This window comes from Paraburkholderia podalyriae (assembly GCF_014397785.1).
Taxonomy (GTDB): Bacteria; Pseudomonadota; Gammaproteobacteria; order Burkholderiales; family Burkholderiaceae; genus Paraburkholderia; species Paraburkholderia podalyriae.
In genome coordinates this window covers 172,118-228,605 of sequence record NZ_VZQQ01000009.1, presented here as the reverse complement: position 1 = coordinate 228,605, position 56,488 = coordinate 172,118, and the positions used below count along the sequence as shown (strand labels likewise).

55 protein-coding genes and 2 pseudogenes (2 of these 57 cut by a window edge) are annotated in these 56,488 nt (G+C 63.5%); 35 read left to right on the top strand and 22 right to left on the bottom strand.

The window, feature by feature from the left end; genetic code table 11:
- The 3 genes from F6X42_RS13535 to F6X42_RS13525 all read right to left on the bottom strand — a co-directional run.
- A protein-coding gene (locus tag F6X42_RS13535) for a GAF domain-containing protein (protein ID WP_187634696.1) crosses the window boundary here: on the bottom strand, nucleotides 1-542 show its 5' portion. Its footprint begins 22 nt before the window's first position; the window shows 542 of its 564 coding nt (coding positions 1-542); the start codon lies at nucleotides 540-542; its stop codon lies beyond the left edge, outside the window.
- A 38-nt stretch (nucleotides 543-580) separates the two neighbouring features.
- Nucleotides 581-2,008, bottom strand: coding sequence for an MFS transporter (locus F6X42_RS13530; protein WP_187634695.1), 1,428 nt, complete (start codon nucleotides 2,006-2,008; stop codon nucleotides 581-583).
- 69 nt (nucleotides 2,009-2,077) lie between these two features.
- Nucleotides 2,078-3,862: a gamma-glutamyltransferase family protein gene (locus F6X42_RS13525; RefSeq protein WP_187634694.1), complete on the bottom strand. Its 1,785-nt coding sequence runs from the start codon at nucleotides 3,860-3,862 to the stop codon at nucleotides 2,078-2,080.
- Nucleotides 3,863-4,083: 221 nt separating this feature from the next.
- On the opposite strand from F6X42_RS13525, the gene F6X42_RS13520 reads away from it, so the two are divergent.
- Nucleotides 4,084-4,761, top strand: coding sequence for a FadR/GntR family transcriptional regulator (locus F6X42_RS13520; RefSeq protein ID WP_187634693.1), 678 nt, complete (start codon nucleotides 4,084-4,086; stop codon nucleotides 4,759-4,761).
- Nucleotides 4,762-4,801: 40 nt separating this feature from the next.
- On the opposite strand, the gene F6X42_RS13515 is transcribed toward F6X42_RS13520, so the two are convergent.
- Nucleotides 4,802-6,127, bottom strand: a complete 1,326-nt coding sequence (locus tag F6X42_RS13515) for a type II toxin-antitoxin system HipA family toxin (protein ID WP_187634692.1) — start codon at nucleotides 6,125-6,127, stop codon at nucleotides 4,802-4,804.
- Between the two features lie 2 nt (nucleotides 6,128-6,129).
- Nucleotides 6,130-6,540: a helix-turn-helix domain-containing protein gene (locus tag F6X42_RS13510; protein ID WP_187634691.1), complete on the bottom strand. Its 411-nt coding sequence runs from the start codon at nucleotides 6,538-6,540 to the stop codon at nucleotides 6,130-6,132.
- 261 nt (nucleotides 6,541-6,801) lie between these two features.
- On the opposite strand from F6X42_RS13510, the gene F6X42_RS13505 reads away from it, so the two are divergent.
- The 4 genes from F6X42_RS13505 (at nucleotide 6,802) to F6X42_RS13490 (ending at nucleotide 9,894) form a co-directional block, all read left to right on the top strand.
- Nucleotides 6,802-7,008 (top strand): hypothetical protein, encoded by a 207-nt coding sequence (locus F6X42_RS13505; protein WP_187634690.1) that lies wholly within the window; start codon nucleotides 6,802-6,804, stop codon nucleotides 7,006-7,008.
- 468 nt (nucleotides 7,009-7,476) lie between these two features.
- Nucleotides 7,477-7,854, top strand: a complete 378-nt coding sequence (locus F6X42_RS13500; protein WP_187634689.1) for a hypothetical protein — start codon at nucleotides 7,477-7,479, stop codon at nucleotides 7,852-7,854.
- An 11-nt stretch (nucleotides 7,855-7,865) separates the two neighbouring features.
- Complete coding sequence (locus tag F6X42_RS13495) at nucleotides 7,866-8,081, top strand: YMGG-like glycine zipper-containing protein (RefSeq protein ID WP_187634688.1); 216 nt, start codon at nucleotides 7,866-7,868, stop codon at nucleotides 8,079-8,081.
- Nucleotides 8,082-8,328: 247 nt separating this feature from the next.
- Nucleotides 8,329-9,894, top strand: coding sequence for an alpha/beta hydrolase (locus F6X42_RS13490; RefSeq protein ID WP_187634687.1), 1,566 nt, complete (start codon nucleotides 8,329-8,331; stop codon nucleotides 9,892-9,894).
- Between the two features lie 113 nt (nucleotides 9,895-10,007).
- On the opposite strand, the gene F6X42_RS13485 is transcribed toward F6X42_RS13490, so the two are convergent.
- A complete protein-coding gene (locus tag F6X42_RS13485) occupies nucleotides 10,008-11,171 on the bottom strand; it encodes an endo-1,4-beta-xylanase (RefSeq protein WP_187634686.1) in 1,164 nt (387 codons plus the stop codon).
- Between the two features lie 197 nt (nucleotides 11,172-11,368).
- On the opposite strand from F6X42_RS13485, the gene F6X42_RS13480 reads away from it, so the two are divergent.
- Nucleotides 11,369-11,533, top strand: coding sequence for a hypothetical protein (locus tag F6X42_RS13480; protein WP_187634685.1), 165 nt, complete (start codon nucleotides 11,369-11,371; stop codon nucleotides 11,531-11,533).
- 2 nt (nucleotides 11,534-11,535) lie between these two features.
- Here F6X42_RS13480 and F6X42_RS13475 read toward each other — a convergent pair whose 3' ends face one another.
- Complete coding sequence (locus tag F6X42_RS13475; RefSeq protein ID WP_187634684.1) at nucleotides 11,536-11,844, bottom strand: BON domain-containing protein; 309 nt, start codon at nucleotides 11,842-11,844, stop codon at nucleotides 11,536-11,538.
- A gap of 835 nt (nucleotides 11,845-12,679) precedes the next feature.
- Here F6X42_RS13475 and F6X42_RS13470 point away from each other — a divergent pair.
- From F6X42_RS13470 to F6X42_RS13430, 9 genes are all read left to right on the top strand, one after another.
- On the top strand, nucleotides 12,680-13,834 hold the full coding sequence (locus F6X42_RS13470; RefSeq protein WP_187634683.1) for a porin: 1,155 nt from the start codon (nucleotides 12,680-12,682) through the stop codon (nucleotides 13,832-13,834).
- A gap of 199 nt (nucleotides 13,835-14,033) precedes the next feature.
- Nucleotides 14,034-15,125, top strand: coding sequence for a LacI family DNA-binding transcriptional regulator (locus F6X42_RS13465; RefSeq protein WP_187634682.1), 1,092 nt, complete (start codon nucleotides 14,034-14,036; stop codon nucleotides 15,123-15,125).
- Nucleotides 15,126-15,278: 153 nt separating this feature from the next.
- On the top strand, nucleotides 15,279-16,526 hold the full coding sequence (locus F6X42_RS13460; RefSeq protein ID WP_187634681.1) for an ABC transporter substrate-binding protein: 1,248 nt from the start codon (nucleotides 15,279-15,281) through the stop codon (nucleotides 16,524-16,526).
- 129 nt (nucleotides 16,527-16,655) lie between these two features.
- On the top strand, nucleotides 16,656-17,690 hold the full coding sequence (locus F6X42_RS13455) for a carbohydrate ABC transporter permease (RefSeq protein ID WP_187634680.1): 1,035 nt from the start codon (nucleotides 16,656-16,658) through the stop codon (nucleotides 17,688-17,690).
- A complete protein-coding gene (locus F6X42_RS13450; RefSeq protein WP_187634679.1) occupies nucleotides 17,687-18,517 on the top strand; it encodes a carbohydrate ABC transporter permease in 831 nt (276 codons plus the stop codon). Before F6X42_RS13455 ends, F6X42_RS13450 begins: the two co-directional genes overlap by 4 nt.
- A 59-nt stretch (nucleotides 18,518-18,576) precedes the next feature.
- The gene (locus tag F6X42_RS13445) at nucleotides 18,577-19,914 is read left to right on the top strand and encodes a GH1 family beta-glucosidase (RefSeq protein ID WP_187634678.1); all 1,338 of its coding nucleotides are present in this window, start codon (nucleotides 18,577-18,579) and stop codon (nucleotides 19,912-19,914) included.
- Nucleotides 19,915-20,025: 111 nt separating this feature from the next.
- Nucleotides 20,026-21,156 (top strand): ABC transporter ATP-binding protein, encoded by a 1,131-nt coding sequence (locus tag F6X42_RS13440; protein ID WP_187634677.1) that lies wholly within the window; start codon nucleotides 20,026-20,028, stop codon nucleotides 21,154-21,156.
- 708 nt (nucleotides 21,157-21,864) lie between these two features.
- Nucleotides 21,865-22,095, top strand: a complete 231-nt coding sequence (locus F6X42_RS13435; protein WP_187634676.1) for a type II toxin-antitoxin system Phd/YefM family antitoxin — start codon at nucleotides 21,865-21,867, stop codon at nucleotides 22,093-22,095.
- Nucleotides 22,095-22,484 (top strand): type II toxin-antitoxin system VapC family toxin, encoded by a 390-nt coding sequence (locus F6X42_RS13430; protein WP_187634675.1) that lies wholly within the window; start codon nucleotides 22,095-22,097, stop codon nucleotides 22,482-22,484. Before F6X42_RS13435 ends, F6X42_RS13430 begins: the two co-directional genes overlap by 1 nt.
- Here the strand turns inward: F6X42_RS13430 and F6X42_RS13425 are convergent.
- Nucleotides 22,463-23,512, bottom strand: coding sequence for a LacI family DNA-binding transcriptional regulator (locus F6X42_RS13425; RefSeq protein WP_187634674.1), 1,050 nt, complete (start codon nucleotides 23,510-23,512; stop codon nucleotides 22,463-22,465). The two genes, F6X42_RS13430 and F6X42_RS13425, sit on opposite strands and share 22 nt — an antisense overlap.
- Nucleotides 23,513-23,785: 273 nt before the next feature.
- Between F6X42_RS13425 and F6X42_RS13420 the strand changes: the two genes are divergently transcribed.
- The 12 genes from F6X42_RS13420 (at nucleotide 23,786) to F6X42_RS13365 (ending at nucleotide 39,778) form a co-directional block, all read left to right on the top strand.
- Nucleotides 23,786-25,081, top strand: coding sequence for an extracellular solute-binding protein (locus F6X42_RS13420; RefSeq protein WP_187634673.1), 1,296 nt, complete (start codon nucleotides 23,786-23,788; stop codon nucleotides 25,079-25,081).
- 61 nt (nucleotides 25,082-25,142) lie between these two features.
- A complete protein-coding gene (locus tag F6X42_RS13415) occupies nucleotides 25,143-26,060 on the top strand; it encodes a carbohydrate ABC transporter permease (RefSeq protein WP_312892660.1) in 918 nt (305 codons plus the stop codon).
- A 3-nt stretch (nucleotides 26,061-26,063) separates the two neighbouring features.
- Complete coding sequence (locus F6X42_RS13410) at nucleotides 26,064-26,894, top strand: carbohydrate ABC transporter permease (protein ID WP_187634672.1); 831 nt, start codon at nucleotides 26,064-26,066, stop codon at nucleotides 26,892-26,894.
- Between the two features lie 70 nt (nucleotides 26,895-26,964).
- Nucleotides 26,965-28,095, top strand: coding sequence for an ABC transporter ATP-binding protein (locus tag F6X42_RS13405; RefSeq protein WP_187634671.1), 1,131 nt, complete (start codon nucleotides 26,965-26,967; stop codon nucleotides 28,093-28,095).
- A 198-nt stretch (nucleotides 28,096-28,293) separates the two neighbouring features.
- Nucleotides 28,294-30,699, top strand: coding sequence for a glycoside hydrolase family 3 N-terminal domain-containing protein (locus tag F6X42_RS13400; protein ID WP_187634670.1), 2,406 nt, complete (start codon nucleotides 28,294-28,296; stop codon nucleotides 30,697-30,699).
- Between the two features lie 90 nt (nucleotides 30,700-30,789).
- Nucleotides 30,790-31,557 (top strand): D-xylose 1-dehydrogenase, encoded by a 768-nt coding sequence (xylB, locus tag F6X42_RS13395; protein WP_187634669.1) that lies wholly within the window; start codon nucleotides 30,790-30,792, stop codon nucleotides 31,555-31,557.
- Nucleotides 31,554-32,438 carry an SMP-30/gluconolactonase/LRE family protein gene (locus tag F6X42_RS13390; protein ID WP_187634668.1) on the top strand — a complete coding sequence of 295 codons (885 nt, stop codon included), beginning with the start codon at nucleotides 31,554-31,556 and terminating at the stop codon, nucleotides 32,436-32,438. The genes xylB and F6X42_RS13390 overlap by 4 nt, the downstream gene beginning before the upstream one ends.
- Before the next feature lie 167 nt (nucleotides 32,439-32,605).
- Nucleotides 32,606-33,601, top strand: a complete 996-nt coding sequence (locus F6X42_RS13385; RefSeq protein ID WP_187634733.1) for a LacI family DNA-binding transcriptional regulator — start codon at nucleotides 32,606-32,608, stop codon at nucleotides 33,599-33,601.
- A gap of 190 nt (nucleotides 33,602-33,791) precedes the next feature.
- A complete protein-coding gene (locus F6X42_RS13380; RefSeq protein ID WP_187634667.1) occupies nucleotides 33,792-35,207 on the top strand; it encodes an MFS transporter in 1,416 nt (471 codons plus the stop codon).
- 32 nt (nucleotides 35,208-35,239) lie between these two features.
- Complete coding sequence (locus F6X42_RS13375) at nucleotides 35,240-37,024, top strand: IlvD/Edd family dehydratase (protein ID WP_187634666.1); 1,785 nt, start codon at nucleotides 35,240-35,242, stop codon at nucleotides 37,022-37,024.
- A gap of 84 nt (nucleotides 37,025-37,108) precedes the next feature.
- Nucleotides 37,109-38,296: a fumarylacetoacetate hydrolase family protein gene (locus F6X42_RS13370; RefSeq protein WP_187634665.1), complete on the top strand. Its 1,188-nt coding sequence runs from the start codon at nucleotides 37,109-37,111 to the stop codon at nucleotides 38,294-38,296.
- Nucleotides 38,297-38,335: 39 nt separating this feature from the next.
- Entirely contained in the window at nucleotides 38,336-39,778 is a 1,443-nt protein-coding gene (locus tag F6X42_RS13365) for an aldehyde dehydrogenase family protein (RefSeq protein WP_187634664.1), read from the top strand.
- A gap of 149 nt (nucleotides 39,779-39,927) precedes the next feature.
- Here F6X42_RS13365 and F6X42_RS13360 read toward each other — a convergent pair whose 3' ends face one another.
- From F6X42_RS13360 to F6X42_RS13350, 3 genes are all read right to left on the bottom strand, one after another.
- A complete protein-coding gene (locus F6X42_RS13360) occupies nucleotides 39,928-40,194 on the bottom strand; it encodes a DUF4148 domain-containing protein (protein ID WP_187634663.1) in 267 nt (88 codons plus the stop codon).
- A 199-nt stretch (nucleotides 40,195-40,393) separates the two neighbouring features.
- Complete coding sequence (locus F6X42_RS13355; protein WP_187634662.1) at nucleotides 40,394-41,227, bottom strand: DUF2182 domain-containing protein; 834 nt, start codon at nucleotides 41,225-41,227, stop codon at nucleotides 40,394-40,396.
- Entirely contained in the window at nucleotides 41,224-41,988 is a 765-nt protein-coding gene (locus F6X42_RS13350) for a DUF899 domain-containing protein (RefSeq protein WP_187634661.1), read from the bottom strand. The genes F6X42_RS13355 and F6X42_RS13350 overlap by 4 nt, the downstream gene beginning before the upstream one ends.
- Nucleotides 41,989-42,155: 167 nt before the next feature.
- Here F6X42_RS13350 and F6X42_RS13345 point away from each other — a divergent pair, with 167 nt between their 5' ends.
- The gene (locus F6X42_RS13345; protein ID WP_187634660.1) at nucleotides 42,156-43,385 is read left to right on the top strand and encodes a helix-turn-helix domain-containing protein; all 1,230 of its coding nucleotides are present in this window, start codon (nucleotides 42,156-42,158) and stop codon (nucleotides 43,383-43,385) included.
- A 14-nt stretch (nucleotides 43,386-43,399) separates the two neighbouring features.
- A complete protein-coding gene (locus F6X42_RS13340; protein ID WP_187634659.1) occupies nucleotides 43,400-44,074 on the top strand; it encodes a Vgb family protein in 675 nt (224 codons plus the stop codon).
- Between the two features lie 32 nt (nucleotides 44,075-44,106).
- Here the strand turns inward: F6X42_RS13340 and F6X42_RS13335 are convergent, their stop codons facing one another.
- From F6X42_RS13335 to F6X42_RS13305, 7 genes are read right to left on the bottom strand one after another with little or no spacing between them, the layout of a single operon-like run.
- The gene (locus F6X42_RS13335) at nucleotides 44,107-47,202 is read right to left on the bottom strand and encodes a complex I subunit 5 family protein (protein ID WP_187634658.1); all 3,096 of its coding nucleotides are present in this window, start codon (nucleotides 47,200-47,202) and stop codon (nucleotides 44,107-44,109) included.
- Entirely contained in the window at nucleotides 47,196-47,570 is a 375-nt protein-coding gene (locus tag F6X42_RS13330) for a sodium:proton antiporter (protein ID WP_187634657.1), read from the bottom strand. Before F6X42_RS13330 ends, F6X42_RS13335 begins: the two co-directional genes overlap by 7 nt.
- 16 nt (nucleotides 47,571-47,586) lie before the next feature.
- Nucleotides 47,587-48,291, bottom strand: coding sequence for a Na(+)/H(+) antiporter subunit B (locus tag F6X42_RS13325; RefSeq protein ID WP_187634656.1), 705 nt, complete (start codon nucleotides 48,289-48,291; stop codon nucleotides 47,587-47,589).
- On the bottom strand, nucleotides 48,288-48,632 hold the full coding sequence (mnhG, locus tag F6X42_RS13320; RefSeq protein ID WP_187634655.1) for a monovalent cation/H(+) antiporter subunit G: 345 nt from the start codon (nucleotides 48,630-48,632) through the stop codon (nucleotides 48,288-48,290). The genes F6X42_RS13325 and mnhG overlap by 4 nt, the downstream gene beginning before the upstream one ends.
- Before the next feature lie 3 nt (nucleotides 48,633-48,635).
- Complete coding sequence (locus F6X42_RS13315) at nucleotides 48,636-48,878, bottom strand: hydrogenase subunit MbhD domain-containing protein (RefSeq protein ID WP_187634654.1); 243 nt, start codon at nucleotides 48,876-48,878, stop codon at nucleotides 48,636-48,638.
- Between the two features lie 3 nt (nucleotides 48,879-48,881).
- Nucleotides 48,882-49,142: an MrpF/PhaF family protein gene (locus tag F6X42_RS13310; protein WP_187634653.1), complete on the bottom strand. Its 261-nt coding sequence runs from the start codon at nucleotides 49,140-49,142 to the stop codon at nucleotides 48,882-48,884.
- Nucleotides 49,135-49,662 (bottom strand): Na+/H+ antiporter subunit E, encoded by a 528-nt coding sequence (locus F6X42_RS13305; protein WP_187634652.1) that lies wholly within the window; start codon nucleotides 49,660-49,662, stop codon nucleotides 49,135-49,137. Before F6X42_RS13305 ends, F6X42_RS13310 begins: the two co-directional genes overlap by 8 nt.
- Nucleotides 49,663-50,091: 429 nt before the next feature.
- Between F6X42_RS13305 and F6X42_RS13300 the strand changes: the two genes are divergently transcribed.
- Nucleotides 50,092-50,421 carry a DUF190 domain-containing protein gene (locus F6X42_RS13300; RefSeq protein ID WP_187634651.1) on the top strand — a complete coding sequence of 110 codons (330 nt, stop codon included), beginning with the start codon at nucleotides 50,092-50,094 and terminating at the stop codon, nucleotides 50,419-50,421.
- A 41-nt stretch (nucleotides 50,422-50,462) separates the two neighbouring features.
- Here F6X42_RS13300 and F6X42_RS13295 read toward each other — a convergent pair whose 3' ends face one another.
- The 4 genes from F6X42_RS13295 to F6X42_RS13280 form a co-directional block, all read right to left on the bottom strand.
- A complete protein-coding gene (locus F6X42_RS13295; protein WP_187634650.1) occupies nucleotides 50,463-51,875 on the bottom strand; it encodes a DUF2252 domain-containing protein in 1,413 nt (470 codons plus the stop codon).
- Between the two features lie 234 nt (nucleotides 51,876-52,109).
- A complete protein-coding gene (locus F6X42_RS13290; protein ID WP_187634649.1) occupies nucleotides 52,110-52,538 on the bottom strand; it encodes a VOC family protein in 429 nt (142 codons plus the stop codon).
- 107 nt (nucleotides 52,539-52,645) lie between these two features.
- Nucleotides 52,646-53,125, bottom strand: a complete 480-nt coding sequence (locus F6X42_RS13285; RefSeq protein WP_187634648.1) for an SRPBCC family protein — start codon at nucleotides 53,123-53,125, stop codon at nucleotides 52,646-52,648.
- Nucleotides 53,118-53,453 (bottom strand): ArsR/SmtB family transcription factor, encoded by a 336-nt coding sequence (locus tag F6X42_RS13280; protein ID WP_187634647.1) that lies wholly within the window; start codon nucleotides 53,451-53,453, stop codon nucleotides 53,118-53,120. The genes F6X42_RS13285 and F6X42_RS13280 overlap by 8 nt, the downstream gene beginning before the upstream one ends.
- Before the next feature lie 313 nt (nucleotides 53,454-53,766).
- Here F6X42_RS13280 and F6X42_RS13275 point away from each other — a divergent pair, with 313 nt between their 5' ends.
- The 5 genes and pseudogenes from F6X42_RS13275 to F6X42_RS13255 form a co-directional block, all read left to right on the top strand.
- Entirely contained in the window at nucleotides 53,767-54,045 is a 279-nt protein-coding gene (locus F6X42_RS13275) for a hypothetical protein (protein WP_187634646.1), read from the top strand.
- A gap of 276 nt (nucleotides 54,046-54,321) precedes the next feature.
- Nucleotides 54,322-55,677, top strand: coding sequence for an MFS transporter (locus F6X42_RS13270; RefSeq protein WP_187634645.1), 1,356 nt, complete (start codon nucleotides 54,322-54,324; stop codon nucleotides 55,675-55,677).
- Nucleotides 55,678-55,841: 164 nt separating this feature from the next.
- Nucleotides 55,842-55,961 (top strand): annotated as a pseudogene (locus F6X42_RS13265) (hypothetical protein); the annotation flags it as partial.
- Nucleotides 55,962-56,010: 49 nt separating this feature from the next.
- Nucleotides 56,011-56,130: pseudogene (locus tag F6X42_RS13260) on the top strand (peptidase M19); the annotation flags it as partial.
- Nucleotides 56,131-56,322: 192 nt separating this feature from the next.
- Nucleotides 56,323-56,488, top strand: partial view of a hypothetical protein gene (locus F6X42_RS13255; protein WP_246530081.1) — the 5' portion only. It continues 17 nt past the right edge of the window; the window shows 166 of its 183 coding nt (coding positions 1-166); its start codon is at nucleotides 56,323-56,325; its stop codon lies off the right edge, out of view.

Below are 56,488 nucleotides of genomic sequence, written 5' to 3'. Positions count from 1 at the left end.
GGGGATGGCGTATTCTGCTGGAGCAGAGCGGGGGCAAGGAAGGCGCCGATCAGCAGGCCGATGCTTTCATGACGGCTCGTGTACCAGCCTTCCTTGTGCGTCAGGTTCATCGTACCGATGCAAACGCCGTCGTAGGCGATCGGAATGTTCAGGATCGAGCCGAGACCCAAAACGGTCATGACCGCATGGTCGTCGAAGGCCTCGCGAATGCCTTGCGATGTGGCGGAACGAAACGGCTTCAGATCCCGAAGAATCTGCCGCGACCACGCGGTGCCGTGCTTCTTCTTGCGGCCGCCCAATGGATATACGTCCGGCATGTTCGTATAGACACGTTCGACCTCGTGACGCTGCGCATCGTAGGACATGATCGTGAACAGGCTGAGGCCGATCGTCTTCGCCGCCACCGCGTGAACCGCGTGGAACAGTTCGAGCGGCTGGTCTTTAACGCGCATCGCCAGCGCGAGACGCTCGAGGTCCGCGATCTCCAGCGTTTGTCGATCGTGCAGTTCGGGTTCGGTCAGGTTGCCTCGGATCGTTTGCATCGCGTTTGCATCGGGAAGTGAGAAAAGTCGCAGTGCGTTCAGCCATGCATGCGCGTGGACTTCAGTTGGCCAGGTGCGTCGCGCGCCGGCTCGAGTTCGCTCGCTTCGATATCTTCCAGCGAGCGGTTGCGCGTTTCGATGCCGAGGAAGAGCACCACGCACGCGCCGATCACCAGCACCGTCGTGGTCATCGCGAACACACCGAGGAAGCCGAACACCGGATAAATGAGGCCGACGAGGATCGGCGCGCTAACCGAGCCGATGCGGCCGAATGATGACGACGATCCAGTGCCCGTCGTGCGCACCGCGGTGGGAAACACTTCCGGCGTGTACGCGTAGACGCCGGCGAATGCGCCGTTCATGAAGAACGACAGCGCGATGCCCGCGGCCATGATCTGTATGCCGGTGTGAGAAAACGCGAGCGTGATCGCGGCAATGCCGCCGAACAGCATGTAGGAAGCGACCACCGCCTTGCGGCCGATCTTTTCGTTGAGCCACGCCGCCGAGAAGTAGCCGGGAATCTGCGCGCCATAGATCGCGATCGAATAGCCGAAGCTCCTGGTCAGCGTCAGTCCTTCCTTGACGAGCAGGCTCGGGATCCACGAGAAGAACGAGTAGTACGCGAACGCGACCGAGAACCACATCAGCCAGCTGACCGCGGTCGTGCGCGCGAGGCGCGGCGACCACAGCGCGAGCACGTTGCGCCACGCGTTGCCGCGCTTCGGCGCCGAGGCCGGCGTGGGCACTGCGTAAAGCGCGTTGCTTGCACTCACGGGCGCAAGCGCGATGCCGCGCTCGACGAACGCCGCTTCGATGCGGCCGACGATGCCGTTCGCCTCGGCCGCGCGGCCCTGGCTTTCGAGCCAGCGCGGCGATTCGGGCAGCGTCCGGCGCCACCACAGCAGCATCACGACCGGCAGCGACGTGATCACCGCCAGATAGCGCCAACCGTCGGCGAAGTTGCGCACCACCGCGAAGCCGAGAATCGACGAGGTCAGGTAGCCGAACGACATGAAGCCGACCAATGCGCCGCAGAAAATGCCGCGATAGCGGCGCGGCACGAACTCGGCGAGAAACGGCGCGATCACGACGGTTTCCGCGCCCGAGCCGAAGCCCGCGACGATGCGCAGCGCGAAGAACGTGTGCCAGTCCTGAGCGGTCGCGCTCGCGAGCGAGGCGACGCAATAAATGGCAAGCGCGCTCATCATGATGCGGCGGCGGCCGATCACGTCGGCGAGCACGCCTGACAGGAACGCGCCGAAGAAGTAGCCGATATACGTGCTGCTCGCGACGAGCCCGGTCTGAGCGCTCGTCAACTGCCACAGCTTGCTGATGACCGGCAACAGGAACGCGAGTGACGACGAATCGAGTCCGTCGAACATGTACCCCAGCCCGCCGATCAGCAGCAGTCTGCGATGAAAGCTCGACAAGGGAAGTCTTTCAAGACGGGCGGCGACGGCGGACACGGCAAGTTCTCCTGAAGGAAATGGCGCGGCGAGGTCGCGCGTTCTGTGCTGACGGCTGCTTCGGACCGCTTATCGGCCGATCGCATAGGCCTGCATCTGACGCGGCGTGGCTGCGCCTCGCAGCAGACCATTGCGGATACCGACCGCGCATACGCGGCCGAGCGCCCATGGCTCCGCGACGCTCAGGTCGTGGCCGCGCTTGCGCAGTTCGGCGAGCGTGCTGTCCGGAAAGCGCGACTCGGCCGACATCTTGCCGAGCTGCATCGCGCGCGGGTAAAACGAGCCGGGGAAGTGCGCGGTCTGAAACGACGGCGAATCGGCGGCGGCCTGGAGGTTCATGCCGCCGTGTACGTGCTTGAGGAACAGCTGCAGCGACCACTGATCCTGCTGGTCGCCCCCCGGCGTGCCGAAGGCCGCGTACGGCTTGCCGTCGCGCGTGACGAGCGTCGGCGACAGCGTGGTGCGCGGCCGGCGGCCCGGGCCGAGTGACGAAGGCAGGCCTTCTTCCATCCAGAACATCTGCGCGCGCGTGGTGACGTTAAAGCCAAGACCCGGCACCGCCGGTGACGCCTGCAGCCAGCCGCCCGACGGCGTGGCCGACACCATGTTGCCCCAGCGGTCGACCACGTCGAGATGCACGGTATCGCCGCGCAATTCCGGCAGCGGCGCAAAGGTGGGCTCACCCTGGCCGAAGCCGCCAGCCTGCTCGCGCCCGGCATTCGCGACGATCCGTGCGGCGCGCTGTTCGCTGTCGCCGAGCAGCCCGGCGCGGAATTCGAACGATGCGCGGCGCGGATCGATCAGACCGCGCCGCTCGTCGTTGTACGCGTCGCTGAGCAGCACGTCCATTGGCACATGCGAAAACGCCGGATCGCCGTAGAACACTTCGCGATCGGCGAACGCGAGCTTCGAGCACTCGATCACCGTGTGCACAAAATCGGGGCCGAGCGGGTCCATCGCGCCGAGATCGAAACCCTTCAGCAGCGCGAGCTGTTGCAGGAACATCGGGCCTTGGCCCCACGGGCCGGTTTTGTGCACGCGCATGCCCGCGTAGTCGTACGACACCGGTTCTTCGTAGGTCGGCTCCCAGCGCGCGAGATCGCCGGCGTCGAGCAGGCCGCTGTTGCGCAGGCCCGAGGTATCGAGCACGGCGGTCGAGCGGAAGTATTGGTCGATCGCGTCGGCGACGAAGCCGCGATAGAAAGCGTCACGCGCGCGTTCGCACTGCTCGGCGCGGTCGTTGCGCGTATTGGCCTCGCGCAAGATGCGCTTGTAGGTTTCGGCGATCGCGGGATTCGCGAACAGCTGGTTCGGCATGGGCGCTTCGCCGTTGCGCAGCCATTGCTCGGCCGAGGTGGTCCATTCGGTGCGAAAGAAGTCCTGAATCGCGAGAATCGACGACGCCATGCGCGGCAGCACCGGATAGCCGCTTTCGGCGTAACCGATCGCATAGCTCAGCACCTCTTCGAGCGGCAGTTGGCCGTAGTCGCGCAGCAGCGCCATCCACGCGCCGAACGCGCCCGGCACGACCGCGGGCAGCAGGCCCGTGCCCGGCACCACGTCGAGCCCCATCTTGCGCATCCGCTCGATGGTCATGCGCGCGGGCGTCACGCCCTGTCCGCACAGGATGCGCGCGCGTTCTTCCCGCGCGCTATAGAACACCACCGGCAACTCGCCGCCCGGACCGTTCAGATGCGGCTCGACGATCTGCAGGACGAAGCCGGCCGCGGCAGCGGCGTCGAACGCATTGCCGCCTTTTTCGAGGACCGCCATCGCCGATGCGCTCGCGAGCCAGTGCGTCGAGGCCACCATGCCGAAGGTGCCGATCAGTTCCGGGCGGGTTGTAAACGACATGCGCGACTCCTTGGCAACGATGGGTCCAAATGGCGGAACCAATAGCAAATGGTTCGACTGAGGAAAGTCAAAGCGTAAAACTAACGAAGTCCGGTTGCACCCGGTGTTAACCCTCGATGTCGTCCCGAGTATAGCGAATCAAAAATCGCCGGGTGCCGCTATGTCGAACTGCCGCGATTCTGCTATCGTTGAGACCAATATGAATTGGTTCGGTGAACGACATGGAAAAACCGGTACGGGATGCGCTGCTCGACTACATCGCCGAGCATCAGTTGAAGGACGGAGACGCGCTGCCGCCCGAAAGAAAGCTCGCCGAAGAACTGAACGTGAGCCGTCGCGAACTGCGCGCGGCGCTCGCTTCGTTCGAGGCGTCGGGCCGTGTGTGGCGCGGCGTCGGCCGCGGCACCTATCTGGGCGCGCGGCCACTGAAGTTCGCGCCGACGCTGCGTGGCTTGCGCGCGGGCGCGAGCCCTGCCGATATCGCCGAAATGCGGCTGATGTTCGAGCCGGCGCTGGCTGCGCTGGCCGCGACCAAAGCGAGCGGCGACGATCTGCAGGAGCTGGAGAAATGCGCACGCAAAAACGCCGCCGCGAAAAACGACGACGAGTGGCAGCAATGGGATCACCGCTTTCATTTGCTGATCGGCCATGCCACGCGTAATCCCGCATTGATCGCGTTGATGGAAGTGATCAACGGCATGCGCGTGAAACCCGAGGTTCGCGAGAAAACCTCCGCGCAGCAGACGCGGCAGTTTTTCGCGCAACAGCATCAGGCGATCGTGAATGCGCTGAAGTCGCGCGATGCGGACGCGGCCGCGCAATGCATGCGTGAGCATCTGCTGAGCGTGCAGTGGCGCGCGTCGGCGAAGACCGATGGAGCGGGCGTGCGGCGTGCGTGAGCTTGCCGTGATGCCGCGCCTCGATCAGGATGATTGAGATTTACTGGGCAAGCTTTCGGTTCAACCGGCGCATGCCATCGAATACCGCATCGGCCACATCCAGCGGAAAGTCGGCGGGCAATTGCGACGAGACTGTGTCGATCACCGTCTCTGTTTGCGCGGTCAACTCATCGATCAGCGAATCGACATCAGCGGCGGAAAAGCCGACCCGCTGTCCTTCGGCCACCCAATGCCGGCGCTGGATCTGATTGAGCAGGTAATGGACGTTTTTGCCGCGAACCGCCATCGCTAGTTTCACTTTTTGCGCCGCGAGGCGGCCCGCGCCACCGCCGATGATCGGATGGGCGGACAGCACGTCGTAAAGCGGCGTGGATTCGTATCGATTGGCGGGCAGATGAGCGATGCTGAAGTTCTTCGCGTGGCCATCGGTCGCGGCGAGCATCCAGAAGACCAGCTGCGTCGCGAAGAAATTGCGCCGGTCCGTCGCCGCGCGTGCGGACCCCGCGAGTATCTCCATGATCGCCTCGATGCCCGGACCGCCGTCGGACTCGTATTTGTGCAACGCCGAAGTGCCGGTGGCCTGGCACATGTCCTCCTGCGGCAGACGCACGATCCACGTGGCGTCGCTCGACAAACGGCGATCGAAGCGCTCGACGATCAATACTTTCTGCTCGTCGAATCGCGCGATTTCGCACTCCGAGACGGGGAGCCCATAGGCCGCGACGATCTGCGAGCAAAGCCATTCGTTTTCCACCGACGTGCGCATATCGGCGCGCATGTTGCCGACGAGTCCGAGCGGCAGCTTGAAGATGTGCGTGGTCGGCGTGCTGCCTTCGGGCAGCAGCCAGCGGTTGCGATGACGAAGCAGGGCGGTTTTCTCCTGCGCGCCGGCGATCGACAGACGCAGGTCTTCGAGCGGATCGTGCTGCCCGAGCGGCGCCGCCGACGTCGTACCGCGCAGCAGTGCGGCGATGTCGCTGTCGCCGAGTTCGCGGCCGTGGATGCTCATCAGATCGCTCGGTTCTTCGTCTGGCGGCAACAGTTGCAGCGCGCCGACGCAGTCGCGTCCGAGCGTGGCGAGCAACGCGAACGGCGCCGTGCTGCCGGTTCGGTAGCGCGCGGCGATGCGACGCCGGATCGGTTCGCTGTCGGGCAGCAGGTTATCGAAATAGTCGGCGACGATCTGACCGCGATACTGCTGATTGCCCGGCGTGAACGGCAGCGACAGCGATAGCGGCCGTCCTTGTGGATCGTCGATCCATTCGTCGAGGTAGGTCAGACGCTCGCCGCTGCGCGTCGTTTCCCAGCAGCCGACCTGCAAGCCGTTCATCCACAGGTTCAGGCGGTTCGGTGTGCTGCGCGCCATGCTTACCAGTCCTCCCGTTTCTTGCTGGTGCTGGCGGCTTTCGTAACCTTGACCGGTTTGACCGCATTCGGCTTGCGGGCGGCGCGGGTGGGTGTGGCGGCTTTGGCCCCAGTGCCCGATGCTTGCGGCTCGGCGCGGCGGGACCGGGTGCGGTTTGGCGGCGGCGCGACGTCTTCCGTGGCAACGCTTTGTGCCGGTTCGCTTTGCGTGAGCTTCAGATCGACCTGCAAGACCCGCAACACTCTGAAGAGCCGTTCAACGCTGACGGCCGCCGGATTCGCTTCGAGTTGCGCGTAGGTCTGTTGCGTGACGCCGAGATGCGCGGCCATCGCGGCCTGAGTGAGGGCGGCGGCCTTCCTGAAGCCCTGCAGGATCGGTCTGAGCTGGCTCAGTGTTTTGATGGCGTAGTCCACGGTCGATCTCCGGTTCGGCTTCGTCGGCGTAACAGATCAAAGCCTGTAGAAGGCGGATACAGTCTATACGCTGTATTCGACAAATACAAGCTAAAGACTGTCAATGATCAGCACCGGGCACGTTCGAAATGGTGTCCGGCTATCCGCGTCAGTAACGCAACTAACCGTCCGCCCGCCCTCACACAACCCTTCGCTGCTGCGCAGCCATCCGTCGTCAGCAAAGTGCGATCGACCGAGGGCCGTTCGGCGACAGGCGAAGGTGTGAGCCCACTCGATCAGCGTAAAGATGATGGACAAGCGCATCAATTAAAAATCGCATTTGTTTCACTATTGGTTGGTACTGCTACCAGACAAGAAACGCCTGGACCGGAAAAAGACAAATTCGAATCGTTATCAATTGACGACCTAATCAGGAAGCCAGTCATTCAGTCAGAAAAACATGTCTCGGATTCACAGACAGAACCCTGAATAGTCGTCGACGAGCAATCGATAGCAATATCAATAGCGCTCATCGAGAAGCGGATAACTGATGAGTGTTTACGCGCATTGCATCGCTTCCTTTCACACGCCGAATGCTATTTGACACAAATGTCACGTGACGTGCATCGAGCGGAAATGAGCTTGGAAATTACCGAAAAGGCTGTAGACTTTATACCGTGTCTGACGTGGCGAGGCCCGCATGAGTCCAGTCGTTGCGCGCATACAGCAGGGGCGAAAATCACTCCAATCCGTCGCGAGACCCTTCTGTCATCAAGGTGTCTATTCGCTGATGCAACCCAATGCCAATAGAACCCGAACCGACGAACCACGCCGAGCGTTGAACCGGAAAGGAGATTCGACGAGACCCAGAGACCAATCTTCCAAATAGCGCGATCGACGCCGCCGGATGCGGTCGCCGGCGGGCCGCTGGTGAACATAACTTCCCTGGAGTATGCGATGGCAATCAAACCACAATGGCGAACGCTGTTATCTCTGACTTTTCTGTCGTTGGCAATGATCGGCAACGTCGCGCGTGCGGAAAGCATTCCAATCGTCACGGGACAGCAATGGATGCAGTCGACCGATGAGCAGAAGAAAGCGTATCTGGTCGGTATCTCGAATGTGATCGACATCGAGCGCGCCTATGCCGGCAACATGGCGAACACCAATGACATCGCGCAGCGCTTCGGCAAGGGCATGCAGGGCCAGACGCTCGACAGCGTCCGTCAAGGCCTCGATGGCTACTACGCCGCCAATCCCACGATGATCCAGCACCCGGTGATCGAGACCCTCTGGTTCCAGATGGTCGTGCCCGGCCTGAAGAAAAATCAGTAAGGAGAACGATCATGAAACGACTTGGGTGGATTGTCAGTATTGGCGCGCTGGCTGCGATGATCGGTTGCACGGACATGAGCCCGCAGGCGCAAGGAACGATGAGCGGCGCGGCACTCGGCGCGGGTGCGGGCGCGGGCATCGCGGCGATCTCCGGCGGCGACGCATGGACCGGCGCGATCATCGGCGGCGCGGCGGGCGGCGTGGCCGGCAATATCCGCGGCCGTTAGTTAATGCATGCAGGCAAGGCCGAGGCGCGACGCGGGTGACGCCCCGGCTTTTCTTTACTGAACCGGGCGGCCAATGTGGCCTCGGTCAGGCGTCGCAGGGTCGTCGGTCGAGGCGATTTCGGAAGCGTTGCTGAAGGATCGTTCTTGCATCGGGCACGTCACCATTCCCGCGACGCCTCAAGAATTCCGTGCCGCTTTCCTCACAGCCTGCGAGCGGTGCAACCTTCATCTCATCAAGAGAACACGAATGCTGCGCACGTCAGTGAAGGTAATAAAGATAAGTGCATGGGTTCTGGTGCTGCTGGCGGTGCTCGCATTCGGCCTGCGCGCGTGGTATTCGCAGCGCGGACCGGAACTGTCGGTATGGCACACCTATGTGCCCCGCGAATTGACCGTCGAGGAAATGGACACCGCCGACTGGAACACGTACATCAAGGCGGAAAACCGGATTTTCGAAGACGTGCGCGTCAATGTCGTCGAAAAGCTGCGGCCTTCCGAGCGCATTCCGGCGAACCGTTATTACGAGGGCTCGCCGATCTTTCCGTGGCATTTCGCCGAAAACTGGAATCACTCGTACATTCTCGAACCGTCGGGGCCGCCCGTCGGCGCCGTCGTATTGCTGCACGGTATGACGGATGCGCCGTACAGTATGCGGCATATCGCGCGCCGTTATCGCGATCGCGGTTTCGTCGCGATCGGCATTCGCTTGCCGGGACATGGCACGGTGCCCGCGGGGCTCACCGACGTGCACTGGCAGGACTGGACCGCCGCCACGCGGCTCGCAGTGCGCGAAGCGCGCCGTCGCGTGGGGCCGGGTAAGCCGATCGAACTGGTCGGGTTTTCGAATGGCGGCGCGCTCGCGCTGCAATACGCGCTCGACGCGGTCGAGAGTCCCGCGCTCGCACGTCCGACGCGCGTCGTGCTGATCTCACCGATGATCGGCGTCACGCGTTACGCGCGTTTTGCCGGTCTCGCAGGATTGCCCGCAGTGCTGCCGGCCTTCGCGGGCGCCGCGTGGCTTGGCGTCGTCCCCGAGTTCAATCCGTTCAAGTACAACTCGTTTCCTGTAAATGGCGCGCGGCAGTCCTATCTCCTCACGAGCGTGATTCAGGAACAGATTACGCGGCTCGAGCGCGAGAACCGGCTCGATACGCTGCCGCCTATTCTGACCTTCCAGTCGGTGACGGATTTCACGGTGAGCACGCCCGCGGTGATGTCGTCGCTCTACGACAAGCTGCCTGAAAACGGCAGCGAAGTCGTGCTGTTCGACGTGAACCGCAGCGTGCGCTTCAGGACCTTTCTGCGCGTCGCGTCGTACACGGCGCTCTCGCGACTGCTGCGCACCGGTCCGCAGAACTACCGCACGACGGTGATCGCCAACGTGTCGCCGGACTCGGCGCATACCGTCGAGCGCAGTGTTTACGAAGGCGAAGTGCAAACGCGCGTCAGACCGCTGGACATCGATTATCCCCAGGATATTTTCTCGTTGTCGCATGTCGCGATTCCATTCCCGATCACCGACGCGCTGTACGGCATCGCGCCAGACGATTCGGAAAACTTCAACGAGAACCTCGGCACGCTCGCGCCGCGCGGCGAACGCGGCACGCTGATTCTGACGCTCGACTCGATGTTCCGCATCGCGTCGAATCCGTTTTTCCCGTATCTGCTGCAGCGTATCGATGAAGGCATCGGCAAGATGCCGCCGCCGGTCGTCAAGTCGCCGCCGCGCACGCATAAAACCGCGGATGGTCACCCCGACGATTTCGCTGATGATCTGAACGCGCTCGAACAGGTCGGCTCCGACGAGCCTTGACATGTCGATCGTTTGATCGAGCTGACGGCAATCGCTCAGCCGCCTTCGCGAGATGTAAGCAGATTGCCCGCCCACTACCGCGGGCCATCTGCTTTTGGGCTCGAAGATCGACGTTACGGCTGATAGGCCGAATCGACGATCGTCCACAGCGCCGCTTTCGGCTTCAGGTTGGCATCGAACGGCAGTGGCAGGTTGTTGCGCGGCACCGGCGTCGACGTCAGCCACGTGTGCTTGTCCGAGTAGCCCCAGAACGTCACCGCCTTGATACTCGACTCCTGCTCGAACAGAGCGAACACCGCGCGATAGCGTTCGGCCTGCGCGCGCATGATGTCGTTCGGCACCGGATGGCCGAGGTCCGGCAGACATGCATGCGGATTGCTCCAGCATTCACCCGGATCGGTGTAGAGACTGACGTCGAGTTCGGTGATCTGATTTTCGAGGCCGAGCGCGGCGACGTCGTCGAATGCCTGCTTGATGTTCGACAGCGGTGGCCAGTTCACGCTGATGTGCATTTGATGCCCGACACCGTCGATCGGCACGCCCTGTACACGCAAATCGCGGATCACCGCGAACAGCTTCGCGCGCTTGCGCGGATCGTCGGTGTTGTACTCGTTGATATAGAGCTTCACCCCCGGGTCCGCCGCGCGCGCCGCGCGGAATGCGATCGCGATGTAGTCCTTGCCGAGCGCGCGATACCACGGACTGTCTTCGCGATATAGCTGATGCGGGTCGTCGCTAATCACTTCGTTGACAACGTCCCACGCATAGACTTTGCCTCGGAAGTGTGTAACGACGTCGGTTACATATCGATCGAGCCGTTTCGCGACGATGTCGTGATAGTGCGGATCGCTCGGATCGCCGGCGAAGAACCAGTCCGGCGCCTCAGTCCAGTCGCCGGCCTTGAAGTGCCACACGAGCGTGTGGCCACGCACCGCGATGCCGTGCGCCTGCGCGAACGCGACGATCCTGTCGGCCGGCTGGAAATTGTACTTTCCTTGCGCGACGCCGATCGTCCCCGGCTTCATCTTGTTCTCGGCGGTCAGGCTCGAGAAATGCGCGGCGATGAGCGCCGCGTCGGCGGGACTATCGATCGAATCAGGCTCGATCGCCGTGCCGACCTTGAAGTGCTCGGTCATCACATTGCGTAGTGGCGGCAGCGCTTCGGCGGGCGCCGCGGCGAGCGGCGGGCCGTCTTGAGCGGTGCTCGCCTGGTTGTGCGCGCAGCCCGCGGTCCATGCGAGCGCGCAAACGGCGCCGGCTGCGCAGAGCCTGTGCATCGAAGTTCTCAAAGGCCCCACCCTTGGTCTCCTTACGATGGAATGCGGTTCGGGTGTTCTTCTAACTACCCGTAACGTTATCGGTAACAACGCGGAATGCTAACTAACGCACCTCGGTCCCGCCATGAGGGATTTACCTGACATATCAAAGAGACGATGCAAGGGAATGAGCGTCGGGTCGACCGAGTGGATCCGACGTGGATTTGAAAGCGCTTTCAGATGGAGGTAGCAGCGACCGTACGCGCGACGAACTGCGCGAAACAGAACGCCAGTCACTCAACCACAACTGGCGAGACAAGGAAACCGAAGCCCTTCAACGCGCGGAATGCATCGATCGTCGTCCGCGCGGCGATTCAGCCTGATTTCAATGCCCGTTCAACGAGCCGCCGTCGGGTGACAGCCGGTTGTCCACCGAAGTGACGCCGGGCACCGACATCGCACTCTGTTCGGCACGAGCAACGTGTTCCCGCTCCGGCACCCATCCGACCAGCGTGACCTGGCCCGAGTGCGCAAAGACAAACACATGTGACATCCCGACGCCGCTACGCGCCTCGGCGACGCGCACGCTATGGGCGAGTTCTTGGTCTGTCGCCTGAGACGCCTGGGCATGGGCCCCCGGCGCGATTGCGCTTGAAATGAGCAACGCGAGTGTAGAAACAAGGGCTGTTTTCACGATACCTCCTGACAAGTACCAAGGTGTGCCGGCAAGTTCCGCCGGCAAATCTTCCGATCCCACTCGATGCGAGGGCACGGAAGGGCGTCGGACAAAATCCTCTTTCCGCTGCGTGCGTCGCGGTTGTCGCGCCTGCGCGTCGAGGTTTTGCCGGTCGGGCGATGGGCGGTCGTGCCGTCGCCCGTAGAAAAGTCGGCAAGAGCAGCGTGTTCGAGCGGGACGTCGCGTGCGCGGCGTGGCGGGCGAACAGCGAGAGCCGAGGGCTGGGAGCTGGCTGGAGCGTTCGTGTTGAAGCGCGAGAGCCAGACCGATGCGCTGGCAGTCCCGCACTCAGCCTGCTACGCGGCTGAGCCCGGCTCGTTGCCCGGCATCGTATGCATTGATGATAGTCGCTAATGTCCGCGCCTGCTGGCGGCTCCGACGCTGGTTCGTCAAGATGAAACCGGCCATGCAAGCGAGGCAGGTCGTTGTGTCTTCACAACATCAAGCACGATTTTTTTCTTGCATTTGGGCGAGTTTCCCCTCTTAAGCAAGCGCTGAGCGACGCGGGACGGCATTCGAGCATCGTTTCGGTGTGTGGACTCAAACGTGTTTCCGGCGCTTGTGACCATCACGGAATGGTCACAAAGCAGGGTGCTACTGCGGGATCGAACGGCGCGCAACTGTTATCGATAACAGCGTTTTCCCTGAGCCGCTAGTTCGATGCGCGGCGCAAGGTCCATCCCTATAATCGCCTCGAAATGTGAAGGCAAGCATTTCGGCAAGAGGGGAAACGTGTGAGAACACGTGCGTCCTGAGCGGCTTGGAGACGCCAAAATATATATAGGATATCTAAATGGATAAGAAGGTTATTGCTGTGTCTTTGATGGCAGCTGTGACGACGGTGGCCCATGCCCAGAGCAGCGTCACGTTGTACGGCCGTATCGATAACGGCATTCAGTTTGAAACCGGCCTCCCGGGCGGCCACGCGTGGGCAGCCCAAAGCGGCGACTGGGGTTGCTCGTGGTTCGGCTTGCAGGGCGCCGAAGATATCGGCGGCGGTACGAAGACCGTCTTCCAGCTCGAAGGTCAGCTCAATACGATGACCGGTGCATCGGCGGGCAATCTGTTCGGCCGCCACGCGACGGTGGGCCTGACGAACGACCACTGGGGTTTGTTCAAGATCGGTAACCTCGGCGCCGGCGAACTGGCGCAGGACAGCTGGGGCACCGACCCGCAGGTGATGCAGCGCTACGCGATCTCGACACTGGTGCGCGGCCGCAACTGGACGAGCACCAGCAACGGCGCAGAGTACAACTCGCCGGTGCTGTTCGGCGGCCTCGTGCTGAAGGGCCAGTATTCGCTGACCAACAACACGAGCTGGAACTCGGCGCCCGTCAACTCGGCTGGCGTGCCGACCGGCCAGGGCCGTACGAACGCGGTCGAAGGCATTTATACGTGGGGCAACGGCGATGTCCGCGTGATCTATGACGAAGTGCGTGGCGCCAACGGCTCATTCAACAACGTCTACTCGGCTTCGCGGATGGCCCTTGTCGGCGGCACGTACGTGATCGGTCCGGTGAAGCTGTATGCCGGTTACCAGCACCTGAGCGCGCCTGACGCGACCAACGCCAGCGTGGGCGTGAGCGATGCATCGCAGCCGCTCGGCGTGAGCGCGCCGACGAGCGTGAACCACGAATGGTTCGGCGCCGCATGGCAGGTCACGACGGCCACGGCAGTGACGGGTGCGGTCTATCACGCGAACGCGAACAACGGCAACGGCAACGGGACGTTGTTCACGCTTGCCGCGACGTACGCGCTGTCGAAGCGCACGTTCGTGTACACGGAAGCCGGCTACGTGCACAACAGCTCGACGTCGAACCTGAACCTCGGCAACGGGCCGTACGGCAACAACAACTTCAATCCGGTGACGGGTACGTCGTCGAACAGCAACCCGAACTATGGTCATAGCCAGACCGGCGTTTTCGCCGGGATCATGACCTCGTTCTGAGTTGAGGTTGCCTGATCAGCAATCGCAGTGATCTCTTTGTTTCAAGGACTGTTTATTTCTCTTTCATAGAGAGGCCGGTGCGACGCCTCCTCCACCCTCGTCGCATCGGCTGTTTTTTCTATTTTTCGGATTCGTCACCGGACGCATAGCGCTTGCTCGTATTTGAAAGCGCTTTCAACACAGGATTCAGGCAGAACTCATGACCGACGACGGCTCAAACGACAAACCCGGCGCGCCGAAGGTACCCCACGTGCCGGTTGCGCCCAACGTGACGCTCGAAGCCATCGCGCGTGCGGCCGGTGTTTCTCCGAGCACCGTATCGCGGATCCTGAACGGTTCTGCGCGTGTGCTTCCCGCCAAGCAGCAGGCGGTGGAAGAGGCGATCGCGCGTTTCAACTATCGGCCCAACGTGCTCGCGCGCAGTCTTGCGAGCGGCCGGACCGAGACGATCGGCGTGCTGACGCAGGCGGTGTCGAGCCCGTTTTACGCCGAGTGGCTGCGCGGCATCGAAGAGGCGCTGTACGAGCCGGGCTTTACGCCGATTTTTGTCAGCAGCCGCTGGAACATCGACGACGAAAAGGCACGCCTCGAGCAGTTCATCGCGCGGCGCGTCGACGGAATCATCCTGCTGCACGCGCAACTCGATGAGCCGACGTTGACCGACTACTCGCGGCACGCGCCGATGCTCGTGCTCGGCCGCTCGGTACAAAACAGCGCGATGCTCGCGGGCCTGCCAATCGACAACATGCAGGGTGCGCGCGACGCGACCCGTCATCTGATCGAGCAAGGCCATCGCGAGATCGCGTTCATCGCCGGGCCGGCCAGTCACGACGACGCGATCGAGCGCCTGGAGGGCTACCGGAGCGCGCTCGAGGAAGCGGGTATTGGCTTCGATGCGGATCTCGTCGAGCAGGGCGATTACCTCGAAACGGGCGGCGCCGCCGCGATGGAGCGTTTGATGGCTCGCCATCCGTCGTTCAGCGCGGTCTTCTGCGCGAACGATCAGACCGCATACGGCGCGCGGCTCGCGATGTTCCGCCGCGGCGTGCGGGTGCCGGACGACGTGTCGCTGGTCGGCTTCGATGATCTGCCGACTTCGTCGTACATGACGCCACCTTTGACGACGGTGCGCCAGCCGACTTATGAAATCGGCCGCCTCGCCGCGCAGGGCATCGTGCAGATGATCCGCAAGCAGTCGATCGCGCTCAGTCCGATCCCGCTCACGCTCGTGACGCGCGAAACGACGCGACGCATAACGCCGCCGCTCAAGCGGGGAGATACGCGTACGTAGCGGTTTTTTTTCGCCCTGGCGTGAAAGCGCTTTCAGGCAGCAGCAGGCAACAAGCAGCAAGCAAAGCAGCAACAAAAGACAACAGGGGAAGTAGGTCGCAGCAACCGGTAGTCATCGAATGCAATTCAAACAGGGTTCTTCAGGAGACGAGTAATGAAATTCCGCTTTTCAGGCTCTGCCGCCGCCGTTCTGCTCAGCTTGGCCGCAGTCGGCGCGCATGCCAACACCACGTTGACGGTCGCGGTCTTTCCGAAGCTGGATCAGGAAATCAAGGACGCGCTTCTGGCGTGGAAGAAGCTGCATCCGGACGTCGACATCAAGGTGTCGGCGCTGGCGATCGCCGATCACCACAATGCGATGACCACCGCGCTCGCGACGAACTCCGATCTGCCCGACGTGATGGCGGTCGAGGTCGGCTTTATCGGCCGCTTCGCCGCGGGCGGCGGTCTCGAAGATTTGTCGAAGGCGCCGTACAACGCCGGCCAGTACAAGAGCCAGTTCATCAACTACACGTTCGCGCAGGCGACCACGCAGGATGGCACAATCGTCGGCATGCCGGCTGACATCGGTCCCGGCACGCTGTTCTATCGCAAGGACATCCTCGACAAGGCGGGTGTGACCGAAGCCGACCTGACGAAGTCGTGGGACTCGTATCTGGCGGCCGGCGCGAAGATCAAGAAGGCGACGGGCGCGTACCTGATGGCATCGTCGCGCGACATCGAGGACATCTACATTCGCGCCGACCTGAAGGAAGGCGATGGCGTGTATTTCGACAAGGCCGGCAATCCGGTCGTCACGTCGCCGCGTTTCGTGAAGGCGTTCGAGCTCGCGAAGAAAGCACGCGACCTCGGTCTCGACGCGAAGATCACGCCCTGGTCGAACGAATGGGCCGAAAGCTTCAAGCGCGGGACCGTCTCGACGCAGATGATGGGCGCGTGGCTCGGTGGTCACCTGTCGTCGTGGATCGCACCGGACACGAAGGGTCTGTGGCGCGCGGCCAATCTGCCGAACAACGCGTACGCATCGTTCGGCGGCACGTTCTACTCGATTCCGGCGAAAGCGACGCAAAAGCCGATGTCGTGGGAATTCATCAAGTTCCTGACGACGCGCCAGGACACGCAGCTCGCATCGTTCCGTTCGATCGACGCATTCCCCGCGCTGCTCGCCGCGCAGAACGATACGTTCTTCGCGGAGCCGGTCACGTTCCTCGGCAACGAGAAAGCGCGTCTGATCTGGCGCGATGCGGCCTCGCACATCCCGGCGATCCAGCGCAGCAAGTATGACCAGGTCGCCGAGGAAGCGGTGCACTCGGCGCTCGACAAGGTCGTCGACGACGGCGAAGACGTGCATACCGCGCTGCAGGAAGCGCAGGACCAGATCGCGCACCGGGTCCGTCGTTAAGCGATGTCGATGCCAGGTCGCGGCACGCTGCATGCCGCGACCGGCGTGTGCCGCGATGCGCTGCAAGTCTGCTGCAAACAGCGTGGCCGGTGATCGACCGCGGCCACGCCCGACTGGACGGAACTATTGATGAACACTCCCCTGCCCACGACCGAAGAGGTCGCCCGCGACGCGCGCGCGAGCGGTGTGTTGAGCTCGCCCCCACCGTTCGCCGCGCCGCGCAAAGCTTCGCGGCTCGATCCGGTGAAGGTCGCGCCCTACCTGTTTCTCGGTCCGTTTTTTCTGCTGTTCGCGCTGTTCATGGCGTTCCCTCTGCTGTTTTCGCTGTACCTGTCGTTCCAGAGCTGGGACGCGACAGCGGGGCTCGCCAGCATGAAGTGGGTGGGTCTGTCGAACTTCACGTTCACGCTGACCGACCCGTGGTACTGGAAGTCGCTGTACAACACCGCGTCGATGGCGATCATGTCCGGCGTGCCGCAGCATCTGGTGGCGCTGCCGCTCGCGTTCTTTCTGCAAACCGCGTTTCGCCGCTGGCGCAACCTGGTGGTCGGCCTGTACTTCCTGCCGTTCATCACGTCGAGTGTCGCGATCGCGCTGATCTTCTCGTCGCTGTATTCGACCGACTTCGGCATGATCAACCTCGCAATCGCCGAGCTCGGCAAGCTGCCCGGCTTGCACTGGATCGTCCCCGTGCATCCGATCGAGTGGCTGTATAGCCCGAAGAACGTCAAGCCGGCGGTGTCGGTGGTGATCTTCTGGCGGTATGTCGGCTGGAACACGGTGCTGTATCTGTCGGCATTGCAAACCATTCCGAAGGACCTGTACGAGGCCGCGCGCATCGACGGCGCAAACGGCTGGCAGCAGTTCACGCGCATCACTATTCCATTGATCAAGCCGATGATTTTCTTCGCGGTCACGCTGTCGATCATCGGTGGGCTGCAACTGTTCGAAGAGCCGTTCATCCTGCTGCCGAACGAAGGCATGGGAACGAGCCAGTCCGGTCTGACGACGGCCGTCTATATGTATCGCACCGCATTCCACGACGGCGATTTCGGCACCGCGAGTTCGATCGCATGGCTGCTGTTCATTTCGATCGGCGCGTTGATGTGGTTGAACACGCGCATCTTTCACCGCAGCGGCATGAACGAGGAGACACAGCGATGAAATCGTCGAACGACAAGGGCCGTTATCTCGGCTACGCGATCGTGGTGGCGGGCGCGCTGCTGATGTTCTCGCCGTTTTACTTCATGTTCGTGTTCGCGACGCACACGAGCTCCGAGATCTTCTCGATGCCGCCGCCGCTGTGGTTCGGCAGCGCGTTTCTCGACAACATGGCCTCGCTGATGCGGCACATTCCGTTCTGGCGCAATCTCGGCTGGAGCTTCTATACGGCCACGATGCAAACCGTGCTGACGCTGCTGGTCACGTCGATGGCGGGATACGCGTTCGCGATGTACGAGTTCCGCTTCAAGAAGACGCTGTTCGCGATCGCGCTGACCGCGATGCTGGTGCCGCCGTTCCTCAGCATGATTCCGACCTTCATGACGATGAACCTGCTGGGGTGGATCGATCAGCCGCGCGCGCTGTACGTGCCAGGCGCTGCCGCCGCGCTCGGCGTGTTCCTGATGCGCCAGTACGTCGCCGCGGCGATTCCGTCGGAGCTGATCGAGGCGGCGCGCATCGACGGCTGCGGCGAATTCCGCATCTACTGGAGCATCGTGATGCCGCTACTGGGACCGGCGCTGGGCACGCTTGGACTGATCAGCTTCATTCAGGCGTGGAACAACTTTCTGTCGGCGCTCGTCGTGCTGCGTTCGCCGTCGATGTACACGCTGCCGCTCGCGCTGCGCATTCTGCAAAGCCCGACCAATTCGGATTGGGGCGCGGTGATGGCGGGCTCCGCGGTCGCGGTGCTGCCGCTGCTGGTGCTGTTCGCGTTCACCTCGCGGCGTTTGATAGACGGTCTGACGACCGGCGCAGTCAAGGCTTGAGATTCTTTCTTTCAATTTTCACGCCCTCGCAGGCATGACCATTCAGGACAACATCATCTATGTCGACGTATCGATTCAACGAAGACTTCGTCTGGGGCGTCGCCACCAGTTCCTACCAGATCGAAGGCGCAGCGCATGAGGACGGCCGCGGCCCGTCGATCTGGGACGCGTTCTGCAACGTGCCGGGCAAAGTCGTGAACGGCGAGAACGGCGATGTCGCATGCGATCACTATCACCTCGTCGAGGAAGACCTCGACCTGATGGCCGAACTCGGCGTCAAGGCTTATCGCTTTTCGATCGCCTGGCCGCGCGTGCAGCCGGCAGGTCGCGGCGCATTCAACGACAAGGGCCTCGCATTCTACGAGCGCCTCGTCGACGGTTTGCTCGAGCGCGACATCCAGCCGTTTGCGACGCTGTATCACTGGGATCTGCCGTTGTCGCTGCAGCATGTGCAAAACGGCTGGGAAAGCCGCGACACCGCTTATCGCTTCGCGGACTACGCACGCAAGATCGGCAGCGTGCTCGGCGATCGCGTCGCATCCATTGCGACGCACAACGAGCCGTGGTGCACCGCGTGGCTCGGCAACGCGACCGGCTATTTCGCGCCGGGCAACGCCGATCTGAAGAAGGCTGCGCACGTCGCGCACCATCTGCTGCTATCGCACGGTCTCGCGGTGCAGGCGTTGCGCGCCGATGGCGTGAAGGCGCCGCTCGGCATCGTGTTGAACCAGTCGCCGGCGCATGGCGCGACGGATTCGGCGGAAGATCTCGCGGCCGCGTCGCTCGAATACGCGAAGTTCGTGCGCTGGTACATGGACCCGCTGTTCAAGGGCGAATACCCGGCCGAAGCGCTGCAATGGTATGGCGCGAACGGTCCTCAAGACGTGATCCTGGAGGGCGACTTCAATGTGATCCGCACACCGTTGGATTTCCTCGGTATCAACTACTACACGCGGATCTTCGCGAGCGCATCGGGTGAGAAGCGTCCGCCCGGCGCACTCGGCTTCACCGACATGGATTGGGAAGTCTATCCGCAAGGCCTGACCGAATTGCTGACGCGCATCAACGCAGACTACAAGCTGTCGCCGATCTACATCACCGAGAACGGTTGCGCTGCGAAGGACGTGCTCGCTAACGGCCGCGTGCACGACGCCGAGCGTGTGCGCTTCTACGACTTGCATCTCGCCGCGTTGTCGGACGCGGTGCAACAGGGCGTCGACGTGGCCGGCTATTTCGCCTGGAGCCTGATGGACAACTTCGAATGGGCGTCGGGCTACGACAAGCGCTTCGGCATGGTCTACGTCGACTACGCGAGCCAGGAGCGCACGCTGAAGGACAGCGCGTTGTGGTATCGCGACGTGATCGCGCAACACGCCAGCGTCGCGGCCGCGCGCTGAGGCGCGCGCACGGCGTCGGGCGCACCGAACCTCGCGTGGCGCGACAGTAGTGGGGCAGTGGGATAGCGTCACGCGGGGTCTGCAAGTACAAGGATTGAGGAGGAGGTTGCAATGGGCGAACTCGTATTGCACAAAGTCACGAAGACGTACGGCGAAGGACCGCAGGTGGTCCAGGGCATCGATCTGCACATTCCGGACGGTCAGTTCACGGTGTTCGTGGGGCCGTCCGGCTGCGGCAAATCGACGATGCTGCGCATGATCGCCGGGCTCGAGTCGGTAACTGGCGGCGACGTTCTGATCGACGGCGTACGCGTCAACGATCTGCAACCCGTGGACCGTGGCATCTCGATGGTGTTTCAGAGCTACGCGCTGTATCCGCACATGACGGTCGCGGAAAACATGGGCTTTTCGCTGAAGCTGTCGGGCAAGTCGAAGCACGAAGTGCGCGAGGCGGTGGGCCGTGCCGCCGAGATCCTGCAAATCACGCATCTGCTCGAGCGCAGGCCGAAGGCGCTGTCGGGCGGCCAGCGCCAGCGTGTCGCGATCGGACGCGCGATCGTGCGCAAGCCGCGCGTGTTCCTGTTCGACGAACCGCTGTCGAATCTCGACGCAGCGCTGCGTGTGCAGATGCGTATCGAGCTTGCGAAGCTGCATCGCGAACTCGGCACGACGATGATCTACGTCACGCACGACCAGGTCGAGGCGATGACGCTCGGCCAGCAGATCGTCGTGTTCAACAAAGGCTGCATCGAGCAGACCGGCGCGCCACTCGATCTGTATGAGCGGCCGGCGAACCGCTTCGTCGGCGGCTTCATCGGCTCGCCGCAGATGAACATGCTGGCCGCGACGCTGGAGTCGCAAAGCGATGCACAAACCGTCGTGACGCTCGCCGGCGCAAACCAGCGCATTGTGCTGCCCGGTCGACTGGCGCAGCCGGTCAGCGGCGAGCTGACGCTCGGCGTGCGCGCCGAGCATCTGGGCATCGGCTCGCTCGACGAAGGACTCGCCGCGCGTGTCGAACTGGTCGAGCATCTCGGCGACGTGTCGATTCTGCATGCGCGACTCGATGGGATGGCGCACGCGATCGCGCTGAAGCTCGACAAGAAGAACGCGCAGCACGCGGTCGGCGCGCGCGTCGGGATCAAGGTGGCGTCGTCGGCGGTCACGCTGTTCGATGCGAACGGCGCCGCGGTGGCCCTCGAGCGACCGGAAGTCGGCGAGGACGTCCACGCGGTGGTTTGATAGAGCGATGCCGACGAGCGAGCAACGGTACACCGATGACGGACGGCGCGATGGAGAAAAATGGAGCGAAGTACGGTGGCGAGGCCGTGGCGAGTGGTCTGTCCGGGAACCGGTATAGCGGGGCGCCTGGTGAATCTGCTGCTGCCGCGGACCGCGGGCGACCGGCTGTCGAACGAGAGCCACAGCAGCACCGCGGGCCGAAGAAGCCGCGCGAATCGCTGCATGCATGGATCGTGCATTTCGATGCGGATCGTTCATCGGGGCCGCCTGCATCGAACCGCGATGAGTGACGCAATGAGTGCTGGCGTTAGCCAGTTCGCACCAATCTTTCGTATGGCTGTCGATGCCTTGCGCGACGCTTTCGCCCTTGCCAGGCTTGGTTTAGAGGGCCGCTTCGGGCGGTTCCGGTAGTGGTTCGGAGCTTAGGTAAACTCCGCATGGCGGCGGCGAATACGCGCCATTAACATCCGCTAACGTTAAGGGTAACGCTCCCCGATGTTTGTATCTTTCAAAGACTCGAAGCGCGGGGCAGACAGTCGCCGCGAGTAGGACTGGAGCCCGAGGCAGCTCCTGGCAATTGGTTGAGAAGCAATGACTGAGAGCAAGGTTGATAAAGAATATCGGGCCACGCAGCGCGGGCGTTCGCAAGCGGGCGCACCGGCCCGATACAAAAAATAACCGTTGGAATTTTGCTGGGTGGAGAGCGTCATGGAAAAGCGAGTATCTAAAGCCATTTTCAAGTCCCGGGCCTGCGAGCTGTTCCGTCAGGTCGAGGCATTGGGCGAGACCGTGGTCGTCACCGACCGCGGACAACCCACCATCGAAATCAGGCCGTATCGCAGCAAGCAGGAGAATCCGCTTGAGCTGCTGCGCGCGTCGATCACGCATTTCAACCTGAAACACGCGTTGCAACCGGTCACAGCCGGGCAGGACGACTGATGATCACGCTCGATACGCTTGCGCTCGTGTGCTGGCTCGGCAGGCAGAAAGCGCTGAGCCAGGCCGCGCACGATGCGATCGATCAGGAACTCACCGGCGGCGAGATCCTGATCTCGGCGATCAGCGCGTTCGAAATCGCGGAGTTCGTGAAGGTCGGCAGTCTCGGCCTGTCGATGGACGCGCGCAGCTGGATGTCGACGTTTCTGTCGCTCGATGGCGTGCGGATGATTCCGGTCGACACCGAAATCGCGTTTCGCGCGGCGACGCTGCCGCCCACGCTCAGCTTGCATCAACGCCTGATCGTCGCGACCGCGCGCACGCATGGCGGCGCGCTCGTGACTTCCGATGCGAAGGTGCGCGCGTCGACTTACGTCGAAACGATCTGGTGACGGCCGCGGCGCTGCCTGGTGCGGACTGGGCCAGTGGAATCGCGCACCACCAGTTCCGCCGGCAGCGTGATGCGCTGCGAAGCGGCGTCGATCCCGGCGATCTGCGCGAGCAGCGTGTTGACCGCCGAGCGCGCCATTTGCTGGAACGGCTGGCGGATCGTAGTGAGCGCCGGGTGAAACTGCTCGGACATCGGGATGTCGTCGAAGCCGATCACCGAGATGTCGTCCGGCACGCGCAGGCCCGCTTCGCGGATAGCGGCGATCACGCCGAACGCGCTCTGGTCGTTGGCCGTGAAGATGGCGGAGGGCGGGTCGGCGAGATTCAGCAGGTCGAAGGTGACGTCGAACGCCATCATTTGCGACAGGTCGCCGGCGGCGACCAGCGCGTCTTCGCGCGGCAGGCCGAGGCGAGCCAGCGTGTCGCGGTAGCCGCGTTGCCGGTCGCGCACGCCTTCGATCGTTTCGTCGCCGGCCAGAAACGCGATGCGCTTGTGGCCGAGTTCCGCGAGGTGCTCGACCGCGAGACAGGCGCCGCCGTAGTTGTCGACCGACACCGACGGGAAGCCCGTCAGCGTGCCGCGCTGATCGACGACGACGACCGGCACCTTCGCGGTGGCGAGCGCTTCGAGGCACAGCGACTCGCGCGGCAGAATGGCGAGGATACCGTCGGAGAATTGCTGGATGAGCCCAAGCAGGTCGTGATGCGTATGACGGTCTTCGTCGAACACCGTGTAGACCAGCATCTCGCAGCCCGCGCCACGCGCCGCGCGGCCCGCGCCCAGAATCAGCTCGCTGGAGAATTGCGTGTCGAGTGTCGGCGTGATGATGCCGATGATGCCGTTGCGGCCACCCGACAGTTTTTGTGCGGTGCGGTTGACGACGTAACCGATGTCCGACGCGATTCTCAGTACTTCGTCGCGGGTTTCGCGCGACACGCCGGGACGGCCGTTGAGGGCGCGCGACGCGGTCATCTGAGATACCCCGGCAAGCTTGGCGACGTGCTCAAGCGTGGGGGTTTGCCTTGCCATGCGGGTCGATGGTATGCGAGAGCTCATTTGAATGGTGGACTCGCTAGTCACGTTAGCGATACCGTTTATGTAGTCGCTATTCTAGCAGAACCCTTTATATTTCCGCTTTGCCATAATCAGTCAGTTCTATGCGGCAGTTGCGTCGCAGCTGGCGGGGACCAGGTAAAATCCCCCATAGCCTTGCTTCATGCACCGTCCTAACATTCACTAACGTTAAGGATAACGTTAACAATTTCGGCGGTTTCTTAAAAATCCAGAAGAGGGGACACACACATGGCGTTTCCGGCTTTGCTTAAAGCGCGGTCCATCATCGGCGCCACCGCGCTGCTATTTTCGATGTCTGCGGTTGTCTCGAACGCCGTAGCGGCGGAATCCAGGACGATCACGGTATGGGACCAGCAGACCAATACGTCGTCGAGCAAGATCATTCGCGACGCGTCGGATCGCTTCGAAAAGGCGGTCCCGGGCTACAAGGTCGAGAATTCGCACGTGCTGAACGAGGCATACAAGACGAAGCTGAAGGTCGCTTTCGGCGCGAATCAGCCGCCGTGCGTGTTCGAAAACTGGGGCGGCGGCGGCCTGCACGAGTACGTGAAATCCGGCCAGATCGCCGACCTCACGCCGTACCTGGACAAGGACCCGGCGTATCGCGGCCGCTTCATGCAAGCGTCGTGGAATGTCACGACCTTCGACGGCAAGACCTACGGTGTTGCTGCCGAAAACGCAGCGGCCGCGGTGATCTTCTACAACAAGGAAGTCTTCAACAAGTACGGCATCGCGCCGCCGAAGACGTGGGATGAACTGATGCACGTCGTCGAGGTGCTGAAGTCGCACGGCGTTGCAGCGTTCTCGCTCGCGAACAAGAACAAGTGGACCGGTTCGATGTACTACATGTACCTCGTCGACCGTATCGGTGGTCCGCAAGTCGTGAAGGACGCGATCGAGGGCAAGGGCAAGGGCTTCGAAGATCCGGCGTTCGTCGAAGCCGGCAAGCGCATTCAGGAACTCGTGAAGGCTGGCGCGTTCGCACCGGGCATCAACGGCCTTGATTACGACTCGGGCGCTTCGCGCCGTCTGCTGTACACGGGCAAGGCTGCAATGGAGCTGATGGGTGCCTGGGAAGCTTCGACGATCGCGAACGAAAACCCCACGTTTTCGAAAGATCTCGATTTCTTCTCGTTCCCGAGCGTGCCGGGTGGCAAGGGCGATCCGCGCGATCTGATCGGCACGGTTGGCGATGGCTTCCTGAGCATCTCGACCGAGTGCAAGACGCCGGAAGCAGCGTTCAAGCTGATCCAGGCTCTGACCGATGACCAGGCGATGCAGGATCGCGCGTCGAATGACCACAAGCTGCCGCCGGTCAATAACGTCAAGATCGACGATCCGTTCACGCAGCGTCTGCAGAAACTGCTTGCTGCGGCTCCGAGCGTGCAGCTCTGGTATGACCAGGCACTGCCGCCGGCCCTCGGTGAAATGCACAAGGACACGACGCAGCAACTGTTCGGTCTGTCGCTGACGCCTGAGGCTGCTGCGCAGCAAATGGAAGCCGCTTCGAAGAAGGGCGGTTAATCTCCCAGTCCCAAAGAAAAGTCGAACCGGCACCGCGAGGTGCCGGTCGGCATACAAGCCCGTGAATATCGCACTTTCCGCTACACCCGAACGCCGGCTGAGATTCTCATCGCAAACCCTCGTCACGGCTGTGTTTCTTGCGCCGTCGCTGCTGCTGCTGGCTGTGTTCCTGCTTTATCCGCTCGTCTCCAGTCTGCGGCTGTCGCTGCTCGACTGGAATGGCCTCGGCAACACGGCCCGTTATGTCGGGCTGGCGAACTGGGGGCGGCTCGCGCACGACGCGGTGTTCTGGCAATCGCTGAAGAACAATGTGATTCTTGCCGTCGCGTCGATCATCATCCAGCTTCCGATCGCGCTCGCGCTCGCCGTGCTGCTGGAAAAAGCCGGCCGTGGCTCGCGCGTACTCAAGGTTCTGTATTTCCTGCCGCTGCTGATGTCGAGCGTGGCGATCGGCGTGCTGTTCAAGCAGATCTACGATCCGAATTTCGGTCCGCTCAATGTCGCGCTGCAGGCATTCGGGCTTGATGGCATCGCGAAGGACTGGCTCGGCGACCCGCATTTTTCGCTGGGCGCGACCATCGCCGTGATCATCTGGCAGAACGCACCTTTCTACATGATCCTGTTCCTCGCCGGCCTGTCGTCGATGCCGGCCGAGGTCAACGAGGCGGCGCTCCTCGACGGCGCTTCCGAGTGGACCATTTTCTGGCGCATCAAGCTGCCGCACCTGCAAGGCACGGTGCGCACGGCTGTGCTGCTGTCCGTGCTCGGATCGCTGCGTTACTTCGATCTCGTGTTCGTGATGACCGGTGGCGGGCCCGAAGGCTCGTCCGAGGTGATGGCCACTTACATGTATCGCACGGTGTTCAGTTCGTTCCAGCTTGGGTACGGCAGCACCATCGGCTCGGCGATGTTCCTTATCGTCATCACGGTGGCGGCGGTATCGATGTACTTCACCCGCCGTTATGCAACCGAGGTCTGAACCATGAACAAGAAACTTCGCTTCCCCCCCGTGGGGATTCCTCTGCTGGCACTGATCTGGCTGGCTGTGACGACGATCCCGTTTATCTTCATGGTCGCTTCGAGCTTCAAGAGCCAGGAAGAGACCTTCGCGACCTCCGTGTGGGCGCCGCCGAGCCACCTGTATGGGGGCAACTACGCGGCTGTGCTGAAAGGGCCGTTCTTCACATATCTCCGTAACAGCGTGTTCACGGTGGGAGTGTCGGTGCTGCTGATCGTCATCATCAGTGCGATGGCGGCCTACGCGTTTGCGCGCTTGTGCTTCACGCTGAACAAGACGCTCTTCGGACTCGTGGTCGCCGGCATGATCGTGCCGCTGCATGCGACGCTCGTGCCGATCTATCTGCTCACGCGCAACCTCGGTCTTTACGATACCGCGTTCGCGCTGCTCGGCCCTTACGTGGCCCTCAGTCTGCCGGTGTCGATCTTCATCCTGACCGAGTTCATGCGCCAGATTCCACGCGAGCTCGAAGAAGCGGCGCAGCTCGACGGCTGCAGTCCGTTCCGCATCTTCTGGCGTATCTTTTTCCCGCTTTCGGCACCGGGGCTCGCCACGGTGGCGATCTTCAACGGCATTGGTCTGTGGAACGAGTTCATCTTCGCGTACATGCTCACGTCGACGGCCGAACACCGTACGCTGCCGCTCGCGATCTGGGACTTCATGGGGCAATACGCGTCGAACATACCGTCGATGCTGGCTGTCCTCGTGCTGACGTCGTTGCCGCTGATCGTTGGCTATGCGTTCGGTCAGGAGCGCGTGATCAAGGGGATGATGGCTGGCTCGCTCAAGGGCTGATCCGCGTCGCAAACCACCTCGAATCGTGCCGGCCAGAGTGGCTCGCACACCGAACTTCGCACAAAACGATATGGCAAGCATTTCCCTTACTAACGTACAGAAGTCCTATACGAGCGGCAACGCGGTGATCCGCGATGCCAACCTCGAAGTCGGCAACGACGAATTCTGCGTGTTCCTCGGGCCGTCGGGCTGCGGCAAGTCCACGCTGCTGCGCATGATCGCCGGTCTCGAGTCGATCACCGACGGCGAACTGCGCATCGACGGTCAGCTGATGAACAACGTCGAACCCGCGAAGCGCCAGGTCGCGATGGTGTTCCAGAACTACGCGCTCTATCCGCATATGAGCGTCTACGAGAACATGGCATTCGGTCTGCGTCAGGCGAAAATCGATAAGGCCATCATCGACAAGAAGGTGCGCAGTGCCGCTGCCGCACTGCAACTCGACGCCTATCTCGAACGCCGCCCCGCAGCGCTGTCCGGCGGCCAGCGCCAGCGCGTGGCGATCGGGCGCGCGATCGTGCGCGAGCCGGGCGTGTTCCTGTTCGACGAGCCGCTGTCGAATCTCGACGCCGCGCTGCGCGTGCAGACGCGTACCGAAATCGCTCGTTTGCATCGCGAGTTCAACCGCGCGAGCGCGGTATACGTTACGCATGACCAGATCGAAGCGATGGCGCTCGCCGATAAGATCGTGCTGCTGCACGCCGGCGCCGACATGGAGAGACACGGCAGCGTCGCGCAGATCGGCGCGCCGCTCGATCTGTATCACCGACCGAAGAGCCGCTTCGTCGCGGGCTTCATCGGTTCGCCGAAGATGAACTTCATGCCGGCCACGGTCCTCGCGGTCGACGACAAGGGCATCCAGGTCGAGCTGACGACGGGCGAGCGCGTGCGCGCCGAGGTCGACGGCCGCAGGCAGCGCGTCGGCTCGCAGGTCACGCTCGGCATCCGCCCGGAGCACCTTGCGCTGCCGTCGACGCAGCCCGGCGTCCAGACGATCCGCTGCGCGGTGCGTCTGGTCGAACGGATGGGCGAGCACAGCTACGTGCATCTGGACGGTGGCATCCGCGACGGCAACACGATGATCGCCAAACTGCCCGGTGACGGTGGCGTGACGCACGACGAACGCATCGAGCTGGCGTTTGCACCGCACGCGTGCCACGTGTTCGACGACAAGGATTTCGCGCTGCCGCGTCTGCACTGATTCGCTCGCGATCGCGGCGAGTTTCGAGGCGCGATCGCATTGGATCGATCAGCAGGACTGCGAACGTCTGAAAGGTGGCTGAAAACACACGGGATGGCATCCGGGCTGAAGCAACGCGTTGCCGCACGCCTGTCAGAAACAACGGATTTGTCGGCGCTTCTTGCGCTTCGTACACCAGGATAAAAAAAGGAGTTTTCGATGTTGGTTCGGCAAAGTGAGGTCCCGCTCTACCGCAATCCAGCCGCAGCCGTCGAAGAGCGCGTGGCCGACCTGCTCGCGCGCATGACACTCGACGAAAAGATTGCGCAGCTTCACGCCGCTTGGCTGAAGCTGTCGGCCGATGGCGCGCATAAGGCGCGTAGCATCGATTTCGCGCAGAGCGCCAACCAGATCACGGTCGACGAGATCCTGCAGCATGGCCTCGGTCAGATCACGCGTCCGCTCGGCACGCACACGGTCGATCCGAAGGAAGGCGTGCGCGCGCTCAACGAGTTGCAGCGCAAGATGGTCGAAGACACGCGGCTCGGCATTCCGGTGATGTCGCACGAGGAGTGCCTCGTGGGGCTGATGATCAAGGACGCGACGCTGTTCCCGTCGCCGTTGAACTATGCGGCGACGTGGAATCCGCGACTAGTCGGCGAAGTGGGCACGATCATCGGCGCGCAGGCGCGCTCGATCGGCTGTCACCAGGGGCTTGCGCCGGTGCTCGACGTATCGCGCGACCCGCGCTGGGGCCGCACCGAAGAGACGCTCGGCGAAGACCCGTATCTGGTCGGCGTGCTCGCTTGTCATTACGTGAAGGGCCTGCAAGGCGAACAGCGCGATCTGCTCGCGACGCTCAAGCATTTCGTCGGTCATTCGGCGAGCGAAGGCGGCCGCAATCATGCGCCGGTGCATGTCGGCCCGCGCGAACTGAACGACGTGTTCATGCTGCCGTTCGAGATGGCCGTGAAGCTTGCGAACGCGGGCTCGGTGATGCCTGCCTATCACGACGTCGACGGCGTGCCCTGTCATGGAGACCGCGCGCTGCTGCATGACACGCTGCGTGAGAAGTGGGGCTTCGACGGCCTCGTCGTCGCCGATTACGCTGGCGTGGACCTGCTGTTCAGCCACCACGCGGTGGCGCGCGACAGCGCGTCGGCTGCGGCCCTCGCGTTCAACTCCGGCCTCGACGTCGAGTTGCCCGGCCACGAGTGCGCGGTGCATCTGAAGGAAGCGCTGGAGCGCAACGAGATCAACGAAGCGACGATCGACAACGCGGTCTCGCGCGTGCTGCGAGTGAAATTCCAGCTCGGCCTGTTCGAGAATCCGTACGTCGATCCCGAGCGCGTCGACGTGAAGAGCGCGGCCGCGGGCGATACCGCGTATCAGGTCGCGCTCGAATCGGCGGTGCTGTTGCGCAATGAAGGCGACGTGCTGCCGCTCGACGCGAACGGCGCCGAAAAGATCGCCGTGATCGGCCCGACTGCCGACGACCCGCTCGCGCTGCTCGCCGGCTACAGCTTCCCCGTGCATCTGATCAACAGCGGCGAGCAGTCGACCGCGTCGATCGGGACGCCGCTGCGCTCGCTGCGCGCGTTGCTCGGCGAGAAGCGCGTGATTCACGCGCAGGGCTGCGACATCATCAAGGAACGCCGCGCGGGTGCGCCGGTGTTCCCGGGCGACGTGTCGCTTGATCTGACCGGCGACGCGCATTGCGACGAACTGATCAGCAAGGACACCAACGGCATCGCGGCCGCGGTCGATGCCGCGCGGCAAGCGGGCGTGGCGCTCGTCTTCGTCGGCGATCTGGCGGGCCTGTTCCAGTCCGGCACCGTCGGCGAAGGCTCCGATACCGACAGCCTCGATCTGCCGGGCGTGCAGCAGGCCTTGCTCGAAGCGGTGGTCGACAGCGGCACGCCGACGGTCGTCGTGATGACGGGCGGCCGTCCGTACAATCTCGGCGGTCTCGAAGACCGCATCGCCGCGCAGATCATGGCGTTCGCGCCGGGTGAGCGCGGCGCGCAAGCGCTGGCCGACCTGCTGGTGGGCCGCGCCAATTTCAGCGGCCGTCTGCCGCTGTCGGTGCCGAAGAGTGCGGGCGCCGTGCCGTACGTGTATAACCATCGTCTGAAGAGCGCGGGAACGCCGGTTGCATACCATTTCGGTTGCCGCTATCCGTTCGGTTTCGGCCTCGGCTATACGCAGTTCCGTTACGGCGATCTCGCGCTCGTGCACCGCGAGGTGCCGATCGAAGACGGCACGGTCGAGCTGAGCTTCACGGTCGAGAACACCGGCGCGCGCGACGGCACGGAGATCGTGCAGATCTACGTGCGCGACCGGCACGCGTCGGTCGCGCGGCCGGTGCGCGAGCTGAAGGCGTTCGCGCGCGTGCCGCTCGCGGCCGGTGCATCGGCGCGTGTGCACGTGAAGCTGCCGGTCGACATGCTGAACTTCACCGATGGGCGCGGAGAGCGTATCGTCGAGCCCGGTGATTTCGATCTGCTGGTCGGCAGTTCGAGCCGCGACATTCATCTGGGCGGCACCGTGACGGTCGCGGGCTCCGCGACGAGAACGCTCGAGCGCGACTGGCGCATGCTGAGCGAAGTCGCGGTTGTGGCCTAAGCGCGTGGCCTAAGCGCGTGGCGTAAGCGGCGGGGCAGGGCGGCGCGTGCCGCCCTGCGTGTGTCCTACTCGTAATAAGTGGAATATCTGATGTCGTACGCAATCTATCCGAGCCTGTCGGACAAAACGATCGTCGTGACCGGCGGCGGCGGTGGGATCGGTGCCGCAATGGTCGAAGCCTTCGCGCAGCAAGGCGCGCGCGTGTTCTTTCTCGACGTCGCCGAGCACGATTCGCTCGCGCTGCAGGAAACGCTTCGCCACGCGAAGCACCCGCCGCTGTTCCGCCGCTGCGACCTGAAAAGTGTCGACGCGATCGACAGCACGTTCGCCGCGATCGTCGATGCGGCGGGCCCGATCGACGTGCTCGTGAACAACGCCGGCAACGACGACCGGCACGAAATCGGCGAATTGACCGCGAGCTACTGGGACGACCGTATCGCGGTGAATCTGCGCCACCAGTTCTTCTGCGCGCAGGCCGCCGCAAGCGGCATGCGTCGCGCGGGCCGCGGCGTGATCCTGAACCTGGGCTCGGTGTCGTGGCATGTCGCGCTGCCGAACCTCGCGATCTATATGACCGCGAAAGCCGGCATCGAAGGGCTCACGCGCGGTCTCGCGCGCGATCTCGGCGGCGCGGGCATTCGCGTGAACTGCATCATCCCCGGCGCGGTGAAGACGCCGCGGCAGATGCAGCTGTGGCAATCGGCGGAGAGCGAAGCGAAGGTCGTCGCGAGTCAGTGTCTGCAACTGCGCATCGAGCCCGAGCACGTCGCGCGCATGGCGCTGTTTCTCGCGTCCGACGACGCGTCGCGCTGCTCCGGCCGCGATTACTTCGTCGACGCAGGGTGGTACGGAGAATGAGCATGCCGGTCCCTGTGTGCGTATGGGCGCTCGGCGCTGAACTGGCCGAAGGGCCGCTGTGGCAGGCCGCCGAAAACGCCGTGTATTTCGTCGATATCAAGGGGCGGCGGATTCATCGGCTGTCCGTCGCGACAGGCGAGCAGCGGACGTGGCAGGCGCCCGACCAGCCCGGTTTTCTGGCGCCGCTCGCGGACCGCACGTTCGTGTGCGGGCTGCCATCCGGCTTGCATCGGTTCGATCCGGCGAGCGGGGAGTTCAGCAAGCTCATCGACGTCGAACCGCAGCTGCCGGGCAACCGCCTCAACGACGGTTTCGTCGATGCACAGGGACGCCTGTGGTTCGGCTCGATGGATGATGGGGAAGAGGCGCCGAGCGGCACGCTGTATCGCGTGAACGAGCAAGGCGCGGCGATCGGGCAGGACGACGACTACGTGATCACGAACGGCCCGGCGATGAGCCCGGACGGCCGCACCCTGTATCACAACGACACGATGCGGCGGGTGGTCTACGCGTTCGACGTCGCCGCGGACGGCACGCTGTCGGGCAAGCGCATCTTCGCCGCGATCTCGGGCGACGGCCACCCTGACGGCATGGCGGTCGATGCCGACGGCTTCGTGTGGATCGCGCTGTTCGGCGGCTGGCGGATCGAGCGTTACTCGCCGGCGGGCGAGCTGGTCGATCAGGTGCCGTTGCCGTGCGCGAACGTGACGAAGCTCGCGTTCGGCGGCGACGATCTGCAAACCGTCTATGTGTCGACCGCATGGAAGGGACTGACGGCGGTCGAGCGGCAGCATCAGCCGCAGGCGGGCGGGCTGTTCTCGTTTCGCGCGCCGGTGGCGGGGCAGGCTCAGGCTCGCTGCACGGTGGGTTTCGAGCGCTAAACGACAAAACCCAGCGACAAAACCCAGCGACAAGACCGGCCGCAAACGCAACCCTGACGTTGCCTGGTCGCTCCGAAAGGAGCCGCCCGCTATCATGTGCGTTCCGCGACTTTCGCGCATTTGCCCCGATTCCTATCATGACGTCCAGGCCGCCAGTCCCGCCCCGCATGTCCGATGTCGCCGAACGCGCGGGCGTCTCGAAGATGACCGTGTCGCGCGTGCTCGCGGGCCGCAACGTGTCGCAGGCAACCCGCGAACGCGTGCAGAAGATCATCGACGAACTCGGCTACGTCGCCGATGCAGCGGCGGGCGCGCTGTCGTCGGGACGCTCGGAGTTCGTCGCGGTGCTGGTGCCGTCGCTGTCCAGCTCGAACTTTTCCGACACCGTGCGCGGCCTGAACGCCGCACTGGGCCCGCACGGTCTGCAACTGCTGCTCGGCGACACGGACTACCGTCTGGAACAGGAAGAACTGCTGGTGCGCTCGATGCTGCGTCACCAGCCGCGCTGCGTCGCGTTGACGGGCGGCCGGCACACCGAAGCGACACGCATGCTGTTGCAGCGCGCCGGCATTCCGGTCGTCGAGATGTGGGATCTACCCAGCGATCCGATCGATACGGTCGTCGGCTTTTCGAACTCGGCGGCGGCGCGCGCGATGGTCCGGCATCTGCACGAGCGCGGTTATCGGCGGATGGGTTTTATCGCTGGCGCGAGCGAGCGCGACCGGCGCGGGCACGACCGGATGCGCGGCTACGTCGCCGAAATCAGGGCGCTGGGCCTTGGCGAGCCGCGCGTGATCCGGCTCGGCGATTCGCCGATCACGATGAGCCACGGCGCGCCGGCGATCGGCGCATTGCTCGACACGTGGCCCGATACCGAGGCCGTGATGTGCGTGAGCGACATGTCGGCGTTCGGCGCGATCATGGAGTGTCACCGGCGCGGGCTGTCGGTGCCGGGCGACATCGCGGTCGCCGGGTTCGGCAACTTCGAGGTGTCGTGGTGCTGTCAGCCGAGCATCACGACGGTGTCGGTCGACGCTTACGGCATCGGCGTGCGTGCCGGCGAAATGCTGCTCGCGGCACTCGCCGACCGCGAAGCAGGTGATGCGCATCGCCGGAAAGCGGTGAAGATCGATTTCACGGTGATTGCGCGCGACAGCGCGTAGATGGCGCACTAGCACTCCCCTTAATCAAGCAGATCAGGGATATCCCTTGGTTGTCCGGTTGGTAAGCCGAGCGTAACATCCACAGCTGGAAATGTTACCGGTAACTTAACCGGCGGTGCCTGTCGGCTCAAATCGCACGAGCCGCGAGACAACGGCATTTCCGACCCAAAATACGCTGATGGAGATACGAATGACCGCTGTACCGTCCGCCATCGCCGCGCCCGCCGCGCGCGTCGACGAGTTCGAGGAAAGGACCTATCGCAAGGTCGTGCGCCGGCTGCTGCCGGTGTTGTTGCTGTGCTACGTGGTCGCGTATCTGGATCGCGTGAACGTCGGCTTCGCGAAGCTGCAGATGCTCGACGATCTCGGCCTGTCCGACACGATGTACGCGATCGGCGCGAGCGTGTTCTTCTGGGGCTACTTCATCTTCGAAGTGCCAAGCAACGTGTTCCTGCATCGCTACGGCGCGCGCTTCTGGATCGCGCGGATCATGTTCACCTGGGGGCTCGTGTCGATGGCGCTCGCGTTCGTCGCACCGCTCGCGCAGCTCGCGCACGTCGAAACCGCGACGATGTTCTACATGCTGCGCTTCCTGCTCGGGATCTGCGAGGCGGGCTTTTTCCCCGGCGTGATTCTGTACCTGAACTTCTGGTTTCCCGCGCAGCGCCAAAGCCGCGTGATGTCCGGTTTCCTGATCGCGATGCCGGTCAGCCTGATGCTCGGCGGCATCGTGTCGGGCTGGCTGATGGAGCATACGGCCGGCCTGTTCGGCTATCAGGGCTGGCAGTGGATGCTGCTGATCGAAGGCGTGCCGTCGCTGCTGACCGCGTTCGTCGTGTACTTCTCGCTCGACGACGGCATCGACCGCGCCCGCTGGCTCACGCCGCAAGAGAAGAGCCTGCTGGCGGCGAATCTGCAGCGCGAAAGCGCACACAAGACCGCACGCTTCGGCTCGGCGGTGCGCGATCCGCGCGTCTGGCTGCTGGTCGCGATTTTGCTCACGTTCAATACCGGTTTCTACGGGCTCGCGTTCTGGCTGCCGTCGATCATCAAAGCGACCGGCGTGCAGGACCCGCTGCATATCGGCCTGCTGACCGCGATCCCGTACGGCGTGGCCATCATTGCGACGCTCGCGAACGCCGCGCATTCGAAGAAAACCGGCGAGCGGCGCCTGCATGCGGCGATTCCGGCTCTGATCGGCGGAATCGGCCTGATCATGAGCGCGGCTTTGGCGCATCATGTGGTGTGGGCGATCACATTTCTGACGATCGCCACCGCCGGCATCCTTGCGTTGATGCCGATTTACTGGACGTTCCCGGGGCAGTTGCTGTCGGGCGCCGCCGCGGCGGCCGGCATCGCGATGATCAACGCGATCGGCAATCTGTCCGGCTTTACCGGTTCGATGATTACCGCGGTGGCCAAAAACCTGACCGGCGACATCAACAACGGCACTTACGCGCTCGGTGCGTGTCTGCTGGTCAGCTGCGTGCTGATCCTGCTCGTGCCGCGCACGATGCTGGCTCGCGCCGCGTCGAATCAGGACGGCGGACCCGGCCGTGACACGGCGCCCGCACAGAAACCGGCTGAATGCGCGGAGCACGCATAAGCAACCCAAACCATGAAAGAGAGATAAGCATCATGTCAGCATCCACCCCGCGCCGGCTGCGCAGCCAGGAATGGTTCGACGATCCCTCGCACGCGGATATGACGGCGCTGTATGTCGAGCGTTTCATGAACTACGGTCTGACGCGCGAAGAGCTGCAGTCGGGCCGGCCGATCATCGGCATCGCGCAGACGGGCAGCGATCTCGCGCCGTGCAATCGCCATCACATCGAACTCGCGGCGCGCACGAAGGCCGGCATCCGCGACGCGGGCGGCATTCCGATGGAGTTTCCGGTGCATCCGCTCGCCGAGCAGAGCCGCCGGCCGACCGCCGCGCTCGACCGCAACCTCGCGTATCTGGGCCTCGTCGAAATCCTGCACGGCTTCCCGCTCGACGGCGTCGTGCTGACCACCGGCTGCGACAAGACGACGCCCGCGTGCCTGATGGCGGCGGCCACCGTCGATATGCCGGCGATCGTGCTGTCCGGCGGCCCGATGCTCGACGGCTGGCACGACGGCAAGCGCGTCGGGTCGGGCACCGTGATCTGGCATGCACGCAATCTGCTGGCGACCGGCGAGATCGACTATGAAGGCTTCATGGAGCTGACCACCGCGTCGTCGCTGTCGATCGGTCACTGCAACACGATGGGCACCGCGCTGTCGATGAATAGTCTCGCCGAAGCGCTCGGCATGTCGCTGCCCGGTTGCGCGAGCATTCCGGCCGCTTACCGCGAGCGCGGCCAGATGGCCTACGCAACCGGCAAGCGCATCGTCGATCTGGTGCGCGAGGACGTGCGGCCGTCGAAGATCATGACGAAAGAAGCGTTCGAAAACGCGATCGTCGTCGCGTCGGCGCTCGGCGCGTCGACCAACTGCCCGCCGCATCTGATCGCGATAGCGCGGCACATGGGCGTCGAGCTGAGTCTCGAGGACTGGCAGCGCGTCGGCGAGCCGGTGCCGCTGATCGTCAACTGCATGCCCGCCGGCGAATATCTCGGCGAGAGTTTCCATCGCGCGGGCGGCGTGCCAGCGGTGATGCGCGAGCTCGCGAAAGGCGGCCTCGTGCATGAGCATTGCCTGACCGTGTCGGGCCGCACGATGGGCGAGATCGCAGCCGCCGCGCCCGCGCCGGATCGCGAGGTCATCAAGACGACCGACGATCCGCTGAAGCACGGCGCCGGCTTCATGGTGCTGTCGGGCAACTTCTTCGACAGCGCGATCATGAAGATGTCGGTGGTCGGGGAAGCGTTCCGCCAGACCTATCTGAGCGAGCCCGGCGCGGAAAACAGCTTCGAAGCGCGCGCCATCGTGTTCGACGGTCCCGAGGACTATCACGCGCGCATCAACGACCCGTCGCTCGAAATCGACGAGCATTGCATCCTCGTGATTCGCGGCACGGGCACGGTCGGCTATCCCGGCAGCGCCGAGGTCGTCAACATGGCGCCGCCGGCGGCGCTCGTGCGTCAGGGCATCACGTCGCTGCCGACGCTCGGCGACGGCCGTCAGAGCGGCACGTCCGCGAGCCCGTCGATTCTGAACATGTCGCCGGAAGCGGCGGTGGGCGGCGGCCTTGCGCTGCTGCGCACGAACGATCGCATCCGTGTCGATCTGAATTCGCGCAGCGTCAACGTGCTGGTCGACGAAGCCGAACTCGCGCGACGCCGCGAAACCGTGAGGTTCGAAATTCCGCCCGCGCAAACGCCGTGGCAGGAGCTGTACCGCAAGACGGTCGGCCAGCTTTCGACCGGCGGCTGTCTGGAACCGGCGACGCTTTATCTGAAGGTGATTGCCGAGCGCGGCAATCCACGGCATTCGCATTGACATGCAGGTGACAAGGCCGGGCCTCGCACGCAACGCGACGCCCGGCCTTGCCCGTTTCTCAACTTATTCGAAAGAGCCCATCCCATGTCCGCAACTTCCCCCTCCAGCTTTCTTCCCGGCGATCTGACCGATGCGCTGCTCGTCGGCCGCGTGTGGCGCAAGACCGAGCAGCACGAAGGACCGTGCGTGGTCGTCGTGCGCGGCGGCGAGGTGTTCGACATCACCGCGACCGTGCCGACCACCGCCGACCTGTTCGAGCGCGATGATGCCGCGCAGCTCGCGCGCAGCGCGCCGGGGGTATCGCTCGGAGCGGTCGCGCAGCTGATCGAGGCGAACCTGCCCGGCGCGAGCGTGCCCGCCGTGCGCCTGCTCGCGCCGTGCGACGTGCAGGCGATCAAGGCCTGCGGCGTCACGTTCGCGGTAAGCCTGATCGAGCGCGTGATCGAGGAGCAGGCCGGCGGCGATCCGGCGAAGGCGAAGGAAGTGCGCGCGACGATCGCGTCGACGATCGGCACCGACCTGTCGAAGATCAAGCCGGGCTCGGAAGCGGCGATGAAGCTGAAGGCCGAGCTCGAGCGTCGCGATGCGTGGTCGCAATACATGGAAGTCGGCATCGGTCCGGACGCCGAAGTGTTTTCCAAGTCGCAGCCGATGTCGGCGGTCGGCTTCGGCGCGGACGTCGGCCTGCTGGCCGCGTCGGTGTGGAACAACCCGGAGCCGGAAATCGTGCTCGCGGTGAATAGCCGCGGCGGCATCGTCGGCGCGACGCTCGGCAACGACGTGAACCTGCGTGACATCGAAGGCCGCTCGGCACTGCTGCTCGGCAAGTGCAAGGACAACAACGGCTCGTGCGCGATCGGCCCGTTCGTGCGTCTGTTCGACGACACGTTCTCGCTCGACTCGGTGCGCGCGGCGAGCGTTTCGCTGCGCGTCGAAGGCGCCGACGACCACTTCGTGCTCGACGGCGTGAGCCACATGAGCGAGATCAGTCGCGACCCGGCCGACCTCGTCGCGCAGACCTGCGGCCGTCACCACCAGTACCCGGACGGCTTCATGCTGTTCCTCGGCACGATGTTCTCGCCGATCAAGGACCGCGACGCGCCAGGCGGCGGCTTCACCCACCACCTCGGCGATCGCGTGACGATCTCGACGCCGCGGCTCGGCGCGCTGACCAACACGGTGCGTCTGTCCACCGAAATCGAACCGTGGACGTTCGGCGTGCGCGCGCTGTATCGCAACCTCGCGGCACGTGGCCTGCTGATTGCTGGATAACAGGATTGTCGCTGCAATTTTCGAAAGGAGAATCAGGACATGAGTCAGTTTGCAAACTACATCGACGGACAATGGGTCGACGGCGCGAGCGTGTCGCGCAATGTCAATCCGTCGAATCTCGACGACGTGATCGGCGAATTCGCGCAAGCCGACGCCGCGCAGACGCACCGCGCGATCAGCGCCGCGCGCAAGGCCTTCGCGCAGTGGTCGCTGTCCACGCCGCAGCAGCGCTTCGACTTACTCGACCAGGCGGGCAGCGCGATCCTCGCGCGCAAGGCGGAGCTCGGCAAGCTGCTCGCGCGTGAAGAGGGCAAGACGCTGCCCGAGGGGATCGGCGAAGTGGGCCGCGCCGGGCAGATCTTCAAGTTCTTTGCGGGCGAAGCACTGCGCCTCGGCGGAGAAACGATGCCGTCGGTGCGGCCGGGCATGACGGTCGAAATGACGCGCGAGCCGATCGGCGTGGTCGGTCTGATTACGCCGTGGAATTTTCCGATCGCGATTCCGGCGTGGAAAATCGCGCCGGCGCTCGCGTATGGCAACACGGTCGTCATCAAGCCGGCCGATCTGGTGCCGGGCTGCACGTGGGAGCTGGTCAAGATCATCGCTGATGCGGGCGCGCCGGCGGGCGTGATCAATCTCGTGATGGGGCGCGGTTCGGTGGTCGGCGAGGCGCTCGTTTCGTCGCCGGATGTCGATGCGATCAGCTTTACCGGCTCCGTTTCGACGGGTCGCGCGATCGGCGCGAAATGCTTCGAGTCGGGCAAGAAATTCCAGCTGGAAATGGGCGGCAAGAACCCGATGGTCGTGCTCGACGACGCCGATCTCGACGTCGCCATCGAAGCCTGCATCAACGGCGCGTTCTACTCCACGGGCCAGCGTTGCACGGCATCGAGCCGGCTGATCGTGACCGCGGGGATCTATGACCGTTTTATCGACGGCATGAAGGCGCGCATGCGGGCGCTGAAGGTCGGCGATGCGCTCGTGGACGGGACGCACATTGGCCCGGTCGTCGATGACAAGCAGTTGGCACAGGACGAACGCTATCTGGCGATCGCGCGCGCGGAGGGCGGCACGGTGTTCGGCGGCGAGCGAGTCGAAGGCTCGACGCGCGGCTACTTCCTTGCGCCGGCGCTGGTCACGGAGACGACGTCGGCGATGCGCGTCAACCGCGAGGAGGTGTTCGGGCCGGTGGCGTCGGTCATCAAGGTCAAGGACTACCAGGAAGCGCTCGCGGTTGCCAACGATACCGAGTTCGGGCTGTCGGCCGGCATCTGCACGACGTCGCTGAAATACGCGACTCATTTCCGCCGCCATGTGCAGGCCGGCATGGTGATGGTCAACACCGCGACCGCGGGTGTCGATTATCACGTGCCGTTCGGCGGCAGGAAGGGGTCGAGCTACGGTCCGCGCGAGCAGGGCGCCTATGCCCGCGAGTTCTATACGTTGGTGAAGACCGCGTATATCAACCCGGGCGCCGTTTGACGCGCAGCAGCGACGCTCCCCAAACGAAACTGGCCCGCCATCGCATTCAATCGCGATGGCGGGCCAGCAGGGGAAGCCGCGGGAGCACTAAGGCAGAGCGCTCCGGCAGGTACAGCTACATCTACAGCAACTTTCCAACCGCGGACGCCTTACTGCGCTGCGTGACCTTGCTGCGACGAACCGCTGTTCACGCCGCCGACGGCGCTGTTTTGCGCCGCGACGCGAGCTTCGGCAGCCTGAATGTTCGACGGGTATTCGTTCGGGTTCGAACGTGCCGGGTTGTAGCCGGCCTTTTCGATCTGAGCCAGTTCTTCACGGACTTGCGCACGGGTCAGCGGCTGGTTCGATTGAGCGAAAACAGCAACCGGAGCAGCGAGCGTAGCGGCGATAACGACAGCTTGAACGAGCGATTTCATTTTTACTACCTCCAGGTTTTGTCTTGTTAGGCTGTGGAACTCATGGGTTTGCAGCAGTGATGACAGTCTAGGGGGAGCGGAAACTAGGGTAAATACCTAATTCCTGAACTCACTGTTTCCGAAACAAAAACAATATTGAGACAGCAGGGCCGCCGAGCATCTATTTGCGCAGCGATCGGCGGCAGCTACCGCGCATGCGTCAGCCGGCTGGAATGGCTCGGATCAGCAGCAAGCCCGCGCCGCCGACGGCCATGGCGCCGATCGCACGCGCGACGCGCGCGCCGGTCGGCGCAACGCGCTCGGCCGTGATGGCAGCCGTCACGGCGGCCATCAAGCGCAAATCCGTCATGCCGGCGACCAGCAGAATCGCCGTGAGACCCCCGCAGCAACCGGCGCAATCGATGCCGACCCGCAGACCATATCGCCACGCGCTGGCCGCATCGGCGGTGAGGCTTGGCGTGGCGCGGCAGCAGGCGAGGCGGCGGGCTTTCCATGTGCTGAACTGCAACGCGCCCGCGAGCAGGATGATCACGCTGACCGCTAGCGGTACCAAACGCGCGAGCGCTGGCCACCGCAACACGAGCGCCGCGAGCGATGCGCCCAGCGCAAACACGGCGACGCCGAGCGCCGTCCATACGACGGCGTACGCGCCGCTCACGAGCATCGTCAGCAGGGCCAGCCGGCCGGGGTTGGCTCGCGAGACCACGGCGTCGCGATAGCGCAGCAGCGTCGGCACGAATGACGGCAGCATCATCGCCGCCATCATCACGAGCCACATGCCGATGAACGATGCCGCGGTGCGCGCCCACGTGCGCCCGCAGGTCGGCATCCATAGCGTCGACATCGACCAGCCGCCGGGCATCGGCAACGCGCCCATCGCCGACATCGACGCGCTGTGCGCCAGTGTCGCCGCGACGCTCGCGGTGAACATCAGTGCGCAGACGCCGATGAACACGCGCTGCGATGAGCGCGCCGCGCGCCGCGAGGCAAGGCGCTGCCCGCTCGCGCAGACAGCGCGCACGGGCGGGCTCATGACTGCTCGTACTCGTCGTGACGGCGCCACCAGATACCCGTCTCGTTGCGTCCCTTCGGCGCGCGATCGAGCCACTGGTACATGCCCCAAAGCGCATCGACACCGCGCGCGTAAGTCGAATACGTGTGATAGACGACACCGTCTTCGAGTACGAACGCGCTCATGCCGGGCCGGTCGCGCGAATAGGTGGCCGCGTCGGTGCCGCAGGTCGCCGCGAACTGCGCGACAGGTTCGGGCGCGGGCGTCACGTCCATCGCGAGACTGTTGCGCGCGTAGTTGTATTCGATATCGCCGGCCCGTTGCTGCGCCTCGGTGAACGCGACGTTGAAGTCGAAATTGAAATCGCCGCCGGCCGACGACGCCCACGGAAACGTCCATCCCATGCGCTGCTTGTACGCCTGCAGCTTGTCGAGCGGCGCGCGCGACACCGCCGTCAGCATCACGTCGTGATGCGCGAGATGCACGGCAAAGCCGGCGAAGCCGTCCGCGATCGACGAGCACGATGGGCAGCCCGCCTTATAGTCGGGGCCGAACATGAAGTGGTAGACGAGCAGCTGCGAACGTCCTTTGAACAGATCGGCGAGCGACGCGCTGCCTTCGTCGGTATCGAAGCGGTAGGCCTTGTCGATCTTCACCCACGGCAGCGCCTGGCGTTGCCGCGCGAGCTCGTCGCCGTGTCGCGTGTGGGCTTTTTCCGCGTCGAGCAGCGCGCGTCGCGCGGCGAGCCACTGTTCGCGTGTTCCGATCGGATGCGTAGTCATCGTGGGTTCCTCCGTGGGTCGTGCCGCGCCGTGCGAGCCCTTGCCCGACGGCATCGGTGACGGTTGTTGGTCGTGTTAGATTAGGGCCGGGCATCGATCGGGTGGGAGTGACAAGTGTGGCGGGATTCGCTTGATGCATTGACGCGCTACGCGCGGAGTCGCACGCCGTGGACGCGCTGATTTCGGCGGCGGCGCGCGCGCTCGCGGCCGGCGATCCGCTTGGCGCGCTCGGCCGCGTCGCGTTGCGCGACGACGCGCCGGCACTCGCGCTGCGCGGCATCGCGATGGCGCAGCTCGGCGATTTCGTGCGCGCCAAGGCGTTGGTGCGCGGCGCCGCGCGCGGGTTCGGCGCGCAGCATGCGGTGGCGCGCGCGAGATGCGTGGTCGCCGAAGCGGAGATCGCGCTCGCGTCGCGCGATCTCGCATGGCCCGCCAGAACACTCGACGCCGCGACCGCCACGCTCGACGCGCACGGCGATCGCGTCAATGCGGCGCATGCGCGTTATCTGTCGGCGCGGCGTCTGCTGCTGATCGGCCGTCTCGACGAAGCGGAGCGCAAGCTTGACGCGCTCGATCCTCGGCCGTTTCCGCCCGCGTTGCGTGCCGCGCATGAGCTGGTCGTCGCCGGTGTCGCGCTGCGGCGTTTGCGCAGCGGCGCTGCCCGTGCCGCGCTGACGCGGGCCGGACGCGCGGCTCGCGAGGCTGGTATTCCGGCGTTGATCGCGGAAATCGAAAGCGCTTCGGCGGCGCTGAGCAAACCGGCGGCGCGCATGATCGCGCATGGCTCAGAAGAACCGATCCTGCTCGATGAAGTCGAGAAACTCCTGAGCTCGAATCGCGCAGGCGGCGCGCTGATCGTCGACGCTTGCCGCTACGCGATCCGCGATGCGAACGCGGCGGTTGCGCTCGCGAGCCGACCGGTGCTGTTCGCGCTCGCCCGCATGCTCAGCGAGGCATGGCCCGACGACGTGCCGCGCGACGTGCTGGTCGCACGCGCGTTCCGCGCCAAACGCGCCGACGAATCGCATCGCGCGCGACTGCGCGTCGAGATCGGCCGGCTGCGCGCGGCGCTCGGCACGCTCGCGAGCGTCAACGCGACGACGCGTGGCTTCGCGCTGGCACCGAGTCATGCGCGCGAGGTCGTCGTGCTGGCGCCGCCCGTTGAAGGCGAGCATGCGGCGCTGCTCGCGTTTCTGTCCGATGGCGAATCGTGGTCGAGTTCCGCGCTCGCCCTGGTGCTCGGCGCGAGTCAGCGCACCGTCCAGCGCGCGCTCGATTCGCTCGCCGCGGCCGGCAAGGTGCAGCCGGTGGGCGACGGCCGCGCGCGCCGCTGGATGACGCCGCCGATCGCCGGATTCGCGACGGCTTTGTTACTCCCTTCTCCGTTCCCTTCGTAATCAGGATGGCCACCATGAACCGTTCAGCCGCCAGAATCGTCCGCGAATATGGGCCCTTTACGGGCGTCGATCAAGTGCACGGGGTCACTTACGATGGCCGGCAGGTGTGGATTGCGACCGGCGAACGGCTCGACGCGTTCGACCCGGCGAGTGGCGACATGGTGCGCTCGATCCCGTTGGCCGCCGACGCGGGCACGGCCTTCGACGGCGAGCACCTGTTCCAGATCGCGCACGGCCGCATCCAGAAGATCGATCCGCACAGCGGCCGCGTGCTGTCGACGATCGCGGCGCCTGGCGACGGCGGCCAGTCGGGGCTGACATGGGCCGAAGGTTCGCTGTGGGTCGGTCAATATCCCGAACGAAAGATCTACCAGATCGATCCGGACACGGGCGCGGTGCTGCGCACGATCGAATCGAATCGCTTCGTGACCGGCATCACGTGGGTCGACGGCGAACTATGGCATGGCACGAGGGAAGGTGACGAGAGCCAGCTCAGGCATATCGATCCGCGCAGCGGCGAGGTGCTCGAGACTGTCGACATGCCGGCCGGTGCTGGCATCTCCGGACTCGAATCGAACGGCGCCGATCTGTTTTTCTGCGGCGGCGGCAGCAGCGGGCTGGTTCGAGCCGTGCAGCGTCCCGCGCGAGATCGTGGCTCGGAATCGCCGATCGTTTCGACGAGCGAGTGAGTGACGACGCGAGTAGCGCGGCGTCATCGTCGTTATTGCGTCCTCGCCGTGCCCAGGCCCGTGCTCGCGAAATAGATCACCAGAAAATACAGCAGCACATAGAGCGCGTAGGTCTGTCCATTGCCGGTATAGACGCGACGTATCCATGCCGCCGCCGCGAGCGCGAAATGCGATATGCCACGCCAGAACATCTGCGCGACTGGCGGCACCGTGCGGCTCAAGAATGGCCGGTAGAAGTGGTAAAAGTCGGGGGCGTTGCGCGCGTCGCCGCGGCGGCTGCGGAAGAACAGCACGCCGAGCCCGAACACGATCGCCGTGGCGATCAGCACGACGATCACGACCGGCGTCGGATTCCAGAACCCGTAGATGCTTTCGAGCGACATGCCGCCCCACACCAGTGTCGCCGCGAACTGCGGATCGATCGCGGCCGACACCGGTTCGATCAGCAGCTTCGGAAAGAACGACAGGATCACGATACCGACCACGAACAGAAACTGCGGCACCAGCAGCATCAACGGCGCTTCGCGCACTCGTGGCCGCTGCGGCGGGCGCGGTTTGAGGAAGATGCCGTTCAGCAGGCGCAACATGTACAGAAAGCCGGCGCAGGTCGCGATCAGCCCGCACACGGCGAGGCCGTACCAGCCCTTGTCGGTCATTGCGCTCAGCAGCAGCCATTTGCCGCCAAAGCCCATCAGCGGCGGCAGACCCGACATCGACACCAGCGCGATTACGACCATCGCGAACGTGAGCGGCATCTCGCGCGCGAGGCCGCCCACATCGGCGAAGTTGCGCGTATCGGTGCGTAAAATCACGCCCGCGAGCGCGAGGAACAGCATGCCCTTCACGAACATGTGATTGGCGATCAGATACAGCGCGGTGACCCAGCCCAGATGACTCATCAGGCCGATCGCAGTGACGATATAGCCGATCTGGCTCATGCTCGAAAGCGCAAGCATGCGTTTGAAGTCATTCTGCCGCAAGGCCATCAGCGCGCCGAACAAGGTCGTCAGCATGCCGATCCATGTCATCACGTGCGCGAGTTCGAGGCCGACCTCCGAGCGTATCGTCAGATAAGTGCCGATCAACAGGCCGAACATCGCGACCTTGCTGACCACCGCCGACAGCATCGCGGTCACGTCGTCTTCCGCCTCGGTGTAGGCGCCCGGCAGCCATACGTGCACGCCGATCGCACCGGCCTTGATCATGAAGCCGGTCGCGAGCAGCACGAACGCGCGGTTCGCTTCCGGTCCCGAGTGAATCAGCGCGGATAGCGCGATGGTGTCGTCGATTGCCGCGACGTTGGCGAAGCCCGCCAGCAGGAAGAACGCCGCCAGCAGCGAAAACAGCAGGAAGGTCAGCACGTGCGTTCCCGCGCGGCGGCACTTCGCGATCAGGAAGCACGACGACAGCGTGATGATTTCCCAGCTATAGAAGAACTCGAGCGATGTCGATGAGCGCAGCAGCGCCGGAATCGATAGCGACAGCACGACGAGCATCGGATAGAAGCCGGCGCGCACGTCGTCGCGATAGAGGCTCGCCGCGGCGATCACGAGGCTGCCCGCGAGCAGCAGCCACGCGAACAGCCCCGCGATACCGCCCGAGCCCTCGCAGAGCAGACTGCCGATCAGCCCGATCGCGATCAGGGCGAGCACGCCTTTCACGCGCCCCGGCAGACGATCGGCCGCATAGAAGAGCGCGCCCGCCAGGAGCGGCGAGAAGATCCATGCCGACGCGACGCCAGAGAACACGGCCGCCATATAGGCCGCCGCGATCAGCAAAACCGCGACGCCGAAGAGCGGGATCAGCGCGCCGAGGTTGGGGCCGGTATTGGTTTCGATGTCGGAAGGAGCCAGCGCGCGCACGAACCAGTGGAACATATAGCCCGCTTCGAGCAGCGAGCCGGTCAGGATCAGCACGATCCAGTACGGCTTGCCGGCGGCGGTCAGGCGCATGACGAGTTCCCATTTCGCCCAGAAGCCGGGGAACGGCGGCAGCCCCGCGATCGCAACCAGGAAGAGGCCCAGCAGGCCGATCAGCAGCGGACTGCGCGACAGGATAGCGCGCGCATCGTCGCCGTGGCGCCGCAGCACGCCGATCAGCCAGAACAGCCCCGCTTTCGCGAACAGATGGTTGATGAAGAGGCCGCCGACGACGAGCGGGACCGAAGCGTCCGCGCCGACCTGGCGCAGCAACGCGAGCGACAGCATCAACAGCGCCATTTGCCCGATCGACGAATAGCCGAGCACGCGCTGCGGTTTCGTCTGCTTGATCGCGAGCAGGTTCGAGAACAGGAACGTGACGCCGCCCGATACGGCGAGCAGCGTGAGCTGAGCGTCGAACAGCGGCAGCAATTTCAGCAGCGCGAAAAATACGCCCGCCGATACGCCGACCGATACCATCGCGGCGACGCCGCTCGGCGCGGTCTCGTAGACGTCGAGCCCCCAGCCGTTCGCCGGAAACGGCTTCAGCTCGATCACGAGGCTCGCGAACACCAGCAGGATCGCGGTCTTGCCGATCGGGCCGCCGATCTGGTTGCGCATCGACAGCAGTTCGTCGATGTTCAGCGTGCCGCTCACGTAATAGAGCAGCACCGCGCCGAGCAGGAACAGCGTCGACGCGATCACGGTCGCGAAGATGTACTTGAACGCGGCGGCGAGCGCGGCGGGCGTGCGCTCGAGCCCGAACAGGCCGTATGTCGCGATCGACACGATCTCGAGAAACACGAACAGGTTGAACAGGTCGCGGGTCATCACCATGCCGTCGATGCCCATCACCAGAATCAGGTACAGCAGCAACGCCGCGTAGTTGCCGCGCAGGCGGTCCCATAGATGCAATGCGCCGAGCAGCGCGACCACGTTGACGCTGAACGTGAAGAAGCCTTCCCACAAGCCGAAGCGCAGATTGATCGACACCGGCGGCAGCGCGCCCGCGGTCAGCACTTCGATCGTGTCGCCGCCGTCGAGCAGGCGGTAGAACGATACGCCGGAGACGAGCACGATACCGCACAGCGCGATGAAGAAGCCGAGCGTGAGCCACGGCTTGCCGAGCCGGTACAGCAGCGGAATGACGAAGCCGCCGCCGAGCCCGAGAATGAAAATGTGCAGCGGATGAAAGAGCGCGGCTACCATTTCGACTCGGTGAAGGCGTCGATCGAGAGCGTCTTTTTGGCGGCGTAAAGACGGATCGCGAACGAGAGCATGATGGCGGTGACCGATAACCCGATCACGATCGCCGTGACGACGAGCGCCGATGGAACCGGATCGATCGCGCGGTGCGCGGCGGCGGATTTGCCGAGCGCCGCGTCGATGATCGGCGCGGTGCCGCCCGTGATGTAGCCGGTCGCGACCATTACGATGTGCAGACCCGTGTCGAGCACCGCGAAGCCGATGATGATGCGCAGGATGTTGCGGTGGGTCAGCATGCCCCACAGGCCAATCAGCGCAAGGCAGAAGCCCGTGACCAGCAGGATCGTCGAAACCGGGATGCCGGTGTTCATGCGCTCTCCTTCGCGTTCAGCTTCTGAACCGGTCGATGATGACGCTAAGCTCCGCGCCGACCTTGACGCCGAGCAGCGTGGAAATCAGCGGGATCGCGCCGGCACTGAAGAACGCGCCGAACTCGCCTCGCGGCAGAAAGCGCGCGTCGAGAAATCCGCCCGCGAGCACGAGGCCGAGAATGCCGATGCACACGTAGATCACGCCCGCGAGCGACTCGACGACGCTCAGCAGCGCGACGTTCAGCGTCGAGCCGGGCCGCGCGAGTAGCATCAGCATCACGGCGGACGCGACGATCGCGCCGCCCTGGAAGCCGCCGCCTGCCGACAGATGGCCGTTGACGATCACGTAAGCGCCGAACGTGAAGATCATCGGCAGCAGCACCTGCTTGCCGGTATGAACGATTTCGCTGGCGGGGCGGCGCGCGGGCGTGGTTTCGTCCGCTGCAGTGACGGTTGTCGGGTTGCTTTCTTCTTTCAGCAGCACGCCGACGCTCGCCGCGACCATAAACAGCACCGCGACTTCGCCGAGCGTGTCGAAGCCGCGAAAGGTGATCAAAATGCCGGTCACGATGTTCGGCGCGCCGAGTTCGAGCGGTCCTCTCACCACGTAGTACCAGGCGAGCGGGCGCAGCGCCTGCAACTCCGTATAACCGCCGACGAGCCGCCAGAACACGACCGCGAACAGCAACACCGTCAGCAGCGCGGACGCACGACGCATCATGATTCGGCCTCCCCCGGGGTGCGCCCGTCTTCGTCGGCGAGCGCATCGGTGATCGTCGACGGGCTCATCGGCGTGCGGATCAGCCAGGCGGCGCGCGATAGCGCATGCGAGGACACCGGATTGGTCACCAGCACGAAGTAGATCAACAGGATCAGACGGAAGGTCCAGTTCGGGTGATAGAACGCGACGCCGATCAGCACGAGCATGTTGCCGAGCGTCGACGCTTTGGTGCCGGCCTGAATGCGCGTGTACGCGTCCGGCATGCGCAACAGCCCGAGGCCGGCGGAGAACAGAAAGACGGCGCCCACGAGGATGAACACGCTGCCGATCAGTTCGAACATGCGCTAGCCCTTCTGATAACCGGTTTTGCGGATCGCGTACAGAAAGATGAAGGTCGCGAGTCCCGAGCCGATCGCGGCTTCGGCCATCGCGACGTCGGGCGCGGCGAGCAGCAGGAAGGCCACCGCCGCGAACAGGCTCGCGAGTCCCGAGCTCACCATCGCGGCCAGCAGATTCTTCAGGAAGACGGCCAGTACGCCGCTCACGAGGATGCTTGCGCACATCAGCAACAGGAGCAGTTCGAGCATGACTCACAGCCCCCTTTCGAGAAAGCGCGCGATCGCGAGCACCGCGAGAAAGCTCAGCAGTGCGTAGACGAGTGCGACGTCGATGTAGACGAAACGACCTGAGACCTGTGCGTACAGCGCGATCAGCGACAGCGAGATGACGGTCAGCATGTCGATTGCGACGATGCGATCGACGACGGTTTTGCCGAGGACGAGACGGATCACGCCGAACACGATCGCGAAGAAGATCAGCACCGCGGCGATCCGGAGCATGATCTCAGCCAAAGATTTGCTCCAGATGCTTTTCGAACCGCGCGACGAGCGCCTCGGTCGCTTCGTCGATATCGGTCGTCTTCACGTCGAGCCAGTGAATGAATAGTATGTCGTCCCGAATATCCATCACGAGCGAGCCCGGCGTGAGCGCAATCGAATTGGCGAGCGCCAGACGGCCGAGCGGTGTTTCGAGGCGGGTGCGAACCTTGACGATGCCGGGCTTGATGTCGATGTGCGGCGAGTACACCAGCGCCATCACGTTCAGATTGGCGCGCACCAGTGCGGTGACGAAGGTCGCGCTATAGAGGACGAAGTGATAGAGCGCGCGCGGCGTCAGACGTAGGTGCTGCCATGCTTCGCTCGACGATACGAAGACGTGCGCGATGACGAAGGTAATGACGAGGCCGACGAGTGCGGGTTCGACGGCGAGCGATGCATTGGCGATCATCCAGATGACGAACAGGACGACCCACAGGCCGAGCATGCCGCGAGGAACAAACGACGACACCGGTTTTCCGTTGTTCGAAGCCATGTCATCGGTTCCTCGGGAGGCCTTGCGGAAAATTCTAAGTGACAATTTATGGCAAATCAACCGGCGCGCGCTTGTCCGCTGGTGGTTGCTTTTGCGCGTATAAATGCGCGGGGCGCTTAATCGGCTGCTTATCGATTGAATTAGTGATATTGCGATCTTTTCAATAAGATGGCGCGCGAAAAGCCCACGCGCGTGTCGCCGTGCCGCCTGGCGCTCGCGCGGCCCGACATCTAAACTTGTCTCACGACCGTCCTGAAACGCGATGCGCCGAGCCGGTATGCTGGAATCAGCTGCAGCCGGCGCCTCACGCGGCGCTGCCGGTTTCCGCTTACAAACGTAAGCGGGCAGCGGGGACGGCGTAATGCGGCCGCCGGCTTGCGTGCACATCGCTTGGGGCACGCGGCGCGACCCCATTGAGGAGGCACCGACATGCACGGCTATCAGGTCACGTTCTTTACCCAGCAAGGGCGCAGCCATCATGGCAGGCCACTCGCCGACTGGCTCGTGCGTCTCGCGGGCGAACTCGGCCTGCGCGGCGCGACCGTCATTCCGGCGTGCGAAGGCATCGGCCATCATCATCGGATTCACTCCGCGCACTTCTTCGAGCTTGCCGATCAGCCGTTGTCCGTCGTGATGGCGGTGACGAGCGACGAGGCCGATCGACTGTTCGATCGGCTGCGCGAGGAAGGATTACATCTGTTCTACGTGAAGACGACGGCTGAGTTCGGCGTGATCGGCGAGGAGGACGCTGGGGATTGAACGACCGGGCTCAATGACGAGTGCCTCGCCTCCTCGTTCGTCTAGGCGACGAAGTCCGCTGCCATGTCCGCGTCGGTGCGTGCTTCCAGCTTGCCGCCGCGGCACGCGTGGCGGAATATCTCGTAGTCCTTGTCGACCTGGTCGGCGTACGCGCGCGAGTAGAGGACCAGCGCATCCGTCATCTGATCGCCGTTGCCGAGATAGGCGGCAACCTCGGTGGCCAGCCCGCCCGCTTTCGCATGCGCCCGCGCGAGCACCCAGCCGCACACGGCCGCGTACTGACTGAAGGTTTCCTTCGCAAATAGTTCGAGCGTCGCCGAAATCTTCATGTCGCGTAGCTGGCGGCCGTAGATCGAGCGCCCGAACGGTCCCGTGGTCCAGCCGAGAAACGGGTCGCTCGCGCCCTGCATCAGCCGCTGCCCGTCGACGACACGCTGTCCCTGATGCTTCGGTCCCGCCGTCTTGAAGTAACGCGACACGACCGAGGTCGACGCCTCCTTGAACTGGATGAACAATGGCTTCTCGTGCTGATCGACCATCAGCAGGATCAGGCAGCGTGTGCCGACGCTGCCGACGCCGACCACCTTGAACGCCATGTCGTGCATTGAGAAGTGATCCAGCAGCGTGCGGCGCACCGTGCCGAGCGACTTCAGATAGTGCTCGTAGATCGGCGCCATCAACGCGCGCCAGTCGCCCAGACCGAGCCAGTCGTCCTTGTGCGCGAACAGCGTGTTCTTGCCGTGCACGTGGAACACGGTGGGCGGCATGTCGCGGACTTGCCATAGGCCTTCGCGCTGGCTCGCGAGCTTGGGCAGGATCGTCTCGTGCGTACGGCGCGACGCTTTCGCGATGCTGTTGCGAATGCGTTGACGCGCGTCGTCGGTGGGGGAGATTTCCTCGAGACGCGCGAACGTGATCAGCTCGCACCACAGTTCGAGCGGACTCATCTGCGCGTACGCCGAGGTCCAGTGCTGATAGCTCTGCACGCATGACGCGACGGTTTCGTCCGCGAGACGATCGCCATGGCCGAGATGCCGGACCGCGATATGCAGGCTCGCCGTCAGGCGCTTCAGGTCCCATTCCCACGGGCCGACCGCCGTTTCGTCGAAATCGTTGATGTCGAACACGAGCGCGCGCTCGGGGGTTGCGAAGCCACCGAAATTCATCAGGTGGCAGTCGCCGCAGATCTGGAAGTGAAAGCCGCTGTTCGCAGTCTTCGCAAGGTCGTGCGCCTGGATGATCGCGCTGCCACGATAGAACGCGAATGGCGACGCGAGCATGCGGCCGTAGCGCAGCGGCACGAGGGATTCGACGCGCCCGCGACTGCTTTCGCGCAACAGGTGAACCGGATCACGATGGATGTTGCCGATGTCGGAGTGAGCGCTGCGCGGCGTGTTCTTGCGTGCATCACGACCGATTGCGCGGCGCTCCGCGAGCGTTTCGGGTGGCGTCATCGTTTGCCCCTTGGAAATGCGGCGTTATCGGATTTCTTTTGCGGTGCGGTCCCGAGAAAAGCGGTGAACGACGGTCTTGCCTGCTCGCACTCTAGCGTGTCTGCGCGGTGATTGCCATAGAGCGCGGCGGGCTCGGCAGCGAGCGCAGCGCCCGCGACGCCATAAGCGACGCTGAGGCGCGGCGAAGCGGCGATCGGCTGTGCGTGAGATATGGAACGCAGGCTGGCTTCAATGCTATGCCGCGGGCTCCTCGTGCCGCACATTGACCATCCACGGCACGCCGAAGCGGTCAGTCAACGTACCGAAGCCACTGGTCCAGAAGGTCCGCTGGAACGGCATCGTGATCTGTCCGCCCGCCGACAGCGCGTTGAAATATTTCTCGCCTGATGCCTGGTCGTCGGCGGTGACCGACAGGCTGAAGCCCGCATGCACGGCGTTGCCGCCGCTGCAATCGCCATCCGACATCAGCACGTGCGTGTTACCGATGACGAGCGTCGCGTGCAGGATCTTGTCGGCGTGTTCGGGCGCAACCGGGCGAGCGGGATCGGGCGGCGCATCTTTCGCGCGCAGCTTCAGCAACTCCTGCGCGCCAAGCGCCGAACGATAGAACGCAATGGCTTCCTCACAACGGCCGTTGAAGAACAGATAAGGCTGGATTTCCATGCTGATTTCCTGAGAGTGGGGAGGGTCGTCAGATGATTCTAACAACGTGATATCACGGACTGACGGCTATCGAGCCTGCGATGCATCTCTTCAGTGCATCCCCCGCTTCATGCCTGCCCTGCATGGCTGCCGCCATTGGCCGGATAGGCTTCCTGCAACGCAATCGAGCCTGTCTCCAGCAGCGATTTGAGGTTGGACATGATCTTCGGCCAGCCGCCCGACACCGCCTCGATGAATTTTGACGGATCGCGCTCGATCGTATGTGTGAGGGTCAGCTTGACCGCCGTTCCGCTCGGTTCGAGCTCCATCGTGCAGAGCGAATCGCCTTCGGCCTGCATCTCGGGGCGAATCTGGTGCTGCCAGCGGATCACGAGACGCCGCGGTGGATCGGCCTCGACGATCTCGCCCGCGTCGAAGATCTGCCCGCCGCTCGACACGAGTTTCCACGACGAGCCCGCCGTCCATTCGCTTTCGCAGTGCATGCCGAACCAGTACTGTTTGATGAACTCTGCGTCGGTCAATGCCGACCACAGCTGTTCTGGCGTGGTGCGGATATAGGTCACGTAGACGAACGTCGATCTAGTCATTGCCTTTCTCCAGGTGTCGTTTCAGGGTTGAGAGCGCCTTCAGGCGCGGCTTTTCGAACTTGGCAATCCAGCGCTCGTGGATTTGCTGCAGCGGCACCGGATTGAGGAAGTGCAACTTCTCGCGCCCGCTGCGTACGGTAACGACAAGGTTCGCCGCTTCCAGCAAGCCGAGATGCTGCGTCACGCCTTGCCGCGTCATGTCGAGGTGCTCGCACAGGTCGTTCAGCGTCTGGCCGTCGTGCGCGTGCAGCACGTCCAGCAGCTTGCGCCGGCTCGGATCGGCGAGGGCTTTGAATAGCAGGTCTGGGTCGTCGGGACGCTCGGCCATGAATGGCTATAGGCAAGTAATCTGTTGCATTTACTATAGGCAAGAGGATGCTTGCATGTCAAGGAGGCGCGAGGAATTTCAATGCGGCTTATATCGGCGCACAACAAAGTCCGCGGAATTGGCTTCGTCGGCTTCGGAGACAACAAAGTCTGCGGCGTCCGCGATTTCGCGGAGCGGGCTCGAACCGCTTTCGGCGACGCCCGCGCAATGAGCGAAAACGCGTGTCTTATGCGCCGTTCGACCTGCGTGACCGGCGACTTTTCCGGGAACGGCCACCAGCGCCCATAGGCATCGCGACAATCTGAAGTTGGGCGTGCACAAGCCCGGCTTCTACAATCCGGACATCAATCCGACCTATCAGGAGATGGCTCCGCATTACTTCGTGGCAGTCATTCCAGCCGGAGTAAAAAAACGCGATATGCCGAAAGCAGAGCTGTCGGTCCTTCTGGTGCAGAGATGGGTCATCGCCCGCCTGCGCAATCAGCGCTTCTTCAGCCTGGACGACGCGCTCGGTGACTATCTGCCCGATCTCCAGCGCCCCGTTCCTCCGCTCGATCCGACGATGGATTTTGCATTAAAATCAGCGGCTTAGGTCGAGATGCGAAATGCGAGATGCGAGATGCGAGATGCGAGATGCGGCGGATTTCTTGCGAATCCCGGCCGACCCTCCACCTCTCTCAAAATGCCGGAAGTCGAATCAGCGAGCTGAAAACCTGGCGCTCTCGTTACAACGTGATGGCGGGAATGTTCTATGACGCCGACTTTTGGTCCCTTCTACTCTCTAAGATCCTTACGATTTGAACCACGATCGATTACGCATGTGGGTGATGCTTTCACGGCACGCTCACAGCAACTACGGGAGTATCGAATGTCTATGGCACCGTCCCCTGAAGTCGATATTAGAACACTGCGCAAAGTCATCATGGCTGCCTCGATTGGTAACTTTGTTGAATGGTTCGATTTCGCAGCGTATGGTTTCCTCGCAACTATCCTCACTAGAGAGTTTTTTCCGAGCAGCGATCCAGCCGCAGGCCTCCTGAAGACTTTCGCGGTGTTTGCAGTGGCTTTCGCATTTCGTCCGGTCGGTGGCATAGTGTTTGGCGTAATTGGAGATAGGATTGGGCGCAAACGCACGCTGGCGCTGACCATCTTGATGATGGCCGGGGCGACCACACTGATCGGCTTGCTGCCGAACTACGCCGCCATCGGTGCTCTCGCGCCGTTGTTGCTAACCGTGATTCGCTGCGTGCAGGGCTTTTCGGCCGGTGGTGAGTATGCTGGCGCCTGCGCCTACGTAATGGAGCACGCGCCGCAAAACAAACGCGGCTGGTACGGCAGTTTTGTTCCGGTGTCGACTTTTTCTTCATTTGCGATCGCGGCCGTCGTCGCTTATGCGCTTGATGCAACGCTCTCGGCCGATGCAATGAGCGCGTGGGGATGGCGCGTGCCGTTCCTCGCCTCCGCACCCATTGGGCTCATCGGGCTATACCTGCGCATCAGTCTCAATGAAACACCCGCCTTCCGCGCTCTTGAAGGCGAGCACCAGGTGGCGCATGCGCCGTTGCGCGAAACGTTCCGTACGCAGGCGGGCGGCATTCTGAAGCTTGGTGCATTTATTTCAGTGACAGCATTGTCCTTCTATACCTTTACTACCTATTTCGCGACATATCTGCAGGTCGTAGGACACATGAGTCGCGCAACTTCGCTGCTGATCACCGTTGTGGCACTTTTGTTTGCTGCGGCCATTTGTCCGCTTGCCGGCCTGTATTCTGATTTCGCCGGGCGCCGCATGACATTACTAACCACGTGCGCGCTGTTGATTGTAATCGTCTATCCCTCGTTCTCGCTCGCCGGCTCGGGACAATTTCTGTCAGCACTGATCGGCGTGGCAATGCTCGCAACAGGTGCGGTGTTGTCGGGCGTGGTTACGGCTGCGTTGTTGTCGGAAGTGTTCCCAACCAGGATGCGCTATACCGGGTCGGCCATTACCTATAACCTCGCCTACACGATCTTCGGGGGCACCGCGCCGTTGGTCGCTACCTGGTTGATCGGCACGACCGGAAACAATATGTCGCCCGCTTTGTATCTGATCGCCGTATCTTTCATGGGCCTGATCGGCGGGATGATGCTTCCAGAAACTTCACGAATGTCCTTGCAAGATGTGGGCACTGACAACGACCCAGCTGTAGGTGAGATGCTCGGAGCGCAGCGACCGGTCAGGTAGCCCGGATCATTCGAAGCTTTCCCGAGACTACGTCGACGATTTTTTGCAGATACCCCTGAACGCTTGCCGGCAGTTTTCGCCCATTGAGTTTCCTGCTTGTTACACTCAGAAAGGTCGTCCATTCCTGATAACCGCTGCGGGCAGGCCAGTCAACGCAGGACAACTTTAAGACCTATATCGACAACGTGCTGGCCAACACGCAGGCGCTTGGCGAGGTGCTGAAGGCGGGCGGCGTCGATCTCGTCACGGACGGCACGGACAACCACCTGCTGCTGGTTGATCTGCTTACGGAGCATCGAATGAGCAATCTGCATGAGAACAGCATCATCATCGAGCTTTACGAAGACCGTCGACAACTCGTTGATGAAGCAGCAGATCCGCGAAAACAGTGAGTTGCTGACGCTCGTGCGCACCACCGAAGACATCGCGCGTGCGAAGAAGGAAAACCGCACCCGGCCTGCGCGCCGATCAGATGACCGTTCGCGCGCGCGCATCGGTGAAGGTCCGGTAGCGATTGTCGATCTGCTCACCAATCACACGTGCCCAGGCGGACCGGGTCCGCGATAACGTTACTTATCGGGCAAGTGACTGATTCCCAAACGAAGCTCGTGAGTAACGATTTGAAAGCCGCCCATCGTAGCAGCCGTGGGCGGATGGCTTGCCAGCCGCTTCGGCTACCCGACTGCTTTCATTGCGCTCGGAAGCCTCGCGTTCATCTCGCTGGCTCTGTGGATCACCCAAGGCGCGACGACCAGGCGTGCCTGCGATACGCGCCGCGACGAACTGGACAAAATGGCCGAAGTCGACACCT

Bases quoted from the DNA above. Each gene is read 5' to 3' on its own strand.
- F6X42_RS13525 (WP_187634694.1), bottom strand. From the start codon at position 3,862: ATGTCGTTTACAACCCGCCCGGAACTGATCGGCACCTTCGGCATGGTG.
- F6X42_RS13520 (WP_187634693.1), top strand. From the start codon at position 4,084: ATGGAAAAACCGGTACGGGATGCGCTGCTCGACTACATCGCCGAGCAT.
- F6X42_RS13515 (WP_187634692.1), bottom strand. From the start codon at position 6,127: ATGGCGCGCAGCACACCGAACCGCCTGAACCTGTGGATGAACGGCTTG.
- F6X42_RS13500 (WP_187634689.1), top strand. From the start codon at position 7,477: ATGGCAATCAAACCACAATGGCGAACGCTGTTATCTCTGACTTTTCTG.
- F6X42_RS13495 (WP_187634688.1), top strand. From the start codon at position 7,866: ATGAAACGACTTGGGTGGATTGTCAGTATTGGCGCGCTGGCTGCGATG.
- F6X42_RS13490 (WP_187634687.1), top strand. From the start codon at position 8,329: ATGCTGCGCACGTCAGTGAAGGTAATAAAGATAAGTGCATGGGTTCTG.
- F6X42_RS13485 (WP_187634686.1), bottom strand. From the start codon at position 11,171: ATGCACAGGCTCTGCGCAGCCGGCGCCGTTTGCGCGCTCGCATGGACC.
- F6X42_RS13470 (WP_187634683.1), top strand. From the start codon at position 12,680: ATGGATAAGAAGGTTATTGCTGTGTCTTTGATGGCAGCTGTGACGACG.
- F6X42_RS13465 (WP_187634682.1), top strand. From the start codon at position 14,034: ATGACCGACGACGGCTCAAACGACAAACCCGGCGCGCCGAAGGTACCC.
- F6X42_RS13460 (WP_187634681.1), top strand. From the start codon at position 15,279: ATGAAATTCCGCTTTTCAGGCTCTGCCGCCGCCGTTCTGCTCAGCTTG.
- F6X42_RS13455 (WP_187634680.1), top strand. From the start codon at position 16,656: ATGAACACTCCCCTGCCCACGACCGAAGAGGTCGCCCGCGACGCGCGC.
- F6X42_RS13450 (WP_187634679.1), top strand. From the start codon at position 17,687: ATGAAATCGTCGAACGACAAGGGCCGTTATCTCGGCTACGCGATCGTG.
- F6X42_RS13445 (WP_187634678.1), top strand. From the start codon at position 18,577: ATGTCGACGTATCGATTCAACGAAGACTTCGTCTGGGGCGTCGCCACC.
- F6X42_RS13440 (WP_187634677.1), top strand. From the start codon at position 20,026: ATGGGCGAACTCGTATTGCACAAAGTCACGAAGACGTACGGCGAAGGA.
- F6X42_RS13435 (WP_187634676.1), top strand. From the start codon at position 21,865: ATGGAAAAGCGAGTATCTAAAGCCATTTTCAAGTCCCGGGCCTGCGAG.
- F6X42_RS13430 (WP_187634675.1), top strand. From the start codon at position 22,095: ATGATCACGCTCGATACGCTTGCGCTCGTGTGCTGGCTCGGCAGGCAG.
- F6X42_RS13425 (WP_187634674.1), bottom strand. From the start codon at position 23,512: ATGGCAAGGCAAACCCCCACGCTTGAGCACGTCGCCAAGCTTGCCGGG.
- F6X42_RS13420 (WP_187634673.1), top strand. From the start codon at position 23,786: ATGGCGTTTCCGGCTTTGCTTAAAGCGCGGTCCATCATCGGCGCCACC.
- F6X42_RS13410 (WP_187634672.1), top strand. From the start codon at position 26,064: ATGAACAAGAAACTTCGCTTCCCCCCCGTGGGGATTCCTCTGCTGGCA.
- F6X42_RS13405 (WP_187634671.1), top strand. From the start codon at position 26,965: ATGGCAAGCATTTCCCTTACTAACGTACAGAAGTCCTATACGAGCGGC.
- F6X42_RS13400 (WP_187634670.1), top strand. From the start codon at position 28,294: ATGTTGGTTCGGCAAAGTGAGGTCCCGCTCTACCGCAATCCAGCCGCA.
- xylB (WP_187634669.1), top strand. From the start codon at position 30,790: ATGTCGTACGCAATCTATCCGAGCCTGTCGGACAAAACGATCGTCGTG.
- F6X42_RS13390 (WP_187634668.1), top strand. From the start codon at position 31,554: ATGAGCATGCCGGTCCCTGTGTGCGTATGGGCGCTCGGCGCTGAACTG.
- F6X42_RS13385 (WP_187634733.1), top strand. From the start codon at position 32,606: ATGTCCGATGTCGCCGAACGCGCGGGCGTCTCGAAGATGACCGTGTCG.
- F6X42_RS13380 (WP_187634667.1), top strand. From the start codon at position 33,792: ATGACCGCTGTACCGTCCGCCATCGCCGCGCCCGCCGCGCGCGTCGAC.
- F6X42_RS13375 (WP_187634666.1), top strand. From the start codon at position 35,240: ATGTCAGCATCCACCCCGCGCCGGCTGCGCAGCCAGGAATGGTTCGAC.
- F6X42_RS13370 (WP_187634665.1), top strand. From the start codon at position 37,109: ATGTCCGCAACTTCCCCCTCCAGCTTTCTTCCCGGCGATCTGACCGAT.
- F6X42_RS13365 (WP_187634664.1), top strand. From the start codon at position 38,336: ATGAGTCAGTTTGCAAACTACATCGACGGACAATGGGTCGACGGCGCG.
- F6X42_RS13360 (WP_187634663.1), bottom strand. From the start codon at position 40,194: ATGAAATCGCTCGTTCAAGCTGTCGTTATCGCCGCTACGCTCGCTGCT.
- F6X42_RS13355 (WP_187634662.1), bottom strand. From the start codon at position 41,227: ATGAGCCCGCCCGTGCGCGCTGTCTGCGCGAGCGGGCAGCGCCTTGCC.
- F6X42_RS13350 (WP_187634661.1), bottom strand. From the start codon at position 41,988: ATGACTACGCATCCGATCGGAACACGCGAACAGTGGCTCGCCGCGCGA.
- F6X42_RS13340 (WP_187634659.1), top strand. From the start codon at position 43,400: ATGAACCGTTCAGCCGCCAGAATCGTCCGCGAATATGGGCCCTTTACG.
- F6X42_RS13335 (WP_187634658.1), bottom strand. From the start codon at position 47,202: ATGGTAGCCGCGCTCTTTCATCCGCTGCACATTTTCATTCTCGGGCTC.
- F6X42_RS13330 (WP_187634657.1), bottom strand. From the start codon at position 47,570: ATGAACACCGGCATCCCGGTTTCGACGATCCTGCTGGTCACGGGCTTC.
- F6X42_RS13325 (WP_187634656.1), bottom strand. From the start codon at position 48,291: ATGATGCGTCGTGCGTCCGCGCTGCTGACGGTGTTGCTGTTCGCGGTC.
- mnhG (WP_187634655.1), bottom strand. From the start codon at position 48,632: ATGTTCGAACTGATCGGCAGCGTGTTCATCCTCGTGGGCGCCGTCTTT.
- F6X42_RS13315 (WP_187634654.1), bottom strand. From the start codon at position 48,878: ATGCTCGAACTGCTCCTGTTGCTGATGTGCGCAAGCATCCTCGTGAGC.
- F6X42_RS13305 (WP_187634652.1), bottom strand. From the start codon at position 49,662: ATGGCTTCGAACAACGGAAAACCGGTGTCGTCGTTTGTTCCTCGCGGC.
- F6X42_RS13300 (WP_187634651.1), top strand. From the start codon at position 50,092: ATGCACGGCTATCAGGTCACGTTCTTTACCCAGCAAGGGCGCAGCCAT.
- F6X42_RS13295 (WP_187634650.1), bottom strand. From the start codon at position 51,875: ATGACGCCACCCGAAACGCTCGCGGAGCGCCGCGCAATCGGTCGTGAT.
- F6X42_RS13290 (WP_187634649.1), bottom strand. From the start codon at position 52,538: ATGGAAATCCAGCCTTATCTGTTCTTCAACGGCCGTTGTGAGGAAGCC.
- F6X42_RS13285 (WP_187634648.1), bottom strand. From the start codon at position 53,125: ATGACTAGATCGACGTTCGTCTACGTGACCTATATCCGCACCACGCCA.
- F6X42_RS13280 (WP_187634647.1), bottom strand. From the start codon at position 53,453: ATGGCCGAGCGTCCCGACGACCCAGACCTGCTATTCAAAGCCCTCGCC.
- F6X42_RS13270 (WP_187634645.1), top strand. From the start codon at position 54,322: ATGTCTATGGCACCGTCCCCTGAAGTCGATATTAGAACACTGCGCAAA.